At 60.3% G+C, this 54,600-nt stretch carries 61 protein-coding genes, 1 tRNA gene and 1 pseudogene (1 of these 63 only partly in view); 16 read left to right on the top strand and 47 right to left on the bottom strand.

Features of this window, described 5'->3' with window-relative positions; all coding sequences use genetic code 11:
- Nucleotides 1–232: the end of a type III PLP-dependent enzyme gene (locus tag NPS47_RS15615; RefSeq protein WP_036993923.1), read on the top strand. Its footprint begins 932 nt before the window's first position; 232 of the gene's 1,164 nt are visible here — the last part of the coding sequence; the start codon falls outside the window, past its left edge; its stop codon occupies nucleotides 230–232.
- Between the two features lie 43 nt (nucleotides 233–275).
- Here NPS47_RS15615 and NPS47_RS15610 read toward each other — a convergent pair whose 3' ends face one another.
- From NPS47_RS15610 to NPS47_RS15600, 3 genes are all read right to left on the bottom strand, one after another.
- Nucleotides 276–773 (bottom strand): hypothetical protein, encoded by a 498-nt coding sequence (locus NPS47_RS15610; RefSeq protein ID WP_274295757.1) that lies wholly within the window; start codon nucleotides 771–773, stop codon nucleotides 276–278.
- A gap of 99 nt (nucleotides 774–872) precedes the next feature.
- Nucleotides 873–1,625 (bottom strand): tetratricopeptide repeat protein, encoded by a 753-nt coding sequence (locus NPS47_RS15605; protein ID WP_274295756.1) that lies wholly within the window; start codon nucleotides 1,623–1,625, stop codon nucleotides 873–875.
- A 3-nt stretch (nucleotides 1,626–1,628) separates the two neighbouring features.
- Nucleotides 1,629–2,309 carry a Fe2+-dependent dioxygenase gene (locus tag NPS47_RS15600; RefSeq protein WP_274295755.1) on the bottom strand — a complete coding sequence of 227 codons (681 nt, stop codon included), beginning with the start codon at nucleotides 2,307–2,309 and terminating at the stop codon, nucleotides 1,629–1,631.
- 217 nt (nucleotides 2,310–2,526) lie between these two features.
- Here NPS47_RS15600 and NPS47_RS15595 point away from each other — a divergent pair, with 217 nt between their 5' ends.
- Together NPS47_RS15595 and NPS47_RS15590 are read left to right on the top strand one after the other, a co-directional pair.
- Nucleotides 2,527–4,818: a TonB-dependent receptor gene (locus NPS47_RS15595; RefSeq protein WP_274295754.1), complete on the top strand. Its 2,292-nt coding sequence runs from the start codon at nucleotides 2,527–2,529 to the stop codon at nucleotides 4,816–4,818.
- A gap of 104 nt (nucleotides 4,819–4,922) precedes the next feature.
- Nucleotides 4,923–7,475 carry a sulfite reductase flavoprotein subunit alpha gene (locus NPS47_RS15590; RefSeq protein ID WP_274295753.1) on the top strand — a complete coding sequence of 851 codons (2,553 nt, stop codon included), beginning with the start codon at nucleotides 4,923–4,925 and terminating at the stop codon, nucleotides 7,473–7,475.
- Between the two features lie 76 nt (nucleotides 7,476–7,551).
- Here NPS47_RS15590 and NPS47_RS15585 read toward each other — a convergent pair whose 3' ends face one another.
- From NPS47_RS15585 to trmJ, 21 genes are all read right to left on the bottom strand, one after another.
- On the bottom strand, nucleotides 7,552–8,343 hold the full coding sequence (locus tag NPS47_RS15585; RefSeq protein WP_274295752.1) for an amidohydrolase: 792 nt from the start codon (nucleotides 8,341–8,343) through the stop codon (nucleotides 7,552–7,554).
- On the bottom strand, nucleotides 8,331–9,479 hold the full coding sequence (locus tag NPS47_RS15580; RefSeq protein WP_274295751.1) for a pyridoxal phosphate-dependent aminotransferase: 1,149 nt from the start codon (nucleotides 9,477–9,479) through the stop codon (nucleotides 8,331–8,333). The genes NPS47_RS15585 and NPS47_RS15580 overlap by 13 nt, the downstream gene beginning before the upstream one ends.
- A 160-nt stretch (nucleotides 9,480–9,639) precedes the next feature.
- Nucleotides 9,640–11,100: a ribosome biogenesis GTPase Der gene (gene der / locus NPS47_RS15575; RefSeq protein WP_274295750.1), complete on the bottom strand. Its 1,461-nt coding sequence runs from the start codon at nucleotides 11,098–11,100 to the stop codon at nucleotides 9,640–9,642.
- Between the two features lie 116 nt (nucleotides 11,101–11,216).
- The gene (gene bamB, locus NPS47_RS15570; protein WP_274295749.1) at nucleotides 11,217–12,368 is read right to left on the bottom strand and encodes an outer membrane protein assembly factor BamB; all 1,152 of its coding nucleotides are present in this window, start codon (nucleotides 12,366–12,368) and stop codon (nucleotides 11,217–11,219) included.
- Nucleotides 12,361–13,002: a YfgM family protein gene (locus NPS47_RS15565; protein WP_274295748.1), complete on the bottom strand. Its 642-nt coding sequence runs from the start codon at nucleotides 13,000–13,002 to the stop codon at nucleotides 12,361–12,363. The genes bamB and NPS47_RS15565 overlap by 8 nt, the downstream gene beginning before the upstream one ends.
- Before the next feature lie 39 nt (nucleotides 13,003–13,041).
- Nucleotides 13,042–14,331 carry a histidine--tRNA ligase gene (gene hisS / locus NPS47_RS15560; RefSeq protein ID WP_038614504.1) on the bottom strand — a complete coding sequence of 430 codons (1,290 nt, stop codon included), beginning with the start codon at nucleotides 14,329–14,331 and terminating at the stop codon, nucleotides 13,042–13,044.
- Between the two features lie 24 nt (nucleotides 14,332–14,355).
- Nucleotides 14,356–15,465, bottom strand: coding sequence for a flavodoxin-dependent (E)-4-hydroxy-3-methylbut-2-enyl-diphosphate synthase (gene ispG / locus NPS47_RS15555; RefSeq protein ID WP_038614506.1), 1,110 nt, complete (start codon nucleotides 15,463–15,465; stop codon nucleotides 14,356–14,358).
- A gap of 3 nt (nucleotides 15,466–15,468) precedes the next feature.
- The gene (locus NPS47_RS15550) at nucleotides 15,469–16,497 is read right to left on the bottom strand and encodes a RodZ domain-containing protein (RefSeq protein ID WP_274295747.1); all 1,029 of its coding nucleotides are present in this window, start codon (nucleotides 16,495–16,497) and stop codon (nucleotides 15,469–15,471) included.
- Nucleotides 16,497–17,255: a type IV pilus biogenesis/stability protein PilW gene (gene pilW, locus NPS47_RS15545; RefSeq protein ID WP_274295746.1), complete on the bottom strand. Its 759-nt coding sequence runs from the start codon at nucleotides 17,253–17,255 to the stop codon at nucleotides 16,497–16,499. Before pilW ends, NPS47_RS15550 begins: the two co-directional genes overlap by 1 nt.
- Nucleotides 17,256–17,268: 13 nt before the next feature.
- Nucleotides 17,269–18,414 carry a 23S rRNA (adenine(2503)-C(2))-methyltransferase RlmN gene (gene rlmN, locus NPS47_RS15540; protein WP_274295745.1) on the bottom strand — a complete coding sequence of 382 codons (1,146 nt, stop codon included), beginning with the start codon at nucleotides 18,412–18,414 and terminating at the stop codon, nucleotides 17,269–17,271.
- A gap of 28 nt (nucleotides 18,415–18,442) precedes the next feature.
- A complete protein-coding gene (ndk, locus tag NPS47_RS15535; protein WP_128322646.1) occupies nucleotides 18,443–18,868 on the bottom strand; it encodes a nucleoside-diphosphate kinase in 426 nt (141 codons plus the stop codon).
- A 91-nt stretch (nucleotides 18,869–18,959) separates the two neighbouring features.
- Complete coding sequence (iscX, locus tag NPS47_RS15530) at nucleotides 18,960–19,160, bottom strand: Fe-S cluster assembly protein IscX (protein WP_028942766.1); 201 nt, start codon at nucleotides 19,158–19,160, stop codon at nucleotides 18,960–18,962.
- Nucleotides 19,161–19,172: 12 nt separating this feature from the next.
- Nucleotides 19,173–19,514: an ISC system 2Fe-2S type ferredoxin gene (gene fdx, locus NPS47_RS15525; protein ID WP_274295744.1), complete on the bottom strand. Its 342-nt coding sequence runs from the start codon at nucleotides 19,512–19,514 to the stop codon at nucleotides 19,173–19,175.
- Between the two features lie 3 nt (nucleotides 19,515–19,517).
- Complete coding sequence (hscA, locus tag NPS47_RS15520) at nucleotides 19,518–21,380, bottom strand: Fe-S protein assembly chaperone HscA (protein ID WP_274295743.1); 1,863 nt, start codon at nucleotides 21,378–21,380, stop codon at nucleotides 19,518–19,520.
- Between the two features lie 42 nt (nucleotides 21,381–21,422).
- Nucleotides 21,423–21,944 carry a co-chaperone HscB gene (gene hscB, locus NPS47_RS15515; RefSeq protein ID WP_038614515.1) on the bottom strand — a complete coding sequence of 174 codons (522 nt, stop codon included), beginning with the start codon at nucleotides 21,942–21,944 and terminating at the stop codon, nucleotides 21,423–21,425.
- A gap of 8 nt (nucleotides 21,945–21,952) precedes the next feature.
- Nucleotides 21,953–22,276, bottom strand: coding sequence for an iron-sulfur cluster assembly protein IscA (iscA, locus tag NPS47_RS15510; RefSeq protein WP_038614517.1), 324 nt, complete (start codon nucleotides 22,274–22,276; stop codon nucleotides 21,953–21,955).
- A gap of 28 nt (nucleotides 22,277–22,304) precedes the next feature.
- Nucleotides 22,305–22,691 carry a Fe-S cluster assembly scaffold IscU gene (iscU, locus tag NPS47_RS15505; protein WP_002552476.1) on the bottom strand — a complete coding sequence of 129 codons (387 nt, stop codon included), beginning with the start codon at nucleotides 22,689–22,691 and terminating at the stop codon, nucleotides 22,305–22,307.
- Between the two features lie 46 nt (nucleotides 22,692–22,737).
- Complete coding sequence (locus tag NPS47_RS15500; RefSeq protein ID WP_274295742.1) at nucleotides 22,738–23,952, bottom strand: IscS subfamily cysteine desulfurase; 1,215 nt, start codon at nucleotides 23,950–23,952, stop codon at nucleotides 22,738–22,740.
- A gap of 42 nt (nucleotides 23,953–23,994) precedes the next feature.
- A complete protein-coding gene (gene iscR, locus NPS47_RS15495; RefSeq protein ID WP_038614519.1) occupies nucleotides 23,995–24,486 on the bottom strand; it encodes a Fe-S cluster assembly transcriptional regulator IscR in 492 nt (163 codons plus the stop codon).
- A gap of 153 nt (nucleotides 24,487–24,639) precedes the next feature.
- Entirely contained in the window at nucleotides 24,640–25,422 is a 783-nt protein-coding gene (gene cysE / locus NPS47_RS15490) for a serine O-acetyltransferase (protein WP_274295741.1), read from the bottom strand.
- Entirely contained in the window at nucleotides 25,423–26,196 is a 774-nt protein-coding gene (trmJ, locus tag NPS47_RS15485; protein WP_274295740.1) for a tRNA (cytosine(32)/uridine(32)-2'-O)-methyltransferase TrmJ, read from the bottom strand. It lies immediately after the preceding gene.
- A gap of 145 nt (nucleotides 26,197–26,341) precedes the next feature.
- On the opposite strand from trmJ, the gene suhB reads away from it, so the two are divergent.
- The gene (gene suhB, locus NPS47_RS15480; protein WP_274295739.1) at nucleotides 26,342–27,160 is read left to right on the top strand and encodes an inositol-phosphate phosphatase; all 819 of its coding nucleotides are present in this window, start codon (nucleotides 26,342–26,344) and stop codon (nucleotides 27,158–27,160) included.
- A gap of 142 nt (nucleotides 27,161–27,302) precedes the next feature.
- Here suhB and NPS47_RS15475 read toward each other — a convergent pair whose 3' ends face one another.
- From NPS47_RS15475 to queA, 6 genes are all read right to left on the bottom strand, one after another.
- Nucleotides 27,303–27,851, bottom strand: coding sequence for a glycine zipper 2TM domain-containing protein (locus tag NPS47_RS15475; protein WP_157194071.1), 549 nt, complete (start codon nucleotides 27,849–27,851; stop codon nucleotides 27,303–27,305).
- A 121-nt stretch (nucleotides 27,852–27,972) separates the two neighbouring features.
- A complete protein-coding gene (gene secF / locus NPS47_RS15470) occupies nucleotides 27,973–28,884 on the bottom strand; it encodes a protein translocase subunit SecF (protein WP_274295738.1) in 912 nt (303 codons plus the stop codon).
- A gap of 9 nt (nucleotides 28,885–28,893) precedes the next feature.
- Nucleotides 28,894–30,759, bottom strand: a complete 1,866-nt coding sequence (gene secD / locus NPS47_RS15465) for a protein translocase subunit SecD (protein ID WP_274295737.1) — start codon at nucleotides 30,757–30,759, stop codon at nucleotides 28,894–28,896.
- A gap of 63 nt (nucleotides 30,760–30,822) precedes the next feature.
- A complete protein-coding gene (gene yajC / locus NPS47_RS15460) occupies nucleotides 30,823–31,158 on the bottom strand; it encodes a preprotein translocase subunit YajC (RefSeq protein ID WP_010223473.1) in 336 nt (111 codons plus the stop codon).
- 46 nt (nucleotides 31,159–31,204) lie between these two features.
- Entirely contained in the window at nucleotides 31,205–32,320 is a 1,116-nt protein-coding gene (gene tgt, locus NPS47_RS15455; RefSeq protein WP_274295812.1) for a tRNA guanosine(34) transglycosylase Tgt, read from the bottom strand.
- Between the two features lie 14 nt (nucleotides 32,321–32,334).
- Complete coding sequence (gene queA / locus NPS47_RS15450) at nucleotides 32,335–33,384, bottom strand: tRNA preQ1(34) S-adenosylmethionine ribosyltransferase-isomerase QueA (RefSeq protein ID WP_274295736.1); 1,050 nt, start codon at nucleotides 33,382–33,384, stop codon at nucleotides 32,335–32,337.
- 108 nt (nucleotides 33,385–33,492) lie between these two features.
- Here queA and NPS47_RS15445 point away from each other — a divergent pair.
- Nucleotides 33,493–33,577: transfer RNA gene (locus tag NPS47_RS15445), tRNA-Leu, on the top strand.
- A gap of 143 nt (nucleotides 33,578–33,720) precedes the next feature.
- On the opposite strand, the gene NPS47_RS15440 is transcribed toward NPS47_RS15445, so the two are convergent.
- From NPS47_RS15440 to NPS47_RS15420, 5 genes are all read right to left on the bottom strand, one after another.
- Nucleotides 33,721–33,912 carry a YhfL family protein gene (locus tag NPS47_RS15440; protein WP_274295735.1) on the bottom strand — a complete coding sequence of 64 codons (192 nt, stop codon included), beginning with the start codon at nucleotides 33,910–33,912 and terminating at the stop codon, nucleotides 33,721–33,723.
- Between the two features lie 252 nt (nucleotides 33,913–34,164).
- Entirely contained in the window at nucleotides 34,165–35,289 is a 1,125-nt protein-coding gene (locus NPS47_RS15435) for an agmatine deiminase family protein (RefSeq protein ID WP_274295734.1), read from the bottom strand.
- A 41-nt stretch (nucleotides 35,290–35,330) separates the two neighbouring features.
- Complete coding sequence (locus NPS47_RS15430) at nucleotides 35,331–36,434, bottom strand: extracellular solute-binding protein (RefSeq protein ID WP_274295733.1); 1,104 nt, start codon at nucleotides 36,432–36,434, stop codon at nucleotides 35,331–35,333.
- 1 nt (nucleotide 36,435) lies between these two features.
- Nucleotides 36,436–37,344, bottom strand: a complete 909-nt coding sequence (gene aguB / locus NPS47_RS15425; protein WP_274295732.1) for an N-carbamoylputrescine amidase — start codon at nucleotides 37,342–37,344, stop codon at nucleotides 36,436–36,438.
- A gap of 4 nt (nucleotides 37,345–37,348) precedes the next feature.
- Complete coding sequence (locus NPS47_RS15420) at nucleotides 37,349–38,401, bottom strand: agmatine deiminase family protein (protein ID WP_274295731.1); 1,053 nt, start codon at nucleotides 38,399–38,401, stop codon at nucleotides 37,349–37,351.
- Nucleotides 38,402–38,533: 132 nt separating this feature from the next.
- On the opposite strand from NPS47_RS15420, the gene NPS47_RS15415 reads away from it, so the two are divergent.
- From NPS47_RS15415 to NPS47_RS15400, 4 genes are all read left to right on the top strand, one after another.
- Nucleotides 38,534–39,403 carry a LysR substrate-binding domain-containing protein gene (locus NPS47_RS15415; RefSeq protein ID WP_274295730.1) on the top strand — a complete coding sequence of 290 codons (870 nt, stop codon included), beginning with the start codon at nucleotides 38,534–38,536 and terminating at the stop codon, nucleotides 39,401–39,403.
- 162 nt (nucleotides 39,404–39,565) lie between these two features.
- Nucleotides 39,566–40,921 (top strand): hypothetical protein, encoded by a 1,356-nt coding sequence (locus NPS47_RS15410; protein WP_274295729.1) that lies wholly within the window; start codon nucleotides 39,566–39,568, stop codon nucleotides 40,919–40,921.
- Entirely contained in the window at nucleotides 40,918–41,307 is a 390-nt protein-coding gene (locus NPS47_RS15405; protein WP_274295728.1) for a hypothetical protein, read from the top strand. Before NPS47_RS15410 ends, NPS47_RS15405 begins: the two co-directional genes overlap by 4 nt.
- Nucleotides 41,308–41,372: 65 nt before the next feature.
- Entirely contained in the window at nucleotides 41,373–41,759 is a 387-nt protein-coding gene (locus tag NPS47_RS15400) for a hypothetical protein (protein WP_274295727.1), read from the top strand.
- A gap of 74 nt (nucleotides 41,760–41,833) precedes the next feature.
- On the opposite strand, the pseudogene NPS47_RS25760 reads toward NPS47_RS15400, so the two are convergent.
- From NPS47_RS25760 to NPS47_RS15390, 3 genes and pseudogenes are all read right to left on the bottom strand, one after another.
- Nucleotides 41,834–41,963: pseudogene (locus NPS47_RS25760) on the bottom strand (DNA-binding protein); the annotation flags it as partial.
- A gap of 492 nt (nucleotides 41,964–42,455) precedes the next feature.
- Complete coding sequence (locus tag NPS47_RS15395) at nucleotides 42,456–42,755, bottom strand: addiction module antidote protein (protein ID WP_274295726.1); 300 nt, start codon at nucleotides 42,753–42,755, stop codon at nucleotides 42,456–42,458.
- A 2-nt stretch (nucleotides 42,756–42,757) separates the two neighbouring features.
- A complete protein-coding gene (locus NPS47_RS15390; protein WP_425313514.1) occupies nucleotides 42,758–43,051 on the bottom strand; it encodes a type II toxin-antitoxin system RelE/ParE family toxin in 294 nt (97 codons plus the stop codon).
- A gap of 430 nt (nucleotides 43,052–43,481) precedes the next feature.
- Between NPS47_RS15390 and NPS47_RS15385 the strand changes: the two genes are divergently transcribed.
- From NPS47_RS15385 to NPS47_RS15375, 3 genes are all read left to right on the top strand, one after another.
- On the top strand, nucleotides 43,482–43,718 hold the full coding sequence (locus NPS47_RS15385) for a hypothetical protein (RefSeq protein WP_274295724.1): 237 nt from the start codon (nucleotides 43,482–43,484) through the stop codon (nucleotides 43,716–43,718).
- Nucleotides 43,719–43,812: 94 nt separating this feature from the next.
- Complete coding sequence (locus NPS47_RS15380; RefSeq protein WP_274295723.1) at nucleotides 43,813–44,073, top strand: DUF3077 domain-containing protein; 261 nt, start codon at nucleotides 43,813–43,815, stop codon at nucleotides 44,071–44,073.
- 36 nt (nucleotides 44,074–44,109) lie between these two features.
- Nucleotides 44,110–44,586: a GNAT family N-acetyltransferase gene (locus NPS47_RS15375; protein WP_274295722.1), complete on the top strand. Its 477-nt coding sequence runs from the start codon at nucleotides 44,110–44,112 to the stop codon at nucleotides 44,584–44,586.
- 82 nt (nucleotides 44,587–44,668) lie between these two features.
- On the opposite strand, the gene phnE is transcribed toward NPS47_RS15375, so the two are convergent.
- From phnE to NPS47_RS15355, 4 genes are read right to left on the bottom strand one after another with little or no spacing between them, the layout of a single operon-like run.
- On the bottom strand, nucleotides 44,669–45,436 hold the full coding sequence (gene phnE, locus NPS47_RS15370; protein ID WP_274295721.1) for a phosphonate ABC transporter, permease protein PhnE: 768 nt from the start codon (nucleotides 45,434–45,436) through the stop codon (nucleotides 44,669–44,671).
- On the bottom strand, nucleotides 45,433–46,260 hold the full coding sequence (locus tag NPS47_RS15365) for a PhnE/PtxC family ABC transporter permease (protein ID WP_274295720.1): 828 nt from the start codon (nucleotides 46,258–46,260) through the stop codon (nucleotides 45,433–45,435). The genes phnE and NPS47_RS15365 overlap by 4 nt, the downstream gene beginning before the upstream one ends.
- Nucleotides 46,254–47,048 (bottom strand): phosphonate ABC transporter ATP-binding protein, encoded by a 795-nt coding sequence (locus NPS47_RS15360; RefSeq protein ID WP_274295719.1) that lies wholly within the window; start codon nucleotides 47,046–47,048, stop codon nucleotides 46,254–46,256. Before NPS47_RS15360 ends, NPS47_RS15365 begins: the two co-directional genes overlap by 7 nt.
- A complete protein-coding gene (locus tag NPS47_RS15355; RefSeq protein WP_274295718.1) occupies nucleotides 47,045–47,899 on the bottom strand; it encodes a putative selenate ABC transporter substrate-binding protein in 855 nt (284 codons plus the stop codon). The genes NPS47_RS15360 and NPS47_RS15355 overlap by 4 nt, the downstream gene beginning before the upstream one ends.
- Nucleotides 47,900–48,022: 123 nt before the next feature.
- Here NPS47_RS15355 and selD point away from each other — a divergent pair, with 123 nt between their 5' ends.
- Nucleotides 48,023–49,057, top strand: coding sequence for a selenide, water dikinase SelD (gene selD, locus NPS47_RS15350; RefSeq protein WP_274295717.1), 1,035 nt, complete (start codon nucleotides 48,023–48,025; stop codon nucleotides 49,055–49,057).
- Complete coding sequence (mnmH, locus tag NPS47_RS15345) at nucleotides 49,057–50,160, top strand: tRNA 2-selenouridine(34) synthase MnmH (protein ID WP_274295716.1); 1,104 nt, start codon at nucleotides 49,057–49,059, stop codon at nucleotides 50,158–50,160. The genes selD and mnmH overlap by 1 nt, the downstream gene beginning before the upstream one ends.
- A 5-nt stretch (nucleotides 50,161–50,165) precedes the next feature.
- Here the strand turns inward: mnmH and NPS47_RS15340 are convergent, their stop codons facing one another.
- Nucleotides 50,166–50,549, bottom strand: coding sequence for a lysozyme inhibitor LprI family protein (locus NPS47_RS15340; protein ID WP_274295715.1), 384 nt, complete (start codon nucleotides 50,547–50,549; stop codon nucleotides 50,166–50,168).
- A gap of 166 nt (nucleotides 50,550–50,715) precedes the next feature.
- A complete protein-coding gene (locus NPS47_RS15335; RefSeq protein ID WP_274295714.1) occupies nucleotides 50,716–51,663 on the bottom strand; it encodes a LysR family transcriptional regulator in 948 nt (315 codons plus the stop codon).
- A gap of 89 nt (nucleotides 51,664–51,752) precedes the next feature.
- On the opposite strand from NPS47_RS15335, the gene NPS47_RS15330 reads away from it, so the two are divergent.
- On the top strand, nucleotides 51,753–52,232 hold the full coding sequence (locus NPS47_RS15330) for a DMT family transporter (protein ID WP_274295713.1): 480 nt from the start codon (nucleotides 51,753–51,755) through the stop codon (nucleotides 52,230–52,232).
- Here the strand turns inward: NPS47_RS15330 and NPS47_RS15325 are convergent.
- From NPS47_RS15325 to NPS47_RS15315, 3 genes are all read right to left on the bottom strand, one after another.
- Nucleotides 52,229–52,783 (bottom strand): hypothetical protein, encoded by a 555-nt coding sequence (locus NPS47_RS15325; protein WP_274295811.1) that lies wholly within the window; start codon nucleotides 52,781–52,783, stop codon nucleotides 52,229–52,231. The two genes, NPS47_RS15330 and NPS47_RS15325, sit on opposite strands and share 4 nt — an antisense overlap.
- A 2-nt stretch (nucleotides 52,784–52,785) precedes the next feature.
- Nucleotides 52,786–53,346 carry a GNAT family N-acetyltransferase gene (locus NPS47_RS15320; protein ID WP_274295712.1) on the bottom strand — a complete coding sequence of 187 codons (561 nt, stop codon included), beginning with the start codon at nucleotides 53,344–53,346 and terminating at the stop codon, nucleotides 52,786–52,788.
- Between the two features lie 93 nt (nucleotides 53,347–53,439).
- Entirely contained in the window at nucleotides 53,440–53,817 is a 378-nt protein-coding gene (locus tag NPS47_RS15315) for a YkgJ family cysteine cluster protein (protein WP_274295711.1), read from the bottom strand.
- A gap of 315 nt (nucleotides 53,818–54,132) precedes the next feature.
- Between NPS47_RS15315 and NPS47_RS15310 the strand changes: the two genes are divergently transcribed.
- Nucleotides 54,133–54,600: contractile injection system protein, VgrG/Pvc8 family (locus NPS47_RS15310; RefSeq protein WP_274295710.1), on the top strand; the 468-nt coding region annotated here is incomplete at its 3' end.

Raw genomic sequence — 54,600 nt, 5'->3', positions numbered from 1 at the left:
GTCGATCAAGTTCCCGATCTGGACCGAGAAGAAAGGCGAGATGGAAGAAGTGGTGATTGCCGGTCCGACCTGCGACAGCGCCGACATCATGTACGAACACTACAAGTACGGCCTGCCGCTGAACCTGGCCATCGGTGACCGCCTGTACTGGCTGTCGACCGGCGCCTACACCACCAGCTACAGTGCCGTAGAGTTCAATGGCTTCCCGCCGTTGAAAGCTTACTACCTCTGATGTAAAGCCTGGGGGCGCTTGCTGCCCCCAGGCCGCTCTTCACTCAAAGCCATTTGAGCACTTGTGCTTTGAACGTCAGGACTTCCCCGTCATGGGTATTCATCAGCACCTCATTGCCGGTGGCCAGCGAAGAATAGCTGCGAAGCTTCATGCCCTTGTGGTTTCGAACCCCAAACTGCAGATCCTGATCATCTTCCCAGCGATTGAACGGCTCTGCCTTCCAAAAATTTTCCACATTAGCGACCTGGTACAGGCCAGCGTAACCACTGATACTTTCACCCAGCTTCGCGCCTCGATAGCCTGCGGTGGCGCTGGAGCAGGAGATGTTGTAAATCAGGCGTTCGCCAACGCCGGATACCGACCCTTCCAGAAAATCAAAGCGAAAGTTGACGGGTTTGACATGGGTGTCGTTACCCTTCATCGACTTGAGCCATCCGCTATAGGAAGGCGTACTTGAAACCGTGATGCCCACGCGCTCATCGTAGCCGTCCTGTCGAACATACAAGCGGGCGATGAATGAGCGTTCCTTATTATCCGTCATACCGATCTCCTACCGGCCTATTGGCCATTACCTGAACGCGATGTCGGTTCAAGGTAAAGCCGGATCAAGGCGTCAGGACAGGATGAAGCGGTTCCAGCGTCAGGCCTCAAGCCCGATCAGGCGTTCGCGGTAAAGGCTGAGCATCGCCCTGATACGAGGCTCCGCTGCCTGCTCCAGGGTGGCGATGCTGCTGCGCAGGAAGTTGGCATTACCGTGCGTCGCGGCAAGTTCCAGCCATCCCAGCGCCGCATCGATGTCACCGTGTTCGGCAAGCACGGCGGCGTGACTGAACTGGCCACGAAAATCTCCGGCCTCAGCTGAACGTCGGTACCAGATGTGAGCGGTTTGCGGATCAGCCTCACAGGCGAGTCCCATCTCCAGATAGCGCCCCAGCAGGTTCATCGACTTGGCATGCCCACTGTGTGCAGCCTGCCGGTAAGCCTCAAGCGCAGCAGCCTGGTCTGCGGCGATACCCCTACCGGTACCCAGCATGTTGGCGTAGTTGTACAACCCCCAGTCGAGCCCTGCCTGAGCGGCCTGGCGGTAATGCTCGACGGCTTGCTCGAGCGCCTGTGCCCCGCCCCAGCCATGCTCCAGACAGCGCCCGAGCATGTTGTGCGCCATGGCACTGCCACTTTGAGCGGCGATGGCGAACCAGCGCCGGGCCAGCGCCGGGTCCCGTTCGATGCCGCGTCCATCCAGCAGAATCTGCCCAAGCAGCAGCTGCGCTTCAACCAGCCCCTGCCCTGCTGCCGCCAGAACAACCTGTGCGGCTTTGCCCGGGTTGTGCTCAAGCAACTGCTGCACTTGCTCGATATCGATCACTTCTTCACGGCGCAGACTGAATGTCACGGATCAGACCTCGACCCAGCGGCGCAACAGGTTGTGATAGGTACCGGTCAGCTGGATCAGCGCCGGATGGTCAGGCATGTCGGCCGTGAGTTGCTGGATGGCATTGTCCATCTCGAACAGCAACGCGCGCTGGCTGTCTTCACGCACCAGGCTCTGGGTCCAGAAGAATGCGGCATAACGTGCACCACGGGTAACCGGGTTGACCTTGTGCAGGCTGGTCCCCGGATAGAGCACCAGGTCCCCGGCCGCCAGCTTCACCTGCTGCACACCGTAGGTGTCCTGGATCACCAGCTCACCGCCGTCGTAGTCCTCGGGGTTGCTCAGGAACAGGGTTGAGGACAGATCGGTACGCACCCGCTCATGACTGCCACGGGGCTGGCGCAGCGCGTTGTCGATGTGAAAACCGAAATTACCACCTTCACGGTAGCAGTTGATCAACGGCGGGAAGACCTTGTGCGGCAAGGCTGCCGACATGAACTGCGGGTGCTGCCACAACCGCTCGATCAGCGCCGTGCCGATCTCCTTGGCCAGAGGATGGCCTTCAGGCAGCTGCAGGTTGTGCTTGGCCTTGGCCGACTGATAACCCGCGGTGATCTTGCCGTCGGCCCACCCGGTCCGCTCCAGCGCTTCACGGATACGCGTGACTTCCTCGGTGGAGAACAGTCCGGAAATGTGTAGCAGCATGGCGCGGGCACCTGAAAGCGGAAAGATGTCAATGGTATTGATTCCCATTGACTCACCACAACCCCTTTCTGAGGGGTGCGACGTTTCAGCACTGCAAACCCGCAGTTACAAATTGTAAAGAATGTAAATTTCGAACGAATAGCAATCTTTCTCAATTGTTACTCATATTTGTTTACATTATATTTCGCGGCCTTTGAATCCGGGGAAGGGGACCACCATGCCGCGTCACTACGTGCCAACCGCTGTCAGTTCACCACGCTTGCTCGCCTCTGCCATTGGTGTAGCGATTACTGCTACCTCTGCCGGACACCTGGCCTATGCCGCAGAGGCCGAGCCCGCCAAGAACGGCGCGATTGCCCTGGACGCTACCAGCGTCACCGGCCAGGCCGACGCGGCAAGCACTGATTACAAGGTAGAGAGTGCTTCTTCGCCGAAGTACACCGCACCGCTGGTGGACATTCCGCGCAGCGTGACCGTGGTCCCTCAGCAGGTCATCAAGGACACCAACGCCCTGAACCTGCAGGACGCCCTGCGTACTGTGCCAGGCATCACCATGGGTGCCGGCGAAGGTGGCAACCCGTCAGGCGACCGCCCTTTCATTCGCGGCTTCGACTCGCAAAGCTCGATGTACCTGGACGGTGTGCGTGATACCGGATCACAAACCCGCGAAATCTTCGCGATTGAGTCGGTCGAAGTCGCCAAGGGCCCGAACTCGACCATCGGCGGTCGTGGTGCGGCGGGCGGTACCATCAACCTGGTGAGCAAACGCGCACATTTGGGCAACTCCACCGACGCTGGCTTCACCTGGGGATCGGACCAGACCCAACGCTACACCTTCGACGGCAACTATCAGTTCCTCGACACCGCTGCGTTCCGCCTGAACCTGATGAGCCACGAAAGCAACGTCGCCGGCCGCGATGAGGTCAACTATGACCGTTGGGGCGTAGCGCCGTCGCTGGTCTTTGGTCTGGGTACCGAAACCCGCCTGAGCCTGGATTACTACCACATGGAAAGCGATGACCTGCCCGATTCAGGCATCCCTTACAGCCTTAAATCCGGCAGCTCCGCCAATCGTACATCGGCAAATCCCGACAAGCCGACTGATGGCGGCGACAGCGACAACTTCTACGGCCTGGTGGGTCGCGACTTCTTCAAGAGCCGCGCAGATATCGCCACCATCGCGCTGGAACATGACCTGAGCGATTCGCTGACCATCAAGAACACCCTGCGCCACGGCAACACCCTGCAGGACTACATCTACAGTCAGCCTGACGACAGCAAGGGCAACATCCTCAAGGGTGAAGTCTGGCGTCGCCCGAACAACCGCGTCGCCAATACCAGCACCACCACCAACCAGACCGACCTGTTCGGCGAGGTGTACATCGGCGGGTTCAAGAACACCTTCTCTACCGGTATCGAGTTGAGCCGCGAAGCTTCGACCAAGGAAGGCTACGACGTTACCGGCTTCAAGTCGGGCGACTGCTCCAAGGGTGAAGGCCTGATTCCTGGTGTGTGCACCTCGTTCCCCAACCCCGACCCGAATGAAGCCTGGGGTGGTAGCGTCAGCCGCACCAACGCCGGTGCCGACACCACCAGTAACACCCGCGCCATCTACCTGACCGATACCCTGGAACTGGATCCTGCTTGGCTGCTGACCATGGGCTTGCGCTACGACCATTTCGACACCAAGGCCAAGACCAAAGCCGCCACTGGCGCCACCAGCTTCAAGACCGAAGACACCAGCGAATTCATTACCGGGCAATTGGGTCTGACCTGGAAGCCAACCGACAACGGTAGCGTTTACATTTCCTATGCGACGTCGGCAACCCCGGCCGGGGCTGCGCTGGGTGAAGGCAGCGACGGCAACCCATTGCTGACGGCCACCACCACCAGCGAGCTGAAGCCTGAAGAAACCACCAACTATGAAATCGGTACCAAGTGGGACCTGCTGGACCAGCGCCTGAACCTGACCGCGGCGATCTTTCGCACCGAGAAGGAAAACGCCCGGGTTCTGGTCGATGCCAACACCTATCAAAACGCCGGCAAAAGCCGCGTTGACGGCCTGGAGTTGACCGCCACCGGCAAACTGAGCAACGACTGGCAAGTGTTCGCGGGCTACACCTACATGGACGCCAGGCTGATCGACGGCGGCGCTCAGACGGTGAACAAAGTACTGATCGACGGTTATAACGACGGCAATCAGATGCCCAACACGCCGAACAACAGCCTGACCTTGTGGACCACTTACAACGTCACGCCGAAATTCACCGTCGGTGGCGGTGCCTTCTACGTCGACGATGTATTTGGCAACGTGACCAACAGCGTGATGGTCGATTCGTACTGGCGCTATGACGCCATGGCCAGCTACAAGCTGACCAAGAATGTCGACCTGCAGCTGAACGTGCAAAACCTCACCAACGAGGTCTACTACGACAAGGCTTACGCGGCTCACTACGCCAACCAGGCTGCCGGACGCACCGCCCTGCTGAGCACCAACTTCCACTTCTGAGTGCGTTGACCGGCAAGCCCCGTTCATTTCGGTGAACGGGGCTTTTGTGTATCAAGGCATAATGCGCGACGCATTCGTATTTGCGGCAAGACAAGGTGATCGATGTGGTGAAGAAATCGCTGTTTCAGCTGCACTGGTTCTTCGGTATTACGGCCGGCCTGGTGCTGGCCCTGATGGGCATTACCGGGGCAATCTGGTCGTTCCAGGATGAATTGCTGCAGCTGTTCAACCCCGACGTACTTAAAGTCGAAGTACGTCAGGAGGGTGTGTTGCCGATGCCCGAACTGGTCAGAAGGATCGAGGCCGAACAGGGTGACAAGGTCGCCATGCTCTCAGTCCAGCCCCAAAGCGACAAGGCGGCGCGCGTTTTCTTCACCCCGCCACCCGGTGAACGCCGGGGCCTGATGCGCTATGCCGACCCTTATACCGGCAAGTTGCAGGGCGATGTCGCCGGTCAAGGCTTCTTCGACCTGATGCTGCGGTTGCACCGTTTTCTGGCCATGGGCGACACCGGCCGGCAGATCACCGGCGCCTGCACGCTCATGCTGATTTTCTTCTGCCTCTCCGGCCTGTACTTGCGCTGGCCGCGCAAGGCGCTGAACTGGCGGGTGTGGCTGACCCTGGACTGGGCCAAGAAGGGCCGTGCCTTCAACTGGGACCTGCATGCCGTGTTCGGCACCTGGTGCCTGCTGTTCTATCTGCTGTTCGCCATCACAGGTCTGTTCTGGTCGTATGAGTGGTACCGCGAAGGCCTGAACAAGCTGCTGGCCGATGGCCCCGCCGCCGGCCAGCAGCACAAGCGTGGCGAAGGCCGCGGACGTCCAGGTGGCGCGCCGGGCAAAGAGGCCAAGCCGCTGGTGGTCGACTACGACGCCATCTGGAACAACCTGCAAACCGCCGCGGGCCAGACCATGACCAGCTACAACCTGCGCCTGCCGCCTGCCGGTGGGCAACCGGCGACCCTCTTCTACTTGCTCGAAGGCGCCGAACACGAACGTGCGCTCAACACCCTGACCCTCGATCCGGCCAACGGCCAGGTGAAAAAGCACGAGCGCTACGCCGACAAATCGTTCAAGGCGCAACTGCTGGCTAGCGTCTACGCCCTGCATGTGGGCAGCTACTTCGGCCTCACCGGGCGCATCCTGGTGACCATTGCCAGCCTGACCATGCCTTTGTTCTTTGTCACCGGCTGGTTGCTGTACCTCGATCGTCGGCGCAAAAAGCGTCAGGTGCGGGCCGCACGCAGCACCCTGACGCCGTCCGATACGCAGGGCAATGGCTGGATCGTGGGCTTTGCCAGCCAGAGCGGTTTCGCCGAACAGCTGGCCTGGCAGAGTGCCGGACAACTGCAAGCCGCCGGTTTGCCGGTACAGGTGCGGCCACTGGCCGAACTGAGCGAAAACGACCTCAACCAGGCTGAACGCGCGCTGTTCGTGGTCAGTACCTTCGGCGACGGCGAGGCGCCGGACAGTGCCCGCGGCTTCGAACGCAAAGTGCTCGGCCAGCCTTGGGCGCTGGACAACCTGAACTACGCCCTGCTCGCTCTCGGGGACCGGCAATACCCGCAATTTTGTGGCTTTGCCCGACGCCTGCAGGCCTGGCTTGGCGAGCGTGGTGCCACACGCGCATTCGCCACGGTAGAAGTCGACAGTGCAGACCCTGCGGCCCTGCAACACTGGCAGCAGCAACTGGCTCAGTTGACCGGCAGTCAGCCACCGGTTGCCTGGCAGGCGCCTGCATTCGCCAGCTGGACCCTGGTTGAGCGCACATTGATGAACCCTGGCAGCCAAGGTTCAGCGGTGTACCTGCTCGGCCTCAAGCCAGAGCAACCGGCGCAATGGCAGGCGGGTGACCTGGTGGAGATCCTGCCACGCAACAGTCCACATAAACTTGAACAGTTCCTGCGCGGACTGGGGCTTGAGGGTGAATCTGCCGTACAGGTCGACGGCCTGCAGGAAAGCCTGCTTCAGGCCCTGGCCAGCCGCCAGTTGCCCAGCAGCCGCGAGCATCTGGTCGGCCTGCATGCCCAGGCCTTGGTCGATGCGCTGATTCCGCTGGCGGCGCGCGAATACTCGATCGCCTCGATTGCCAGCGAGGGTGTCCTGGAACTGATCGTGCGTCAGGAGCGACATGCCGACGGCAGCCTCGGCCTCGGCTCCGGCTGGCTGACCGAGTACCTCGCTGTGGATAACAGTGTCAGCTTGCGTCTGCGCAGCAACAGCGGTTTCCATTTGCCGGCAACGGCGACACCGATGATCCTGATCGGCAACGGCACCGGAATTGCCGGGCTGCGCAGCCTGCTCAAGGCCCGTATTGCCGCTGGTGAACAACGCAACTGGTTGCTGTTCGGCGAGCGCAAGCAGGCCCACGACTTCCTCTGTGCGCAAGAACTGCAAGGCTGGCTGCACAACGGTGAACTGGCGCGCCTGGACCTGGCGTTCTCCCGCGATCAGGCACACAAGGTCTATGTGCAGGACCGTTTGCGTGAACAGGCGGTTGAGCTGCGTCACTGGCTGGATGAGGGCGCGTCGATCTACATCTGTGGCAGCCTGCAAGGCATGGCCAGCGGAGTGGATGAGGTATTGAACGAAGTGCTTGGCGCTGCCGAGGTTGAGCGCTTGATCGAGCTTGGGCGCTACCGGCGGGACGTGTACTGATGATCGCGGGCCAAGCCCGCTCCCACCGGGAGATCACCTTCAGCCGGGTGGGAGCGGGCTTGCCCCGCGATGAAGATCAATGCAGATCGAAGGTATCGGCATCCAGATTGGCCGGGAAGCGCGTACGGTAGGCCGACAGGTCAGCCGCACTCAACACCACGGTGAAAACACCATCCGCCTCTCCCGCGCTGAGCAGGCTCTCGCCCTGGAAGTCCAGGACCTGGCTGTCGCCAGAGTAGGCAAAGCCCTTGCCATCAGTGCCAACCCGGTTCACCGCCGCCACATAACACAGGTTTTCGATACCCCGCGCTGGCAACAAACGGTTCCAGTGCTGGCGACGCGCTGCAGGCCAGTTGGCGGTATACAGCAACAGGTCGGTGTCCTGGGCATCGCGACTCCACACCGGGAAGCGCAGGTCGTAACAGATCAGCGTGCGCACCCGCCAGCCCTTGACCTCGAACTGCACCTGCCGCTCGCCCGGGGTGTAGTGCTTATGCTCACCGGCCATGCGGAACAGGTGACGCTTGTCATAGAACAGAATCTCGCCATCCGGCCGCGCCCACAGCAGGCGGTTGCGGTGACTGCCATCGGCGGCCTGGATGATCACACTGCCAGTGACCACCGCATCGAGCTTTTTCGCCTGGCTCTTGAGCCACTTGTAGGTCGGGCCGTTCTCCGGTTCGGCCAGGCTCTCCGAATCCATCGAGAAACCGGTGGTGAACATTTCCGGCAGGATGATCAGATCGGCACCACGGGCCTGCTCCAGCAAGTTTTCGAAATGCTCGTAGTTGGCCAGGCGGTCCTGCCAGGCCAGGGTTGTCTGCACCAGGGCGACTTTCAGGTTAGGCAGAGCACTCAGATCGCGCATAGCTTCTCCGCTGCCTGACGCAGCGTCTCCTCGCGTTTGGCAAAACACAGGCGCACCAGGCGCTGTTCGGGAATGGGTTGCTGGTAAAACACCGATACCGGAATGGTCGCCACCCCGTGTTCACGGGTGAGCCACAGCGACATCTCGACATCGTTCAGGTCCGGGCGGATGGCTGAATAGTCCACCAGCTGAAAGTAGGTACCGGCGGTGCGGGTGAACTGGAAGCGCGAGGTGGCCAGCAGATCGCAGAACAGGTCGCGCTTGGCCTGGTAGAAGGCCGGGAGTTCTTCGACATGCTCTGGGTGCTCGGCCATGAAATCGGCCAGTGCCCATTGCAATGGAGTCACACCACAGAAGTTGACGTACTGATGGACCTTGCGCAGTTCGGCGCTCAAGGCCGGCGGCGCGACCACATAACCGGTCTTCCAGCCAGTCACGTGATAGGTCTTGCCGAACGAGCTGACGACAAAGGCCCGCTGGTACAGCGCTTCTATCGCTAGCACGCTGGCGTGCTGCACACCATCGAACACCAGGTGTTCATAGACCTCGTCACTGATCAGGTAGATATCGCGATCGGCGATCAGCAGCGCCAGCTTTTCCAGGTCATCGCGGCTGATCAGCGCGCCGCTGGGGTTATGCGGCGAGTTGAGGATGATCATCCGCGTACGCGGGCTCAGGGCGTCGCTGAGCTTCTGCCAGTCAATGGCAAATTGGCCATCGGTGAGCTGGACATGCACGCAACGTCCGCCAGCCAGTTCGACCGAAGGCTCGTAGCTGTCATAACACGGGTCGAAGACAATCACTTCGTCACCGGCACGGATCACCGCATGGATGGCGCAGAAGATCGCTTCGGTGGCACCCGGGGTAATGGTGATTTGCGTCTCGGCATCGACACTGACGCCATAGCTACGGGCGATCTTGGTCGCTACCTGCTGGCGCAACGCCGGTAAGCCGGTCATCGGGCAATACTGGTTGTGACCGGCAGCGATATGCCGGCCTGCTGCGTCGAGCAGGGCCTGAGGGCCATTGAAATCGGGAAAACCCTGGGACAGGTTCAAGGCGCCGGTTTGCACGGCGAGCTGGGACATAGTGGTAAAGATGGTGGTGCCGACGTTCGGCAACTTGCTACTGATCATGAAGCCCTCTTTCCTGCTGAACAATCCGGCGGTCAGGGACCGAGCATAGCGGATTGAGTGGTCAGGAAAAAGGTTGAAACCGTCGCAGGCCTATCGCGGGGCAAGCCCGCTCCCACAGTGTGTGATATCCCTGTGGGAGCGGGCTTGCCCCGCGATGATCTTAGCGCTTGTCCTTACGCTTCTTCTCGGCTTTCTTGTGGTGCGACATCAAGCGACGCTTCTTGTTGACCTGGCGGTCGGTCAGGGTGTTCTTGTTGCCTTCGTACGGGTTATCGCTGCCCTTGTACTCGATACGGATCGGCGTACCGACCAGCTTGAGCACCCGACGATAGGTGTTTTCCAGGTAGCGCGAGTAAGACTTGGGTACTTTCTCGACCTGGTTGCCGTGGATCACGATGATCGGCGGGTTGGCACCACCGAGGTGGGCATAGCGCAGCTTGATCCGGCGACCGTTGACCATCGGCGGCTGGTGATCGCTGACCGCGTCTTCGAGGATCTGGGTCAGGCGGCTGGTCGGCCAGCGGGTGACCGCCGACTTGAAGGAGTTCTGCACCGACTGGTACAGGTTACCGACGCCAGTACCGTGCAGGGCCGAAATGAAGTGAATGTCGGCGAAGTCAACGAAGAACAGCCGGCGCTCCAGCTCGGTCTTCACGTAGTCGCGTTCGCCCGGCTGCATGCCATCCCACTTGTTCAGGGCGATGACGATGGCGCGACCGGCTTCCAGGGCAAAGCCCAGCAGGTTCAGGTCATGGTCAACCACGCCTTCGCGGGCATCCATGACGAAGATGACCACGTTGGCATCCTTGATCGCCTGCAGGGTTTTGACCACGGAGAATTTTTCGACTTCTTCGTGGATCTTGCCGCGCTTGCGCACCCCGGCGGTGTCGATCAGGGTGTACTTCTCTTCGTTACGCTCGAAGGGAATGTAGATACTGTCGCGGGTGGTGCCGGGCTGGTCGTAAACGATCACCCGGTCTTCACCGAGCATACGGTTGACCAGCGTCGACTTGCCGACGTTCGGACGACCGATGATGGCGATCTTGATGCCATCTTTCTCGCTCGGGCCTGGGATGCGCACCGCTTCCTCGCCTTCGGCGACGTCGGTATCGATCTCTTCGACATTGTCCCGCGGGAAGTCGCTGAGCACGGCTTCCAGCAGGTTGTTGACGCCACGACCCTGGGCGCCGGCAACACCAATGGCGTTACCCATGCCCAACGGCGAGAACTCGGCAATCGCGATCTGCGGATCGATGTTGTCGATCTTGTTCGCCACCAGGAACGAGCGCTTGTTGCGCTTGCGCAGGTGCTCGGAAATCATCTGGTCGGCGGCGGTCAGGCCGGCACGGGCGTCAACCAGGAACAACACCACATCGGCTTCTTCGATGGCCAGCAGTGACTGCTCGGCCATTTTTTCGTCCATGCCGTGCTCGTCACCGGAAATACCACCGGTGTCGACCAGGATGTACGAGCGGCCTTGCCAGCTTGCTTCACCGTATTGACGGTCACGGGTCAGCCCGGACAGGTCGCCGACGATAGCGTCACGGGTCCTGGTCAGGCGGTTGAACATGGTGGATTTACCGACGTTCGGTCGGCCCACCAGGGCGATTACGGGAACCATACGGCTCTCCACTTCATAAATTCGGAAAATACAAAGGCCGCTGCACTGCAGCGGCCGGAGTTCGGGCGGCACCCGAAGTGCCGCAGCCCGAGGCCTGCACGGCCTCAAGCATAGCCTCAGCGGATGGTCAGCGCCTCGAGCTTGCCGCTGTTGCCGTACACATAGATGGTGTCACCCACCACCAGCGGACGGGCGCGCAGGCCATCGCTGTCGATACGCTCACGACCGACGAAGCGACCGTCGACCTGGCTGAGCAGGTGCAGGTAGCCTTCCAGGTCACCTACTGCTACATAGCTGGAGAACACTTCCGGCGCCGACAATTGACGACGTGCCAGCGAATCGTTGCTCCACAGGGCGCTCGAAGAGCGCTCGTCGATGCCTTCCACGGTACCCGAAGCCAGGCTCACGTAGACGTTACCGAAGCCCTGGGCCACACCGGTGTAGCTGGAAGCATCACGCTGCCACAGCACCCGGCCGCTTTCCAGATCCAGACCGGCAACCCGACCCTGATAGCTGGTCACGTACAGCGTACCGCCAGACAGCAGCAGGCCACCGTCGATATCGACCACGCGGTCAAGCTCCGAGCGACCTTGCGGGATCGCCACACGCTGTTCCCAGACCGGCACACCGTTACGGGTATCCAGGGCAATGACCTTACCGGTCGACAGGCCCGCAACCGCCAGGTGATTGGTCACGATCGGCGCACCGGTACCACGCAGGGTCAGTACCGCCGGGGTGCTTTCGTAGATCCAGCGGCGATCACCGGTGCTGGCATCCAGACCGATCACACGGTCATCCTGGGTTTGCACAACCACCACGTCGCCGTTGGTGGCAGGTGGCGCCAGCACTTCACTGGTCACGCGCGAACGCCAGCGTTGCTCACCGGTGCTGGCATCCAGGGCGATCACTTCACCGCGCAGGGTACCGAGCATGACCATGCCGTAGCCGACGCCAACAGCGCCGGAGACAGGCAGTTCAAGGTCCTTTTTCCAGGCCACGTCGCCGGTATTGCGGTCCATGGCCATCACCACGCCGGTTACATCGGCGGCGTAGATACGATCGTTCTCGATCGCCGGGACCAGCATGTTGAAGGATTCGCCCTGACCGTCACCGATCGAACGGCTCCATTGCTTCTTCAGAACCACTTCTTCGGTGAACTTGGTCAGCTCGGCCGGCGGCAATTCCTTTTTGCTGTTGCTGCTGCAACCCGCGGCCAGAATGGCCAGGGTCAGCACTGCTGCATGTTTCCAACCGATCACGTCACGCATCCCCTTTGGCCAGGTCGTCGAGCTTGAGTTGCAAACCACCGATCGCGGCGTCGTCAGACAGCGCGTCCTTGGCCTTTACGTATGCGGCATGGGCATCAGCAGTACGACCCAGCTGTACCAGCAGGTCGCCCTTGAGCTCTTCACGGCTGGCCAGGAACGCTTTGTCGGCGTCGCCTTCCAACAGTTTCAGTGCCTCATCAACCTTGTTCTGGGCAGCCAGGACACGGGCCAGACGCTGACGGGCGATTTCTCCCAGCGTAGCGTCAGCCGGCTTGTCGACGACCGACTTGAGTTCGGCAGCAGCGTCATCGAGCTTGCCAGCCTCGACCGCGACCTTGGCCACGAACAGGCTGCCATACTGGGCATAGGCGCTACCGCCAAACTCGTTCTTGAGCTTGCCGGACAGTTCCGCGACCTTGGCCGCATCCGGCTCGCCGCTTGGCGTCAGGGTAGTTTCCAGCAGGGCCTGATAAAGGTTCGAGGCGCCTTGCGACTGGTTGCCCTGGTACTTCTGGAAGGCTTGCCAGCCAAACACTATTACCAGTGCCAGCAGGCCGCCGGTTACCAGTGGCTTGCCATTACGCTGCCACCAGTCCTTGAATGCCGCCAGCTGTTCATCATCGGTACTCGACACCCCAATACTCCTTTTCACCAAATCGGCTGTTGACCCGCTTCACGCCTGCGCGAGGGAAGCTTCCAGGTGCTCTGCCAGAGCATCCCAGGCAATGTTTTGTTGTTCGCCCTGGCCACGCAGGGGTTTGAAACCTACCACTTGTTGCGCCAGTTCGTCGTCCCCCAGGATCAAGGCGAACAGCGCGTTGCTCTTGTCGGCCTTCTTGAACTGACTCTTGAAGCTGCCGGCACCGGCATTGACCTGCAGGCGCAGATTCGGCAGGCGATCACGCAGGCGCTCGGTCAGGGCCAGGCCCGCCAGCTCGGCCTGCTCACCGAAGGCGCACAGGTAGACATCGACCTGACGGTTGATCGACTCGGGGACCTGCTCCAGGGTTTCCAGCAGCAGGATCAGACGCTCGATACCCATGGCGAAACCAACACCCGGGGTCGGTTTGCCGCCCATCTGCTCGACCAGGCCGTCGTAGCGGCCACCGGCGCAGACAGTGCCCTGGGAGCCGAGCTTGTCGGTGACCCACTCGAACACGGTCTTGCTGTAGTAGTCCAGGCCACGCACCAGCTTGGTGTTGATCACGAACGGGATCCCGGCGGCATCCAGACGCGCTTTGAGGCCGTCGAAATGCACCCGCGACTCTTCGTCCAGGTAGTCTTCGAGCTTCGGCGCGCCGACCAGCACCGCCTGGGTGTTGGCGTCCTTGCTGTCGAGGATACGCAGCGGGTTGGTCTTCAGGCGACGCTGGCTGTCTTCGTCCAGCTGCTCCAGACGCGCCGAGAGGAACTCGACCAGCGCATCACGGTAGCGCGCACGGGCTTCGCTGGTGCCCAGGCTGTTGAGCTCGAGCTTGACCGCGTCACGGATGCCCAGCAGGCCCCACAGGCGCCAGGTGAGCACGATCAGCTCGGCGTCGATGTCCGGACCGTCGAGGTTGAAGACTTCGACGCCGATCTGGTTGAACTGGCGATAGCGACCTTTCTGCGGGCGCTCGTGACGGAACATCTGACCGATGTACCAGAGTTTCTGCACCTGGCCACCGCCGCTGATGCCGTGTTCCAGCACAGCACGTACGCAGGCTGCAGTGCCTTCCGGACGCAGGGTCAGGGAGTCGCCGTTGCGGTCGGCGAAGGTGTACATCTCTTTTTCGACGATGTCGGTGACTTCACCGATCGAGCGCTTGAACAGCTCGGTGAACTCGACGATCGGCGTACGGATCTGACGATAGCCGTAGGTGTCCAGCAGGCCGGCGACGGTGCTTTCAAAATAGCGCCACAGCGGGGTCTGCTCGGGCAGGATGTCGTTCATGCCACGGATGGCTTGCAGCGATTTGCTCACGGAAAATCCTTACGAATCTGGGTATCAGCCACGGGCGATCAACGCCGCGTCGGCCTCGGCCTTTTCGGCCGCTTTCTGACGGATGAGCCGTTCCAGCTCATCGACCAGGTTGTCATTGGTCAGCTTCTGCGCAGGCTTGCCATCGATGTAGATCAGGTTCGGCGTACCGCCGGTCAGCCCCACATGGGCTTCCTTGGCTTCGCCTGGGCCATTGACCACGCAGCCGATCACGGCCACGTCCATCGGTACCAGCAGGTCTTCCAGGCGCCCTTCCAGCTCGTTCATGGTCTTGACCACATCGAAATTCTGCCGCGAGCAGCTCGGGCAGGCGATGAAGTTGATACCACGCGAACGCAGGTGCAGGGACTTGAGGATGTCGTAACCGACTTTTACCTCCTCAACCGGGTCTGCCGCCAGGGAGATGCGAATAGTATCGCCAATCCCTTCGGCAAGCAGCATACCGAGGCCGACTGCGGATTTCACCGTGCCCGAACGCAGGCCACCGGCTTCGGTGATGCCCAGGTGCAGTGGCTGGATGATCTGCTTGGCCAGCAGACGATAGGCTTCAACGGCCATGAACACGTCGGAGGCCTTGACGCTGACCTTGAAGTCCTGGAAATCCAGGCGATCAAGGTGTTCGACGTGACGCATGGCCGACTCGACCAGCGCCGCCGGGGTTGGCTCGCCGTACTTTTTCTGCAGGTCCTTTTCCAGCGATCCGGCGTTGACGCCGATGCGGATCGGGATGCCGCGGTCACGGGCCGCATCTACTACGGCGCGCACGCGGTCTTCACGACCGATGTTGCCCGGGTTGATGCGCAGGCAGTCGACGCCCAGCTCGGCAACGCGCAAGGCAATGCGGTAGTCGAAGTGGATATCGGCGACCAGCGGCACGCTGACCTGCTGCTTGATCCGGCCAAAGGCTTCGGCCGCGTCCATGTCCGGTACCGAGACACGAACGATGTCGACACCGGCATCAACCAGGCGGTTGATCTGTGCCACGGTGGCCGCGACATCGTTGGTGTCGGTGTTGGTCATGCTCTGCACGGCGATGGGTGCATCGCCGCCGACAGGAACATTACCTACCCAGATTTTTCGCGATTCGCGACGTTTGATCGGTGATTCGCCGTGCATGACTTATTGTCCCAACTTCAGGCGAGCAGTCTCGCCACTGGTGAACGGCGCAACGTCAACAGGCTGGCCGTTGTAGCTGACCTGCACGCCCCGGGCAAAGCCCAGGCGTACCGCAAACGGCGGCTTGCCGGTCAGGTCCAGGCTGTCGCCCTTGCGCTTGATGGCGCTGAACAGCACCTTGCCGTTGCCGTCGGTGACCGAAGTCCAGCAATCGGCGGTGTATTGCAGGTGCAGCTTGCCACTGCCGGCAAGCGCCGGGGCCGCTGGTGCCGGTGTAGCGGCAGGTGCGGTCGCAACCACCACCGGGGCTACAGGAGCGACGGGAGCAGGTACCGGCGCTGCAGCTACTGGAGCGGCGGGGGCAACGACGGGGGCAACAGGGGTACTGACAACCGGCGCGACCGGCGTGCTGCCCGGCGTTTGTGGCGCTGGCGCTGTTTCGGTCGGCTCAGTGGCCGCCGGAGCCTGTTCCAGGTTCAGCGGGGTGCTTTCCGGTTGCTGGGCGGCGCTGACCGCCTGGTCTTCAGGTTCGTCCAGCGGGTGGATCTGGGTCGTGCCGTCGGCGCTTTCGACCTCGACATGTTCCAGCGCCATGTTGACCAGGTCCTTGCTGCCCTGGCTGCTCTGGTCCTGCCACCAGAAGAAACCACCACCGATCACCACGACCAACAGCAACAGGCTGACGACCCGCAGAATGTTGTGCGACAGCCGCACCGGCTCTTCGATGCGACCCAGCGCGTGCACGTCGCTGCCCTGGGCGTCGGTACCGGTGCATCGGTCAAACGCTTGCACCAGCGGAGCCTGATCCATGTCCAGCAGCTTGGCATAGGCACGGATGTAGCCACGGGCGAATGTGTGACCAGGCAGCTTGTCGAAGGCGCCGGCTTCAAGGTTGTTCAAGGAACTCACGGTCAGGTTCAGCTTGTGAGCCACTTCGGCTTGCGACCAGCCCCTGTTTTCACGGGCCTGACGCAGAGTCTCACCTGGATTCTCGCGAGTCGCTGCTGCTACTTCGGGATGCGCCGCTTTCATCATTGCTCCGACAGGTATTGCTGATATTCCGGCGTACCGGGATAAAGTCGTTGTAATTGCAGGCCCAGATCGGTGGCCTTGTTCCGCTCTTCGAAGACGTTGGCCAGGCGACTGCCCAGCAGCAAGCTGCGGGCACTGTGGTCGCTCAGCTGGCTGAAACGATCGTAGTAGTCACGGGCCGGCACATAATGCCTGTCTTCGTAAGACAACTCAGCCATTTCCAGCAACGCGCGTGGTTGCTGCTGATTGAGCCGTAAAGCTTTTACCAGGTATTCCTGCGCCTGGTCGCGCTGGCCCAGCCGCAAGGCGGTCAGACCGAGACTCTCGAACACGCGTGAACGCTCAGGATACAGGGTATCGGCCGCAGCTTGGGCAAACATCTGCTGCGCCTGGACGTATTGCCCCTGAGCATAAAGGAAACTGCCGTAATTGTTACGGGTCCGCGTGTCGTCCGGGCGACTGGCCAGGGCTTTGCGATAGTGCTTGTGCGCCAGTTCCGGCTCGTCCTCCGCCTGATACACCAAAGCCAGGGCACCGTTTGCAGCGGCGTCCTGGCTATCGAGATCAAGCGCTTTTTTCAGCGGCCCTTTGGCCTGTTCGGTCAAACCTTGTTGCAAATAACCCAACCCCAACTGCACGTAGGCCTGCCCGGCCTGTGCGCGCCCTTCACGCGTCGCCAGCGTGTCCGAACTCCCGCCGGACACGCAGCCTGCAAGCAGGGCGAGCGACAGAATCGACAGCGCGACGCGCAAGGTCATGGAGTTCCTCTCTTCAGTTGCTAGCGGCGCTGTCTTGCATTTCGCCATCGGCGTTCAACTGACGCACGGCGATATAGCGCTCGCTACGGCGGGTCCGGTCCATCACCTGCCCTACCAGCTGGCCACAGGCGGCATCGATGTCTTCACCACGGGTGGTGCGCACCGTCACGTTGTAGCCGGCGTGATGCAGGTGGTCCTGGAAACGGCGGATGGCGTTGTTGCTCGGCCGCTCGTAACCGGAATGCGGGAACGGGTTGAACGGGATCAGGTTGATCTTGCACGGCACGTCCTTGAGCAGCTCGGCCATTTCCACAGCGTGTTCGAGCTTGTCGTTGACGTCCTTGAGCAGGGTGTACTCAATGGTCAGTACGCGCTTCTCACCGAGTTGCGACATGTAGTTCATGCACGACGCAAGCAGGACCTTGAGCGGGTACTTCTTGTTGATCGGCACCAGTTCGTTGCGCAGCGCATCGTTCGGCGCGTGCAGCGACAGGGCCAGGGAGACGTCGATGTGCTTGGCCAGCTCATCGATCATCGGGACTACGCCGGAGGTGGACAGGGTCACCCGGCGCTTGGAAATGCCATAGCCGAGGTCGTCCATCATCAAATGCATGGCGGCGACCACGTTGTCGAAATTCAGCAGCGGCTCACCCATGCCCATCATCACCACGTTGGTGATGGCACGGTCGATGGTGGCGGGAATGCTGCCGAACGATTTGTTGGCAATCCACACCTGGCCGATGACTTCGGCGGCGGTGAGGTTGCTGTTGAAGCCTTGCTTGCCGGTGGAGCAGAAACTGCAGTCCAGGGCGCAACCGGCCTGGGACGAGACACACAGGGTGCCACGCTTGCCCTGGGGGATGTACACGGTCTCGACGCAGCTGCCGGACGCCACACGCACCACCCATTTACGGGTGCCGTCGCTGGAGATGTCCTCGCTGACCACTTCCGGACCGCGAATCTCGGCAACAGCCTTGAGCTTTTCGCGCAAGGCCTTGCCGACATTCGTCATGGCGTCGAAATCATCGACGCCAAAGTGGTGAATCCATTTCATTACCTGACCGGCACGGAAACGCTTCTCCCCGATAGAGTCGAAGAATTTTTCCATTTCCGGCTGGGTCAGCCCCAACAGGTTAGTTTTGCCAGTCGATGTCGTCATGGATTCACCCTCACCCGTAAGCTTTCGCTTAGCGAGTGGTTACCTCGGTAGCTGCGAAGAAGTAAGCGATTTCGCGAGCAGCAGCGGCTTCGGAGTCCGAACCGTGAACGGCGTTGGCGTCGATGGATTCAGCGAAGTCGGCGCGGATGGTGCCTGGAGCAGCTTCTTTAGGGTTGGTAGCGCCCATCAGCTCACGGTTCAGAGCGATGGCGTTTTCGCCTTCCAGAACCTGAACAACAACTGGACCGGAGGTCATGAAGGCAACCAGGTCGCCGAAGAAGCCACGGGCGCTGTGCTCAGCGTAGAAGCCTTCAGCTTCGGCTTTGGACAGTTGCTTGATTTTCGAAGCAACGATTTTCAGGCCAGCGTCTTCGAAACGGGTGGTGATCTTGCCGATCACGTTTTTAGCAACGGCGTCAGGCTTGATGATCGAGAAAGTACGTTGAACAGCCATGGTGAAACTCCAGAAACGTTGAGTGAAGCGAAAAATTAAACCCGCGAATTATACGCGGGTTCTGGGGGATTGCCTAACCTGCCGAGCGCGCTCAGTCGGCTTCTTCGATCCAGGCCGCCTGAATGGCTTCGAGAACCTTCTCGCCGCCACGCTGCGGATCGTCACTGAACTCCGGCAAAGCCAGCACCCACTGGTGCAGATCGACGAAGTTCACATAACGAGGATCGACTTCCGGCTTGCTTTCGGCAAGCTGGATTGCAATTTCAAGTACATCAACCCATTTCAGGCTCATGTCAGCTCCAGATCAATGCGGCGCTTCGGCGGCGTGGTTGAGGGAGTACTTGGGGATCTCGACCGTCAGGTCTTCGGTGCCGACCTTGGCCTGGCAAGTCAGGCGCGACGTCGGCTCCAGGCCCCAGGCACGGTCAAGATAGTCCTCTTCCAGCTCGTCGGCTTCATTGAGCGAGTTGAAGCCTTCGCGAATCACGCAGTGGCACGTGGTGCAGGCGCAGACGCCGCCGCAGGCGCTTTCGATTTCGATGTGGTTGTCATGCGCCACTTCGAGGATCGACTTACCTGTCTCGGCCTCTACAACCATGCCATCCGGGCAGAACTTCTCGTGGGGCAGAAAAATCACCTGCGGCATCTGTTACTCCTCGATCTCATTCAGGTTGCGCCCGGCCAACGCGGCTTTTACCGTCGAATCAAGGCGACGGGCGGCAAAGGCATCGGTCACCTGCGACAGACGCTTGGTCTGTTGCTCGATGGCGGCGCCATCGGTGCCGTTGATCAAATCACGCAAGTCTTGCATCTGTTGCTCGATGGCCAGACGCTCTTCGGCGTCCAGCAGGCGCTCGCCGTCGGCGTCCAGGGCGCCCTGCACCGCTTCGAGCAGGCGTTCGGCGTCGACCTGGTGCTCACGCAACTGGCGCGCAACCTTGTCGAAGCCGGCGTGTTCGAAGGAGTCCTTGAGCATGCGGGCGATTTCACCGTCGGTCAGCCCGTAGGACGGCTTGACCTGGATGCTTGATTCGACGCCCGAACCCAGCTCGCGCGCCGCAACGCTGAGCAGGCCATCGGCATCGACCTGGAAAGTCACGCGAATCTTCGCCGCACCGGCGACCATCGCCGGAATACCGCGCAGTTCGAAGCGCGCCAGGGAACGGCAGTCGCTGATCAATTCACGCTCGCCTTGCAGCACGTGGATCATCATCGCCGACTGGCCGTCTTTATAGGTGGTGAACTCCTGGGCACGGGCGACCGGGATGGTGGTGTTGCGCGGAATCACCTTTTCCATCAGCCCGCCCATGGTTTCAAGGCCCAGGGACAGCGGAATCACATCAAGCAGCAGCAGTTCGCCACCATCGCGGCGGTTGCCGGCCAGGGTATCGGCCTGAATCGCGGCGCCGATGGCGACCACCTGATCGGGATCGATTTCGGTCAACGGGGTACGCCCAAACAGGCTACCAACCGCCTCACGTACACGCGGCACGCGGGTCGAGCCACCGACCATAACCACTGCACCGACCTCTTCAAGCTCGACACCACTGTCACGCACGGCGCGACGGCAGGCTTTGAGGCTACGGGCAATCATCGGCTCGATCAGCGCGTCGAAGGCGCTACGGGTCAGCTCGGCCTGCCAGTTGCCATAGGCAACCGAAACCGAATCAGCATTGGTCAGGGCTTCCTTGGCCGCGCAGGCGGTTTGCAGCAACTGGCGCTGAGCCCCCGGATCAAGGTCCGAAGACAGGCCGGCCTGCTCGACGATCCAGCTGGCAATCGCGTGATCAAAGTCGTCGCCGCCCAGCGCGCTGTCGCCGCCGGTGGCCAACACTTCGAAGACGCCGCCGGTCAGGCGCAGGATCGAGATATCGAAAGTCCCGCCACCCAGGTCATAGATAGCCACCAGACCTTCGGCGTTCTGGTCCAGACCGTAGGCCACCGCCGCTGCGGTCGGCTCATTGAGCAGGCGCAGCACGTTCAGACCGGCCAGACGCGCTGCATCCTTGGTGGCCTGACGCTGGGCATCGTCGAAATAGGCAGGCACGGTGATCACCGCACCGACCAGCTCGCCACCCAGGGTTTCTTCAGCGCGCTGACGGAGAACCTTGAGGATATCGGCGGAGACTTCCACCGGGCTTTTCGGGCCCTGGATGGTCTCGATGAACGGCATGTGCGATTCACCGCCGACAAAGCGGTAAGGCAGTTGCTCACCCAGCTGTTTGACGTCCGCCAGGCCACGACCCATCAGGCGCTTGACCGACAGCACGGTATTGAGCGGATCGCTGGACGCGGCATCGCGCGCGACCTGACCGACATCGATGTGATCAGCGTGATAACGCACCGCCGAAGGCAGGATGACCCGGCCTTGGGCGTCAGGCAGGGGCTCGCTACGGCCGCTGCGCAGGGCGGCAACCAGGGAGTTGGTGGTACCAAGGTCAATCCCCACCGCCAGGCGGCGCTGGTGCGGTTGAGGACTCTGACCGGGTTCGGCAATCTGCAGTAGGGCCATGCTTATCTGAATACCAGGGGCGCCGCCAGAGGCAGCGCCGGGTTAATCGTCGAGGCGCTCTTCCAGCTGGCGCACTTCATAGGCGAGCTTGTCGAGAAACTGCATGCGGCGCATCAGGCGCTCGGCCTGTTCACGCTGCGCAGCATCATCCCAGCAGGCGGCGAAGTCCTCGTTGAGTGCTTCCTGGGCAGTTTTCAGGCGGCGCTTGAAAACGGCAACGCCATCGAGGTCGGCACTGTCCTGCAGGTCTTCGAGCTCTTCGCGCAATTGCATCTGCTGCAGCAGGAACTCGGGATCATGGACGGTGACTTCCTGCGGCACTTCATGGCCGCCGATCGCCAACAGGTAGCGGGCACGCCGGGGCGCGCTCTTGAGAGTCTGGTAGGCCTCGTTCAGCGCAGCGGAACGCTCCAGCGCAATGCGCTGTTCACGTTCTGAGGCGTCGGCGAAGCGATCCGGATGGACCTCGCGGGCCAGCTCGCGATAGCGAACGGCCAACTTGTCGAGATCCAGACGAAAGCCAGGTTGCAGGTCAAACAGGGCGAAATGACAAGGAGTACCCACGCGCAGCCTCAGACGTTGAAGCTTTCGCCGCAGCCACACTCACCGCGTACGTTGGGGTTGTTGAACTTGAAGCCTTCGTTCAACCCTTCCTTGACGAAATCCAGCTCGGTGCCGTCGAGGTACGTCAGGCTTTTCGGATCGATGATCACTTTCTGGCCATGGCTTTCGAAGACCTGGTCTTCGTCGGCCAGCTCATCGACGAACTCCAGCACATAGGCCAGGCCCGAGCAGCCGGTGGTGCGCACGCCAAGGCGAATTCCAACGCCCTTGCCACGCCCGTCAATGGAGCGCCGCACATGGTTGGCGGCGGCTTCTGTCATGCTGATAGCCATCGAGACTCCTTACCTGCAACAGGCGAACTTAGAGCAAACCTTTCTTCTGCTTGTAATCGCGCACGGCCGCCTTGATGGCGTCCTCGGCGAGTACCGAGCAGTGGATTTTCACTGGCGGCAACGCCAGTTCTTCGGCCAGCTGGGTGTTCTTGATGGTTTCGGCTTCGTCCAGGGTCTTGCCCTTCATCCACTCGGTAGCGAGGGAGCTGGAAGCGATGGCCGAACCACAGCCGTAGGTCTTGAACTTGGCGTCTTCGATGACACCCTGCTCGTTGACCTTGATCTGCAGGCGCATCACGTCGCCGCACGCCGGAGCGCCGACCATGCCGGTGCCGACATCCGGGTCTTCGGCATTCATCTTGCCGACGTTACGCGGGTTTTCGTAGTGGTCGATGACCTTTTCACTGTATGCCATGGTGCAATTCCTTCCTCATCAGAGAGCCGCTCTTGCCGGCGACTACTTAGTGCGCAGCCCACTCAATCTTGGAGATGTCGACGCCGTCTTTGTACATATCCCACAGCGGCGACAATTCGCGCAGCTTGGTCACGGCCTCGCAAACCTTCTGCGCGGCGTAGTCGATTTCTTCTTCGGTGGTGAAGCGACCGAAGGTGAAGCGGATCGAGCTGTGTGCCAGTTCGTCATTGCGGCCCAGGGCGCGCAGCACGTAGGACGGCTCAAGCGAAGCCGATGTACAGGCCGAACCGGACGAAACGGCCAGGTCCTTGAGCGCCATGATCAGCGACTCGCCTTCGACGTAGTTGAAGCTCAGGTTCAGGTTGTGCGGAATGCGCGCGGTCATGCAGCCGTTGATGTACAGCTCTTCCAGACCTTCAACCTGCTTGTAGAAGCGGTCGCTCAGAGCCTTGATGCGCAGGTTCTCGCTGGCCATCAGCTCTTTGGCGATGGCGAACGCTTCGCCCATGCCGACAATCTGGTGGGTCGCCAGGGTGCCCGAACGCATGCCGCGCTCGTGACCGCCGCCGTGCATGGTGGCTTCCAGGCGCACGCGAGGCTTGCGGCTGACGTACAGCGCGCCGATGCCTTTAGGGCCGTAGGTTTTGTGCGCCGAGAACGACATCAGGTCGACTTTCAGCTTTTGCAGATCGATTTCGACCTTGCCGGTCGACTGCGCGGCATCGACGTGGAACATGACGCCGCGGGCGCGGGTCAGTTCGCCGATGGCGGCGATGTCGTTGATGGTGCCGATTTCGTTGTTCACATGCATGATCGACACCAGGATGGTGTCATCACGCAGGGCCGCTTCAACCATGGCCGGAGTGATCAGGCCATCGGCGCCTGGCTCGATGTAGGTGACTTCGAACCCTTCACGCTCCAGCTGACGGGTGCTGTCCAGAACGGCCTTGTGCTCGATCTTGGAGGTGATCAGGTGCTTGCCCTTGGTGCTGTAGAAGTGCGCGACGCCCTTGATTGCCAGGTTGTCGGACTCGGTGGCACCGCTGGTCCAGACAATTTCCCGCGGGTCGGCATTGACCAGGTCAGCGACCTGGCGACGGGCGTTCTCGACCGCTTCTTCGGCTTTCCAGCCAAAGACGTGGGAGCGCGACGCCGGGTTACCGAAGTTTCCGTCGACCAGCAGGCAGTCGCTCATCTTCTGGGCAACGCGTGGGTCGACCGGTGTGGTCGCGGAGTAATCGAGGTAGATCGGCAACTTCATTGAATATCTCCTATCAGGCGGTCGCGCCGCGCGTCGAAACGGTCATTCGACGGCGGACGTCTCAATCTTGTCCAGCTGCGGTGCCCGGCCTGCGATACGACGCAGGTCCTGGCGCTGGGCGACTTCTTGTACCTCACGGCGAGTAACAAGGTCAGCCAGGCTGATGCCGCTGAGAAACTCGTGAATCTGCTGGCTCAGGTCACACCACAAGTGGTGTGTCAGGCAGGTGTCGCCAGCGTGGCAATCACCCAGACCCTGGCAGCGCGTGGCGTCGACCGATTCATTGACCGCGTCGATAACCTGGGCGACCTGAATGCTCTCCATGCTTCGCGACAGCTGATAGCCGCCGCCAGGGCCGCGCACGCTGGAAACCAGACTGCTGCGGCGCAGCTTTGCAAACAGCTGCTCCAGATAAGAGAGGGAGATGCCTTGGCGCTCGGAAATGTCGGCCAGAGACACCGGCCCATGCTGCGCGTGCAACGCCAGGTCGAGCATGGCGGTCACGGCGTATCGGCCTTTTGTAGTCAGTCGCATGGCTAGTAGGTACCACGGGGTTACGGGATGGGAGCGAGTATGCTATTCCCGAGCATTTAAGTCAACTATAAGACCTAGTGCTTTAGTCGGGTTTACCGCAAGACGGCGGCCGAATGATAGCAAACTAAGGGGCGCCTGCGCACGCCCCTTCTGTCAATGCGTCGACGCGTCGCTACGGGCCTCATCCTTGATCTCGGCGAAGTCTTCCTCGCGCAGGACTGGCAGCTCCTTGGCACAGTAGTCACTGCCGAGGTTTTTCAGGGCGCCGCACATATCTTCCAGGCGCCCGTCGACTGCTTGCAGGTGATCGAGCAACTGACCAATGGCACGGGCTACCGGGTCCGGCATGTCCTCACTGACACCATAGGCATCGAAACCGATCTTCTCGGCCATGGCCTTGCGCTTGGCTTCAACCTCGGCGTCGGTCTTGACGATGATGCGCCCCGGGATACCCACGGCAGTAGCGCCCGCCGGTACTGCCTTGGTGACCACGGCGTTGGAGCCGATCTTGGCCCCGGCACCGACGGTGAAAGGTCCCAGCACCTTGGCACCGGCACCGACCACCACGCCATCTTCCAGGGTTGGATGGCGCTTGCCCTTGTTCCAGCTGGTGCCACCCAGGGTCACACCCTGGTACAGGGTGACATCGTCGCCGATCTCGGCCGTTTCACCGATCACGATTCCCATGCCATGGTCGATGAAGAAGCGCCGACCGACTTTGGCCCCCGGATGAATCTCGATACCGGTCATCCAGCGCCCGAAGTTCGATACCAGCCGGGCCAGCCACTTCCAGTCACGCTTCCACAATGCGTGAGCCGCCCGGTGCAACCAGATCGCATGCATGCCCGGATAGCAGGTCAGCACTTCAAAGGCGTTGCGCGCCGCCGGGTCACGATGGAAAACGCTCTGAATATCTTCACGCAGACGCTCGAACATTTACTGATCCTTGCGCTTATGCGGCTCGCCACGGGCTACTTTCTGGGTTTCCGTGAGAATGCCGCGCAAAATACTCATTTCCGAACGATTGACCGAGCTGCGCCCGTACAGCCGACGCAGACGCGGCATCAGGTGCTTGGGCTTTTCCGGGTCGAGGAAGCCAATGTCGACCAGAGTCTTTTCCAGGTGCTCGTAGAACAGTTCCATTTCATCCATGGTCGCCAGTTCGCTGCTGCGCACCGACGTCACTTCGAACTTCTCCACCTTCGAAGGCTGGCCTTCGGCGGCCAGCCAGGCCATGCGCACTTCGTACGCCAGCACCTGCACCGCAGCAGCCAGGTTCAGCGAACTGAAGTCGGGATTGGAAGGAATGTGCACATGAAAATGGCAGCGCTGCAGCTCTTCGTTGGTCAGGCCGGCGTATTCACGACCGAACACCAGGGCAATTTCCTCGCCCTGAAGGGCATGCTCGATGACCTTGCTGCCGCATTCGCGCGGGTCGACCAGCGGCCAGGGGATGCGCCGCTCGCGGGCACTGGTGCCGAACACCAGATTGCAACCGACCAGCGCTTCTTCAAGGGTGGCCACCACTTGCGCGCCGCCGAGCACATCATCGGCACCCGACGCCCGGGCATCGGCTTCATGAGAAGGGAAATCCTGCGGATCAACCAGCACCAGGCGCGACAAGCCCATGTTTTTCATGGCACGCGCAGCGCCGCCGATATTGCCGGGGTGGCTGGTATTGACCAGAACAACACGAATATTTTGCAGCAAGGCGAGCGCTCACAGACACGGGAAAGAAGCCGTAAATCTTACAGAAGGCACTGACTTTACGCTACGAAAGCAAATGCCACCCTTCTACGCAGAAAGTTTTCTGCTAGAATGTTCGGCTTTCTTTAACGACCCAGGTGAAACGTCCATGCAGCCCATGCTGAATATCGCGCTGCGCGCCGCCCGCAGCGCCAGTGAATTGATTTTCCGCTCCATCGAGCGCCTGGATACCATCAAGGTTGATGAAAAAGACGCCAAGGATTACGTCTCGGAAATCGATCGCGCCGCAGAGCAGAAAATCATTGATGCCCTGCGCAAGGCCTACCCGAACCACTCCATCTACGGCGAAGAAACCGGCCTGCACGCCGGCAGCGGCGAAGAAGGCAAGGACTACCTGTGGATCATCGACCCACTGGACGGCACCACCAACTTCCTGCGTGGCATTCCGCACTTTGCTGTCAGCATTGCCTGCAAATACCGTGGCCGCCTTGAGCACGCCGTGGTTCTGGACCCTGTCCGCCAGGAAGAATTCACCGCCAGCCGTGGCCGTGGCGCTCAACTGAACGGTCGTCGCCTGCGCGTCAGCTCCCGCACCAGCCTGGAAGGCGCGCTGCTGGGCACCGGCTTCCCGTTCCGCGACAACCAGATGGCTGACCTGGACAACTACCTGGGCATGTTCCGCGCCCTGGTTGGCCAGACTGCCGGCATCCGCCGCGCTGGCGCCGCCAGCCTGGACCTGGCCTACGTCGCCGCCGGCCGCTTCGATGCCTTCTGGGAATCGGGCCTGTCGGAATACGACATGGCTGCAGGCGCCCTGCTGATCCAGGAAGCTGGCGGCCTGGTGAGTGACTTCACCGGCGGTCACGACTTCCTTGAAAAGGGTCATATCGTTGCCGGTAACATCAAGTGCTTCAAGGCAGTGCTGACCGCTATCCAGCCGCACCTGCCGGCTTCGATCAAACGCTAAGCGTCGGTCGAGCATAAAAAAAGCACCCTTCGGGGTGCTTTTTTTTCGACCGCTTCGCGCTCGATCGCTGGCAAGGCCAGCTCCCACAAGTTCAGCCTGCATTGAACTAATGTGGGAGCCGGCATTGCCGGCGATGAGGCCATCACTGACCCGGCTGGGCCTCACTCAGGATCAGCTTGCCTTCTTTATCCAGCGGAATCTGCGCGCCCGGATCACGGTCCATGCGCACCTGGCCGACCTTTTCGCCAATCGAATACTTCACGTCATAGCCAACCACCTTCTCGCTCAGGTCGTTGACGGTATTGCAACGTGTTTGCGTGGTGGTGTAAGTATCACGCTCCTGCATGCCTTCCTGCACCTTGTTACCGGCATAGCCACCACCGACCGCACCGGCCACCGTGGCGATCTTTTTACCGGTGCCGCCACCAATCTGGTTACCCAGCAGACCACCCGCCAGAGCACCGACCACGGTACCGGCAATCTGATGCTGGTCCTTGACCGGCGCCTGACGCGTAACGGTCACGTCCTTGCACACTTCGCGCGGGGTCTTGACGGTCTGTTTGACCGGCTGCACCGCCAGCACCTCAGCGTATTCCGGTCCACTCTTGACCAGGTTATAGGTGGCTACAGCGCCTCCGGCTGTCACACCGACAGCCCCCAGAACCGCACCCACCAGCATTGACTTGTTCACGTGAACCTCCTGATCGTACCTGCGGGAACTTTGCCCGCCTTCTCCCTGCCTTGGAGCATAAAAAAAGGCGCGAGTTCAATACTCGCGCCTTCTTCTACGACGAACAGTGTGGGAAAAACCCTTATGGACGGTCGTCCACACCTTCGGCTTTAGCCGGAGGAATCAGGTCTTCACTGCTCAGATTCAGCCAGATCAGCACCACGTTGGCGATGTAGATCGACGAGTAGGTACCGGCCATCACACCGATGAACAAGGCCAGCGAGAAGCCCCACAGGTTGTCACCACCGAAGAACAGCAGTGCGGCGATGGCCAACAGGGTCGACACCGAGGTGGCCACAGTACGCAGCAGGGTCTGGGTGGTCGAGATGTTGATGTTCTCGATCAGCGAAGCCTTGCGCAATACGCGGAAGTTCTCACGTACCCGGTCGAATACAACGATGGTGTCGTTGAGCGAGTAACCGATGATCGCCAGTACCGCCGCCAGCACCGTCAGGTCGAAGGTGATCTGGAAGAACGACAGGATACCCATGGTCACGACCACGTCGTGCACCAGCGAAAGGATTGCACCCAGGGCGAACTTCCACTGAAAGCGGAACGCCAGGTAGATCATGATGCCGCCCAAGGCCAGCAACATGCCCAGACCACCCTGGTCGCGCAGCTCTTCACCGACCTGCGGACCGACGAACTCGACACGCTTGACCACCGCCGGGTTGTCGCTGCTGACTTTCTGCAGCGCCTCGGAAACGCGGTTACCCAGCATCGGGTCATCGCCCGGCATACGCACCAGCAAGTCGGTGGTAGCGCCGAAGCTCTGTACAACGGCGTCTTCGAAACCGGCCTTGACCAGTTCCTCGCGCACCTGGCCGAGGTTGGCCGGGCGCTCGTAGGTCAGCTCGATGAGCGTACCGCCGGTGAAGTCCAGGCCGAAGTTGAGGCCTTTATAGAACCAGCTGAACAGCGCCAGTACGGTCAGAAGCAGGGTGATGCCGAACGCAACGTTGCGCACACCCATGAAGTTAATGGTACGTAACATGGCAGCCCCTTAAACCCACAGCTTCTTGAGATCACGCCCGCCGCAGGTCAGGTTGACCATTGCGCGGGTAACCATGACGGCCGTGAACATCGAGGTGAAAATCCCGAGGGACATGGTAACCGCGAAGCCCTTGACCGGACCGGTACCCATGGCGAAAAGGATGCCGCCGACCAGCAAGGTGGTCAGGTTGGCGTCGACAATCGCGGTATAGGCACGGTTGAAGCCTTCGTGGATAGCACGCTGGATCGACATGCCATTGGCCAGCTCTTCGCGAATCCGCGAGAAGATCAGCACGTTGGCGTCAACCGCCATACCCATGGTCAGGACGATACCGGCGATGCCCGGCAAGGTCAGGGTTGCACCCAGCAACGACATCAGCGCCAGCAGCATGACCATGTTACCGGCCAGGGCGACGGTGGCGATCAGACCGAAGAAACGGTAGATGGCCATGATGAACAGCGAGACGAACAGCATGCCCCACAGCGATGCATCGATACCCTTGGTGATGTTGTCGGCACCCAGGCTCGGGCCGATGGTGCGTTCTTCAGCAAAGTACATCGGTGCAGCCAGACCACCGGCACGCAGCAGCAGGGCCAGTTCGGAGGATTCGCCCTGACCGTTCAGGCCAGTGATACGGAACTGGCTGCCCAGCGGCGACTGGATGGTCGCCAGACTGATGATCTTCTTCTCTTCGGTGAAGGTCTGGACGGCGACGTCCTTCTCTACGCCATCAACCACCTGCTTCACATAGCGCGTGGTTGGACGCTGTTCGATGAAGATCACCGCCATGCTACGACCGACGTTGCTACGCGTGGCGCGGCTCATCAGTTCGCCGCCATGACCATCCAGACGGATGTTCACTTGCGGACGGCCCTGCTCGTCGAAGCTGGCCTGGGCGTCGGTCACCTGGTCACCGGTGATGATCAGGCCACGTTCGACAGCGGCCGAACGACCACCTTCACGGAACTCGAAGGTTTCGGTGGTGGCTTTCGAAGCACCCGGCTCGGCGCCCAGACGGAACTCCAGGTTGGCGGTCTTGCCGAGGATACGCTTGGCCTCGGCAGTGTCCTGCACGCCTGGCAGCTCGACCACGATGCGGTTGGCGCCCTGGCGCTGCACCAGCGGCTCGGCTACGCCCAGCTCGTTGACCCGGTTACGCACCGTGGTCAGGTTCTGCTTGATCGAGTACTCACGGATTTCCGCGACCTTGGCCGGGGTAATCGCCAGACGCAGCACCGACAGGCCATTACGCTCGGTGGTGGTCAACTCGAAATCATTGAAATTCTTGCGGATCAGGCTACGGGCCTGTTCGCGGGCGTCATCATCGGAGAAGCCCAGCTGAATGCCGCCATCTTGTTGCGGCAGGCTGCGATAGCGCACGCGCTCTTTGCGCAGCAGGCTTTTGACTTCGCCTTCATAGACTTTAAGACGGGCCGCCATGGCCTTGTCCATGTCTACTTCCAGCAAGAAGTGCACACCACCGGACAGGTCCAGACCCAGCTTCATCGGGCTTGCACCTAGATTGCGCAGCCATTGCGGAGTGGTCGGGGCCAGGTTCAGTGCGACCACGTAGTCGTCGCCCAATGCCTTGCGCACTACATCCTTGGCTGGAAGCTGATCTTCCTGCTTGGTCAGACGCAGCAATGCACCTTTGCCCTTGTCGCCCAGGCTCGCGGCCTTGACCTGGATACCGGCTTCGACGAGCGCTTTGCTCGCGCGATCCAGATCCGCCTGAGTGACCTGCAGCGCCGTGCTGGCACCACTGACCTGGACGGCCGGATCATCAGGGTAGAGGTTGGGAGCGGAATAAATAAAACCGATCGCCAGTACCACCAGGATCAGTACGTATTTCCACAGAGGGTATTTGTTCAGCATCACGCCGCCCGTTCAAGACGCGGGGCGCCTTGCGCGCCCCGTCGATTGGTAAAAAACTGAAACTTAGATCGCTTTGAGCGTACCTTTTGGCAGGGTCGCGGCAACGGCGCCCTTCTGGAACTTCAGTTCAACGTTGTCGGACACTTCCAGTACCACGAAGTCATCGGCAACTTTAACGATCTTGCCAGCGATACCGCCATTGGTGACAACTTCATCACCTTTTTGCAGGTTGCTCAGCAGATTCTTCTGCTCTTTGGCACGTTTGGCCTGTGGACGCCAGATCATCAGGTAGAAGATGACCAGGAAGCCGACCAGGAAAATCCACTCAAAGCCGGTACCGGCTGGGCCGGCGGCAGGGGCAGCGGCGTCCGCGTAAGCGGCGGGGATCAGAAAGCTCATTTAGCACTCCAGTTGCAATCAGTACTTGTTAGGGATCGACAGAACATCAGTCCAAGGGCGGCACAGGCAGCCCGCGCTTGGCGTAAAAGGCATCGACAAAGGCGGCCAATGTACCTTGTTGAATAGCCTCGCGTAAACCAGCCATCAAACGCTGGTAATGGCGCAAGTTATGGATCGTATTCAACATACTGCCCAACATTTCGCCACACTTGTCCAGGTGATGCAGATAAGCACGGGAGAAGTTCTGGCAGGTGTAGCAGTCACAGGTCGGATCCAGTGGCGAATCATCATGGCGATGGAACGCGTTACGGATTTTCAGCACGCCGGTATCGATAAACAGATGGCCGTTGCGCGCGTTGCGCGTGGGCATCACGCAATCGAACATGTCGACGCCGCGGCGCACACCCTCAACGAGATCCTCCGGCTTGCCTACCCCCATAAGGTAACGAGGTTTGTCAGCCGGCATCCGGCCTGGCAGGTAGTCCAGCACCTTGATCATCTCGTGCTTGGGCTCACCCACCGACAGACCGCCAATGGCCAGGCCGTCGAAGCCGATCTTTTCCAGGCCTTCGAGTGAACGCATGCGCAGGTTCTCGTGCATGCCGCCCTGGACAATACCGAACAGCGCCGCGGTGTTGTCACCGTGAGCATTTTTCGAGCGCTGGGCCCAGCGCAGCGACAGCTCCATGGAGACGCGCGCGACGTCTTCATCGGCCGGGTACGGGGTACATTCGTCGAAGATCATCACCACGTCGGAGCCCAGGTCACGCTGCACCTGCATCGACTCTTCGGGGCCCATGAACACCTTGGAGCCATCGACCGGCGAGGCGAAGGTCACGCCTTCTTCCTTGATCTTGCGCATGGCACCCAGGCTGAACACCTGAAAACCACCGGAGTCGGTGAGGATCGGACCCTGCCACTTCATGAAATCGTGCAGGTCGCCGTGAGCCTTGATCACCTCGGTACCCGGGCGCAGCCACAGGTGAAAGGTGTTGCCGAGGATCATGTGCGCGCCGATGGCCTCGATGTCGCGCGGCAACATGCCCTTGACCGTGCCATAGGTGCCCACCGGCATGAACGCCGGGGTTTCGACCACACCACGGGGGAACGTCAGGCGGCCGCGACGGGCTTTGCCGTCGGTGGCCAGCAGTTCGAAGGACATACGACAGGTGCGACTCATGCTTGATCCTCGGGGCCGCGCGGCGCCGGATTGCGGGTGATGAACATGGCATCACCGTAACTGAAGAAGCGGTACCCGTTCTCTACCGCCGCCGCGTAGGCAGCCATGGTTTCGGGGTAACCGGCGAAGGCCGAAACCAGCATCAGCAGCGTGGATTCAGGCAAATGGAAGTTGGTGACCAGGGCATCGACCACATGGAACGGCCGGCCCGGGAAGATAAAGATGTCGGTGTCGCCACTGAACGCCTTGAGCACGCCGTCACGGGCGGCGCTTTCCAGCGAACGCACGCTGGTGGTGCCCACGGCAATCACGCGTCCGCCACGGGCGCGGCAGGCGGCCACGGCGTCGACCACATCCTGGCCGACCTCCAGCCACTCTTTATGCATGTGGTGGTCTTCGATGCGCTCGACCCGCACCGGCTGGAAGGTACCAGCGCCAACGTGCAGGGTAACAAAGGCGGTTTCCACACCCTTGGCGGCGATTTTGGCCATCAGCTCTTCATCGAAATGCAGCCCGGCAGTCGGCGCCGCTACTGCTCCGGCACGCTCGGCATAGACCGTCTGGTAGCGCTCGCGGTCGGCGCCTTCATCTGGGCGATCGATATAAGGCGGCAACGGCATGTGCCCGACGCGGTCGAGCAGCGGCAGCACCTCTTCGGCAAAGCGCAGCTCGAACAGCGTGTCGTGACGGGCAACCATCTCGGCCTCGCCACCACCGTCGATGAGAATCTGCGTGCCCGGCTTGGGTGACTTGCTGGAGCGCACATGGGCCAGGACCCGATGGCTGTCGAGCACCCGCTCAACGAGAATTTCCAGCTTGCCGCCGCTGGCTTTCTGGCCAAACAGACGCGCCGGAATCACCCGGGTATTGTTGAACACCATCAGATCGCCCGGACGCAGATGCTCGAGCAGATCGGTGAACTGGCGATGAGCCAGTGCCCCGCTCGGCCCGTCCAGGGTCAATAGCCGGCTGCTGTGGCGCTGCGCCAGCGGATGGCGAGCGATCAGGGAATCAGGGAGCTCAAAGGAAAAATCAGCGACGCGCATGATGGTGTTCGGTTTGACAGGGCCGCAAAGTTTAGCCGAAAAGACGAAAATTGACCATGAAACCTGATTGACCAACGGTAGGCACCTCTCTATACTTCGCCGCCACAAGCCCTGATGGCGGAATTGGTAGACGCGGCGGATTCAAAATCCGTTTTCGAAAGGAGTGGGAGTTCGAGTCTCCCTCGGGGCACCAAACGCATGAAAAAGCCGACTGAAAAGTCGGCTTTTTTGTGGGCGCTGTTCGGGAAAATGACAGGCAACAAAAACCCCCTGCTACATCCGTAACAGGGGGCTTTGGATTAATCCTGAAGCGGATTAATCAGTGCAGCGCTAAAATTACTGCTGTTGTGGCAGCTTGTCGATCGGACCGCAACCGCCAATAATTTTAGAAACGGAAACCGAAGGGTGGAACAGGTAGTCGTACGAGCAGTTCTTTGGCTGGTTGTAGACTTGACCGGTGCAACCCGAGAGCAGTGCTACGCCCGAAACTACAGCAATAGCAACCGATGCTTTCAACAGCTTTTTCATACTAAGTCCTTTAAATTATGAAGCACCGCCTTAATGGCGGAAGCGCGATTATACGGAAAGCGGGCAAATCTCTCCAGTCTCCTGCGGCGCTCATCTGCAAGCCATCTTAAACACTGAGTTATTGGCGGATGTAGTAATGACTGATCGATCAGAACAACTTACGCGTTTCAGCCCTCCCACCTCCAAGGTGTTTGAAGGGAAAGTAGCGCTGTTCGCCTAACGGTCAGCTCAACAGCGCAGCAGGACCTGAGTTCAGACCAGGGGCAACTGGTGGGTCACGCAGTGAATGCCGCCCCCACCGGCGGCAATGGCATCGATGTTGAGCTGTACCACCTCACGATCCGGGTACAGCTCAGTCAGCAGGTCGAAGGCTTTGGCATCAGCAGCCTTGTCGCCAAACTGCGGGGCAATCACCGCGCCGTTGATAACGAAGTAGTTGATGTAGCCGGCGGCAAAGTCCGGGTTGTTCTTGCTGAACTTGCTGTTGCGCGGATTCAATGGTGGCGACACGGTATGCACTTTGAGCTTGCGGCCATCGGCATCTGTCGCATTCTTGAGTATCTCCAGGTGCGCCTTGGTTACCTTGTGATCATAAGAGTCGGGATCGGTGTCGAGGTTAGCGATAATCACGCCAGGTTCAACAAAGCGCGCATAGAAATCGACATGCGCATCGGTGATGTCCTTGCCCTTGATACCCGGCAGCCAGATGATCTTGCTCAGCCCCAGGCGCGCCTTCAGTTCCTCTTCAACTTCAGCCTTGCTCCAGCCGGGGTTGCGGTTGGCATTGATCCAGCAACTTTCGGTCATGATCGCAGTGCCGTGACCATCCACTTCAATGCCACCGCCCTCGCCTACCAGTTCACTGCGCAGGTAGGTCGCTTCGGCGTTGTCAGCTAACAGCCGCGCCACACGGGCATCATAAGTGTGCTGTTGCTTGTTGCCCCAACCGTTGAAGTTGAAATCGACCGCGCCGAGATCGCCCTGCTCGGTGATAACGATGTTGGCACCGATGTCACGCATCCAGATGTCATCCAGTTCGGTGGTGACAAAGGTGGTGTTTTTACTACCGCACAGTTCTTCCGCCAGATCTCGCTCACTGGCACGGCACAGCACAGTAACCGGCTGATAACGGGCGATGGTGCTGGTGATCAGGCCGATGGCCTCCTGCACGTCGGCGGTGAAGTCTTCCCAGATGGCCTCCTGTGCGCCAAACGAGACGAAGGCGCACTGCTGCTTGTCGCCCTCGTCAGGCATGAACCATTGTTTGCCGCCAGCCGCCAGCGAGCGGGGCACGCCCAGACCAAACCCCATGGAGGCGACCAGACCCAAGCCTGCGGTCGCTGAAACCTGTTTTATGAACTCACGACGCGTTGGCATCTGGTTGTCTCTCTATCAATTCGTTTACGGGCGCCGGGCAATCAACTGCCCGGTGCGGTCTTGAACTTGGTCCACACGCGCATCCGCGCACGCATGTCGGACTGCGGAATATCCTTGCCGGTAACCAGGCGCTCGAAAGCCTCTTCAGGCGGATAAATGTCCGGGTTGTTGCGCATCTGCGGATCGACATCCGCGCGCGCCTTGGCGTTCGAGGTCGGGTAACCGGTGAAGTTGCTGATCGCCGCCATGTTCTCCGGGCGCATGACGAAGTTGATGAAGGTATAGGCGTACTCCGGGTGTTTGGCATCGACCGGAATGGCCATGTTGTCCATCCACACCGTGGTGCCCTCTTTGGGAATACGGTACTGGAAGCTGACTTTCTTGCTGGCCGAGTCCGCCGTGCGCTGGGCCTGGGTCATGTCGCCGCTGTAACCGAGCGACAGGCACAGGTTGCCATTGACCAGATCGGTCACCGGTTGCGACTGGAACTTGCGGATGTACGGCCGAATCTTCAGCAGCAGTTCGCTGGCGGCGGCCAGATCTTCGCGCTTGGCGCTGCGCGGGTCGCGGCCCAGGTAGTTGAGGACCACCGCCAACACTTCATCCGGCGAATCGATCATCGAGATTCCGCAGTCAGCGAACCGGGCGGCCAGCTCTGGCTTGAACAGCAGGTCGAGGCTGTCCACCGGTGCATCCGCCATGCGCTGGCGGATCTGTTCGTCGTTGTAGGTCAGGCCGATGGTGCCCCAGGTGTAGGGCACCGTGGCTTTGCTGGCGTGCGGGTAATGGCTGCGCAGTTTCTGCAAGCCCGGTTCGACATCCGCCAGTGCCTCAAGCTTCGAAGGGTCGAGCGCCTGCAGGCTGCCGGCCCGCATCAGGCGCTCGGCCACGGTGTCGCCTGGGAAGATCAGGTCGTAACCGCTGCCGCCGGTCATCAGCTTGGCTTCCAGCACTTCACTGCCATCCATGACGTCGTAGATCACCTTGATCCCGGTTTCGGCGGTGAACCGGGACAGGGTGTCCTCGGCAAAGTAATCCGCCCAGTTGTACAGACGCAGGGTCTTTTCCTCGGCCTGTGCTGTGGTCAAGGTAACCCCCAGCGCCAGGCCGAGGGTGAGCAGCAAATGCTTGTGGCTGATGTTCATGTCACACCCCTTGAGTCTTCCAGCATGCATTGACTTGACGACCATCGAGACCCAACAGCGCGGCGTACATTTCCGGGCGACGATCGCGGTAGATGCCCCAGGTCAGACGCTCCTCGCGCATCGCCGCCAGGTCCAGCTCCTGCACCAGAACGCCGGGCGTGCTGCGGTCGGCTTCGACCAGCAATTTGCCTTTGTGGTTGCTGATGAACGACGAGCCGTAGAAGGTCATCTGCAATTCGGGGTCTGTGGTTGCTGCCTCAAGTCCCACGCGGTTGGCGGCCACGACTGGCAGAATGTTTGCTGCGGCGTGACCGCGCATCGCCATCTGCCAGTGATCACGCGAATCGAGTTCGCTGGCGCCCGGCTCGGAGCCGATAGCGGTCGGGAACAGCAGCACCTCGGCGCCCATCAGCGCCAGGCAGCGTGCGGTCTCGGGGAACCACTGGTCCCAGCAGATGCCCACACCGAGGCGTCCGAAAGCCGTGTCCCAAACGCGAAAGCCGGTATCGCCAGGGCTGAAGTACTCCTTTTCCTGATAACCGATTGCGTTGGGGATATGGGTCTTGCGGTACACCCCCAGCAAGCGGCCATCGGCATCGGCGACACTCAGCGAGTTGAAGAAGGCGTTGCCGGCCTTTTCGAACCAGCTCAACGGCAATACCACACCCAGTTCCCGCGCCAGCGCGGCGAAGTGCTTGAGCACCTGGCTGTGCTGATACTCCTCGGCCAGTGCCAGGTGCTTGTGATGCTGCTCGATGCAGAAGTACGGCGTGGCAAACAACTCCTGCAGCAGAATCACCTGAGCCCCTTGAGCGGCTGCTTCGCGTACCAGTTGCTCGGCCCGATCAAGGTTGTCCTGCAAGTTCCAGCTGCACGGCATCTGCGTGGTGGCGACGGTCAACAGTCTCATGGCATCACCCCTTCACTGGCCAGGCGGGCTGCTGCTGAGTGATGCAATGCACGCCACCGCCGCCATGGGCCAGGTTGTTGATCTGCACTGGCACCACTTCGCGGCCCGGGAAGGCCTTGGCCAATACGTCTGCAGCAACCTGGTCGGCCTCAATGCCATAGGCCGGCATGATGATCGCGCCGTTGGCGATGTAGAAGTTGGTGTAGGAGGCGCAGAACACCTCGGCATCGACATCCACCGCTTCGCTGGCTTCATACAGTTCGAGCATTTCAAAGCGCCGGCCTTGAGCATCGGTGGCCAGCTCCAGCGCCCGCCGGTTCTCCCGTGCGACCTGGGCATACACCGAGTGCTGGTCATGGGTGGCATCGACCAGCAACACGCCGGGACGGGCAAAGGCACAGACGCCGTCAACGTGGCCGTCGGTCATGTCGCCGGTGACGTAGTCCGGATCGCCTGGCAGCCAGATGGTTTTCTTCACCCCGAGAAAACGGGTGAAGATCTCCTCGATCTCGGCCTTGGTCATCCCCGGGTTGCGGTTGGGGTTGAGCAGCACCGACTCGGTGGTGATCAGCGTGCCCTCGCCGTCGACATGGATGGCGCCGCCTTCGTTGCTCAGGGCCGTGCCGAAGCAATCGAGGCCGAGTTGGTTGAGCACGCGCCGCGCCAGGCTTTCGTCCAGCTCATGCGCCGACTTGCCGCCCCAGGCGTTGAAGCGCCAGCTGACCCCGGCCAGGCCTTGTTGCGGGTGGCAGATAAAGCTTGGGCCGGAGTCGCGGCACCAGCTGTCGTTGACCGCCAGCTCGATCAGCTCGATGTTCGCCCCGCACAAGGCACTGGCTTGAGCGCGAGCAGAAGGATCGACGACCATCTTGACCGGTTCGAAGCGGGCAATGGCATTGGCGACACGGGCAAAATCCACCTGAACCTGCGCCAGGGTCACGCCCCAGCCGGACTCCCACAACGCCTGGTTGTGCGGCCAGACCATCCAGGTCGCTGCATGGTTCACCCACTCTGCGGGCATGAACCAACCACTGCTCAGATCGCCATTGCGCTGCATGCTTCTCACCTTTCAGTTAAGGGATATTTATTACTGAAAACCGCTGCTGCGGTGATGAACACAATGCTATGGCTTCATAATTGCGCGAACAAACGATAGATTTAGCCGACAACTGATCAGTAGAGCTTATCAATGCTGAAGCACTGGCCTCCCCTGAATGCCCTGCGTGGCTTTGAAGCTGCCGCGCGCCTGGGCAGCTTTCACAAAGCCGCCGAAGAACTGCACCTGACCCAATCGGCGATCAGCCAGCAGATCCGCAGCCTGGAAACCTTCCTCGAGCAGCCGTTGTTCTTCCGTAACGGCCGCAGCGTCAGCCTGACCGACGCCGGTTACGACCTGCAAAGCACCACCCAGGCGATGCTGCAGCAGTTGTCGGTCGGCATCCGGCGCCTGGAGCAGTACCGCAAACCCAATCAGCTGGTGGTCAACACCACCCCGGCGTTTGCCCGGCACTGGCTGTTGCCACGTCTTGGGGACTTCCATCGCCAGCACCCGGAGGTCGATCTGTGGTTGTTCACCAGTTTCGATCCGCCGGACATGGCCACGCAAACCATCGACCTGAGCCTGCGCGATGACCTCAGCGCCCAGGCCGAGTGCAGCCACCAGACCCTGTTTCGCGACCGTCTGTATCCGGCCTGCCACCCTGACCTGCTCAAGGTGCCCGCCACGCAGCGCACCACCTTGCATGGCGAACGGGAAATGGACTGGAGTCACTGGGTGGTTGAGGGCGGTGAGGATGTAGGCCAGCGCAGTAACGGTTTGAACTTCTCCGATCCTGGGTTACTGCTTGATGCGGCGTGTGCCGGCCATGGCATTGCCCTGGTCAGCGAGCTGCTTGCAACCCAGGCGCGTACGCAGGGGCTATTGCAGCCGCTGTGTGGGCAAACGGTGCGTGGGCCTGATTGGAGTTGCCTGATTCATCGGGACAGTGAGAAGAGCCCGTTGACGCGGAGTTTCAGCACTTGGTTGCAGGCCTGTCTGGCGGTTGATAGCGTTGATTGATTACCTCGCGGTCACCAAATAAGCGAAAAGTCCTACAGCCTGCGTAGCATTTGCCCGCCATATACCCATACAAAAATGATGGATGATTTTCGTTCTTCACCTATGGATTGACCGATTCGGCCAATAGCCAGGTCGGTTTTCTTACGTTAAGGACTATAAATCATGCGTCTGATTCGCCGGCAAGACCGTGAGTATCACGGCATCAGCTTCAGCAAAATTGAATCACCTTTTTTTGCGAAATCTGAAGTTCAACAAGCTCTCATTGGACGTTCATTTACGCGGATCGAAGGGCTCGATGTCCGTTCGTATGGCATAGCTTGGAGCCAGGCAGAAATACTCGATGCCGTTGAAAAGGGTGATTTGTTGTTGGTGAAAGACGACCCTTTTAGCCCATTAAGCGATGATACTTTAGGCAACTATTCGCAGATCACCGGCAAGGGCTGGCCCGGACGCTTTCACAACAGCCCGTCGGTTCAAGAGCAACCGACGCAGCCCTCTTCTGAACCAATAGTGACACCTCCGCCGCAAGAGCCCGGCTTTTACGTTGTACCCAAAAGCACGACTCGCGAGCAGTTGGAAGCCACCTTGTTCATTGAGCGCAACCCAGACGTGCTCCGTAAATTTCAGGCATTGAACCCTAACCTTAGCGCTATCAAGGCTGGCACGATGATCGTGCTCAGCGATCCAGACAACCTGCAATGCACCCGTGAAGAAGCATTGCTGATGGAAGCGGCGGCCAAGACCAATGAGGCGCTCCAACCGCTCAGCACGGATGAGGCTGACTTTATGGCCCGGCACCTTAACGAAATCGAAACCTTTCTAGCCCAGGGATCGACCGCTATCGGTATTGGCGAAGCCATGTTCGCCAAGAATCTGGAAGATGTTAAGACCGTTTTCCGTGATATCGAAGCGTTACACCAGCGCACATTCCAGGCCGATGGGCATTTGCGCTCGCCTGAGTTTTTTGCCGAACGAAAGCGGCTGTTGGCGCAGCTCAACAGCAACCTGACTACCCTGACTCGAAAGGGCATTGGTTTTCCGGATCACCCGAACTTGAAAAGCGCTTTGGGCATCTCTAGTCGCAGCCTGGTTCATCGCTGGACAAAGGCTGGTGCAGTTGACCAGATCCCCGGTTATGCCACACACATCGAAGGCGTTTCCAAAGCGGCGAAAGTTCTCAAGTATGGTGGCTGGGTCGGTACGGCCATTGGTGGTGGAGCTTCGTATCTGAAGGTTCAGGATGTGTGTGCAGCAGGTAGTTTCGAAGCTTGCGAGCGGGTCAGATTTACCGAAACGGGTAGCTTTGTAGGTGGTGTTGCAGGTGGTGCAGCCGTCGGTTATGCATTAACAGGCCCCACGGCCGCAGGTATATGTATAGCGATTGGTGTTCCGACTGGCGGTTTAGCTGGTTTAGCATGCGGCGTTTTGGTGGTCGGGGCCAGTTCTTTTGCTGCCGGTGCCATTGGTGGGAAATTTGGTGAAGATATGGGAGAAGTAATTTATGAGGCTGTTAAATGACGATAAGTATCGCTGACAGCATATTTCTTGCTGCCGGATTATTAAACATTAGCGGGATAGTTGTTTTGGTCGGTGTAGCGCTCCACTTGGGCCATACCAAAATGGATGTGATGTTGGAGCATCTAAAAAACTGCCCTGCCGTCAAGGTTCATATTCCTCTCAAGAACGGGGGGCCTTGGGGAAAGCTTCTGCTCGTCGGGTGGATCGCAGGGGTTATTACATTTCCCGGCTTTTATCTTAAACATGGCGGCGTCAGCATAAATGACCTGAACAATTTCCCAGGACCTCTGAAGCGAAAACTGGTGCTGACAAAATGGGCTGCGATAATTCTTTCAGGCACCCTAATCTTGCTTTTTCTACTCAGAGAAACGGGCACACTAAAATAGTCTTGACGCCCATCGACCGAATAAATTATGCGGAAACACCACGGCAAAATCAAACAGGTAATTCAATGAGCCTGAATACTGCGGATAAAATATTTCTTGCTGTCGGAATAATAGATTTTGGCGGAATATTTGTTTGGATCGGCGTCTGTTTGCACATTGCATACACCAAGATGAACCTGATATTGGACCATCTAAAATATAGCTCCGTGTTTCGAACGCTGACCTCACTCACACACGGTGGCCCATGGGGAAAACTTTTTTTAGTGGGTGGGGTTTCAAATATTCTAACGTTCCCTCGCTTTTATCTTAACCGCAGAAGTGTTAGCGCTGAGGATCTCCGAAGCTTTCCTGCATCGCTTAAACGCAAGCTAGTAGTATTGCAGTGGTTCGGGATAGGTCTGCTGCTAACAATGATTTCTCTTGCAGTAGCGGTGAAGCTCGGCTTTGTTTAGTTTGACCGGGCACTTAAACCTTCACCTCTAGAAAACCCAGTTTACTCAAGTAGTCTTGAGCTAAGCCTATTTGCAACATATCCAATTGCTCTTATGAGCTCCTGATGATCGCCATCGACCAACACTTGAGAAAGTGTACTCCCTAATCGCCTCATCGCTATCCAGCAGTGCTGCCATATCGAATGTACTGAGTGTCAGGTTCATGATCAATTGTCCTTGAGCAGCATTCTGGCCAGTTGAATATCGTCAGGTGCGAAGATTTTTCTGACAATGCCATTGCCGAATAGGGTGGTGCGCGCATCCGTTTCGCTATTTCGTGTAGTCCATTTCCCAAGCATAATCCCCAGGCACTTCAGCTGTTGCGTCTGCCTCGGTAGCTGCCTAGTCTTGGCCGGTCGTTGCTAATTCAACGACCGGTTTTGACTGACCGTCCCGATGATAGATCGCATGTGCACGCCGTTGTGGCAGCTGTACGTGGGGCACACTCGTGTGCGCCGGGTTCTATCGTCTCCGGTCTGTCAACCCGCGTACAAGCTGCCACCCTTTTGTTTGACAGCAGATTCGTGGCGGCCCCACTGACGATAGAGGCTTACCATGCTGAAGATAGTCCCCGATCCCCCGCTTCTTCCCACCGAATCCTCGTATTGCCTTGAAGACGCTTTGGTCTATGCCTCCGAGTCTGGCGGTTGAGGTGTTTTAATGATTCGAAGACGCATGTGGCAGCGCTAAAAGATCGATCCCTAAGGCACGGATAACTTTGAGCACAGTATCGAAGCGAGGTTTTGCCCCCGGAGACAATGCCTTGTATAGGCTTTCACGACCTAGCCCGCTGGCAGTTGCTACCTGCGCCATACCACGGGCCTTGGCAACATAGCCAAGCGCCCTGATCAGTTCTTCGTGGTCGCCATCAGCCAGCACCTGGGACAAGTACTCACTGATTGCCTCATCGCTATCGAGCAGTGTTGCCATATCAAATGTGCTGAGTGTGAGGCTCATGATCAAACGTCCTTGACCAGCTTCCTGGCCAGTTGAATATCTTGGGATTGCGACGACTTGTCTCCACCCGCCAGCAAAACGATTACAACGCCGTCGCGAACGGTGAAATACACCCGGTAACCACCGCCAACATCAATGCGCATTTCAGAAACCTGCCCGCCAACAGACTTTACGTCCCCCAGATTTCCTGCGGCTGCACGCTCAATTCTTCTTGCAACCGCCACTTTTGCACGTAGGTCGCGAACGGATGCCAACCAACAGGCAAATCCAGGTGTCTGTAGCAAACGATAGGGCACGTTATGATCCAATGTATCCTTTTGGATACAAGCTGACAAGCTGAAGTCCATACCTTCCGTCAGTGGGCAAATCTCTAGCCAAACGACTCAGGCGCTTATAGCTGCCCACAATGACATTACGGAAAAGGTTGAAGGACACAGAAGCTTCGCTATTTCGTGTAGTCCATTTCCCAAGCATAATCCCCGGGCACTTCAGCTGTTGCGCCTGCCTCGGTAGCTGCCTAGTCTTGGCCGGTCGTTGCTAATTCAACGACCGGTTTTGACAGACCGTCCTTACTTAGGCGCGACAACTGCCGTTATGGCAGCTGTACGTGGGGCACACTCGTGTGCGCCGGGTTCCTAAGTCCCTGGTCTGTCAACCCGCGTACAGCTGCCACCCATTCGTTTGACAGCGGCAGGTGGTAGCTCCACAGAGACTTAGGAGTTGACCATGCTTAAAATCGTCCCCGATCCCCCGTTTCTTCCCACCGAATCCCCATATTGCCTTGAAGACGCCTTGGTCTATGCCTCCGAGCATCTGACCTGTGCCCTGGCCGTAACCCAGCAGGCGGTGCTGCTGCACCCTGACCTGCACGGGAAAGCGCTGGTGCGCGCGGCAGTGCATGAAATGGAGACGGCCCGCAGCCGTGTTGAGCAGGCGCTGGCCTGCGTTCAGATGCAAAACTGACCAGTGGGAGCGGGCTTGCCCCGCGATGCGATGCAACTGGCACCAAGCAATCGCGGGGCAAGCCCGCTCCTACCCCAGTTTGTAAGGATCAGTCATGAACAATGCAACGACCGGCGCGGTAACCTTCGCCAATCACCAGCTGTTTCGCGTCAACCCGGGAATTTCCTCCGAGCACGCACTTAACCAAGCCTCCATGCTCATGGCCTGCGTCAACAAGCTGACCCTAATGGGGGAAACAGAGGAAGACGCGACCCTAGTGTGGGCCGCGCACTTTCTGGGCGAGATGGCCAAAGCGATTATCGATGATGTGAACCTGGGTGGTGATTGTGCCTACGCAGGCCACCAGGCAGTGTAGGATTCCTGTCACCCTTCTGCTTGAGCGAGTCACTTTATGCAGTTGACCCATCGCCCCGTCCGGGCCACGGACATCGCCACTATCTGCTGCTTTCCCCAAGGCCCGGACGAACTGTTCTACATGTTCCCCAAGGCCCAGTATCCGCTGACACCAGCACAACTGAGCGACACCATCGCTCAGCGTGAAGGCTCGACAGTGGTCGAGGGCGACGGCACGCTGCTGGCGTTTGCCAACTTCTACAAGGCCGAGCACGGCGGTGTCTGCGCCCTCGGCAATGTGGTCGTGGCTCCCGCGGCACGCGGCCATGGAGTGGCGAGGTATCTGGTACAGAGCATGATTGAGCTGGCCCGCAGCCGGTTCGAGGCCCGCGAAGTCTGGGTGTCTTGCTTCAACAGCAACACCGCCGGGCTGCTGCTTTATCCACAGCTGGGTTTTGTGCCCTTCGCCATCGAGGAGCGCCAGGGCCCGAACAACACGCGCGTAGCCCTGGTGCAGATGAAGCAGACACTCTGAGCTGTGGGAGCGGGCTTGCCCCGCGATTGCGTTCAGCCTGTCACATCGCATCGCGGGGCAAGCCCGCTCCCACTGGATAGGTTCACACCCTAACAAAACGCTGCCTGAGCAGGTCGCTCAAGGCATCCACCAGCAACACCAGCACCAGCATGGCGATGATCACCGTGCTGGCCTGGGCTTCCTGGAACAGGCTCAAGGTGGTGTAGAGCATCTGCCCCAGACCACCAGCGCCGACGAAGCCGAGCACGCTGGCCATGCGGATGTTGTTTTCCCAGCGGTACAGGCTGTACGCCAGCAACTGCGGCCAGAGGTTGGGCAAAGTGCCGAAGCAGAACGCCGCCACCTGGCTGCCGCCCTGCAGGCGGATCGCCGCGGCCGGCTCTGGCGGGGTGTTTTCCAGTGCTTCGGCAAACAGCCGGCCAAGCACGCCAGTGGTGTGCAAGGCCAACGCCAGGGTTCCGGCATTCGGCCCCAGGCCCGCCGCCAGCACGGTCAGCGCCGCCCAGACCAACTCCGGTATCGCCCGCAGGGCATTGAGCAGTAACCGCGCAGCGCCTTGCAGCGGCCAACCGAAACGCCCGGCCGCCGGCAAGGCGATCAACAGGCCAAGCACCACCGCGAGCAAAGTGCCCAAGCCGGACATGGCCAGGGTCTCCAGGGCGCCCCTGCCCACTGCACGTAAGTGTTCCGGGCTCAGGTCAGGGCTGAGAAAACGCGCTGCATAAGCGCCCATCTGCCCTAGCCCGCCGTTACCGAACAGCGCCTGCAAGTCGAGGCTCAGGTAGGCAAACGACCCTGCCACCGCCGCCAGCAAGGCGAATATCAGCGCGGCATTGATCAGCCGTCTCATGCCAGCCTCCAACGCAACAAGCGGCTCAGCTGATCGGCCAGCCACACCAACGTCAGGAAGGCCAGCAGCATGCTCGCCACCTCGGCCCCGGCGAACATGCGCAGCGACAGATCAATCTGCTGCCCCAGCCCGCCCGCACCGACAAAGCCCATCACCACCGACGCACGGATCGCACACTCCCAGCGATAGACCGTATAGGACACCAGCTCCGCCGCCGCATCCGGCAGGATGCCGTAGAAGAACGCGCTCAGCCGACTGCTGCCAGCCTGCAACAACGCGTGCGCGGGACGCTGGTCGATCGACTCGAAGATCTCGGCGTAAACCTTGCCGAGCATGCCGCTGTAGGTGATGGCGATGGCCAGCACCCCGGCGGTCGGGCCCAGGCCTACGGCACGAACGAACAGCAATGCCCAGACGATTTCCGGCACGCTGCGCAGAAAGATCAGCAACCCGCGAACCGGTAGCCGTACAGTGCGCGACCAGAACCCCAGACGACCGCCACGCGAAGCGGCGCCCAGGGACAACGCCCGGCTGGCGAGCAGGCTGGCCGGTATCGCCAGCAACAAGGCCAGGGTCATGCCGGCCGTGGCCATCGCCAGGGTTTGCAGAATCGCTTGCCATAACAGGGCAAGAAACTCGCGATCATGCGCAGGCGGCCAGAAGCCGCTGACGAAATTGCCCATCTGACGACGGTTCTCAGCCTCCAGCAGTACACCGGGATTGAGCTCGCTGACGTGGATGCCGGGCCACAGCAAGGCGATTGCCAGCAGGGTCAGCAGCAGCCTCGGCAGGGCTGCAGGATCGCGCTTGTCAGCCGTCAGCATCGTGGAATCTGCAGGTTCAGCGTCGGCAACGGCAATTGTGGCGAGCCCAGGTGCTCGTTGGCATAGAGCGCATCGAGCATGTCGCTGGACACCTCAGTAGCCGGGCGATCGAACGCCACCTGCCCTTCACGGATACCGATCACCCGCGGGAAATGCGCCAGCGCCAGGTCCACCGCATGCAGGCTGGCGACCAGGGTAACGCCGCGTTCGCTGGCATGCTGGTTGAGGGTTTTCAGGCTGTGCTCGGCCAACACCGGATCCATGGCCGAGACCGGTTCGTCGGCGAGCAGAATTTCCGGCTGCTGGTACAGGGCCCGGGCGATGCCGACCCGCTGCAATTGTCCGCCAGACAGCTGCCCGCACTGGGCGAAGAGCTTGTCGGCCATACCCAGCCCGGACAGCACCGCACGTACGCCCGGTATATCCGAGGGGTGCAACAGGTTGAGCAACCCGCGCAAGGTGCTCCACTGTCCGAGGCGCCCGGCCAGTACCGCAGTCACCACCCGTTGCCGCGGTGGCAGCGGCGGTGCCTGATGGATCAGGCCGATCCGCGCCCGCAGACGCTGGCGCGCTCGCGCCGACAGCCGCCACGGCGCCTCACCGAGCAGTTCGACACTGCCGCTGGTGGGGGCCATGGCGCTGGCGATCAGTTGCAGCAAGCTGGACTTGCCGGCGCCCGACGGGCCGATGATCGCCACCCGTTCGCCCACCTCTACGCGCAGGTCGATCGCCTGCAATGCCTGAACCTGACCATGACGCAGACTCGTGCCGTTGAGCTGGATCGTCACTTGAGCAACTCAGCAGCGCGCGCAGCCTCCTCGATGCCCTTGTAGTTGTCCGGGCTGGTTTCGATGAAGCGGCTGGCGGCTTGCAGGTCGAGGATCGCCTTGTCGGCTGGCTTGGCCGGATCGAGCGCGAGGAAGGCCTGCTTGATCTTCTCTTTCAACGCCGGGTCGAGACTGCCGCGCACAGTCCAGTTGTAGTCGTAGTAGCTCGGGGTGGTGGCAAACACCTTGACCTTGTTGGTGTCGACCTTGCCCGAGGCCACCAGTTTTTCCCAGACGCTGGCGTTGAGCACACCGGCATCGACCTTGCCGGCCTGGACCCAGGCGGCGGTGGCGTCGTGGGCGCCGGAATAGGCGACCCGGCTGAAGTAGGCTTCAGGCTTGATGTTGTTGTCCTTGAGCATGAAGTAGCGTGGCATCAGGCTACCGGAAGTGGACGAAATCGAACCGAAGGCAAAGGTCTTGCCCTTGAGGTCGGCCAGGCTCTCGATCTCGGGGTTGGCGGTGATGAACTTGCTGGTGAACTTGGCATCCTGCTCACGCTGCACCAATGGCGTTGCGGTCGGGCTCTTCAGGTGCACTTGAACAAAGGTGAAACCGCCCAGCCAGGCCATATCCAGACGGTCGGTGGCCAGCGCCTCGACCACGGCCGGGTAATCCGCGACCGGCACGAACTCGACCTTCATGCCCAGCTGCTGCTCCAGGTACTCGCCCAGTGGCTTGAACTTGCGCAGCAGTTCGGTCGGTGCCTCGTCAGGGATGGCGCTGACCTTCAGGGTATCGGCCGCCTGGGCCAGGAGCGATGAGCAGGACAGCACGAGGCCGGCGAACAGCGCCAGGGGACGTTTGAGCATGAGGGATTCTCCGGTTCAATAGCGGGGAAAGAGCCAGCATCAGGCTGGCTCCGGAATTATAAGAGGCATCAGCGTAAAGACCAGCTTTGCTACAATCGGGCCTCACGATTTTTCGAGGTGCGTATGAGCGAACCGATTCGTCTGACCCAGTACAGCCATGGCGCCGGTTGCGGCTGCAAGATCTCCCCGAAGATGCTCGAGGTGATTCTCGCCGAAAGCGGCACCCAGGCCCTGGACCCGAAGCTCTGGGTCGGCAATGCCTCGCGCGATGACGCGGCAGTTTACGCCCTTGATGACGAGCGCGGCGTGGTCTCGACCACCGACTTCTTCATGCCGATTGTCGATGACCCGTACGACTTCGGCCGCATCGCCGCCACCAACGCCATCAGCGATATCTACGCCATGGGCGGCGACCCGCTGATGGCCATCGCCATTCTCGGCTGGCCGATCAATGTCCTGGCCCCGGAAGTGGCCCGCGAAGTGATCCGCGGCGGTCGCGCGGTGTGCGCCGAGGCTGGCATTCCGCTGGCCGGCGGTCACTCCATCGATGCCCCCGAGCCAATCTTCGGCCTGGCGGTAACCGGCGTAGTGCAAAAGCGCCATATGAAGCGCAACGATACGGCGACTCAAGGTTGCCGCCTGTACCTGACCAAGCCGCTGGGCATCGGCATTCTCACCACCGCCGAGAAAAAATCCAAGCTGCGTGAACAGGACAAGGGCCTGGCCCGCGACTGGATGTGCACCCTCAACACCCCCGGTAGCCGTTTCGGCAAGCTGGCCGGCGTCAAGGCGATGACCGACGTTACCGGGTTCGGCCTGCTCGGCCACCTGGTGGAACTGGCTGACGGCAGCGGCTTGAGTGCGCGCCTGAACTACAACGCCGTACCACGCCTGCCGAGCGTCGAACACTACCTGGCCGAAGGCTGCGTTCCGGGCGGTACCCTGCGCAACTTCGACAGCTATGGCGAGAAAATCGCCCCGCTGAGCGATGAACAGAAGCACCTGTTGTGCGACCCGCAAACCAGTGGCGGCCTGCTGGTAGCAGTAGCGCCTGAGGGTGAAACGGAGTTTCTCGCCGTCGCCGCCGAGCTGGGCCTGAACCTGGCGCCGATCGGCGAGCTGGTTGAGCGACAGAGCCATGCGGTTGAGGTGCTGTAATGCGTGACAACACCACCGACTACCGCCAACTTTTCCTCAACGATGTCGCGATGATGGACATGCGCGCCCCGGTTGAATTTGCCAAGGGTGCCTTTCCCAACGTCATCAACCTGCCGCTGATGACCGACCTTGAGCGGCAGAAGGTGGGTACCTGCTACAAGCAGCAGGGCCAGCAGGCCGCCATTGCCCTCGGCCATCAACTGGTCAGCGGCCAGAGCAAAGATCAGCGTGTTGCTGCCTGGGCCGCCTTCGCCCGGGCCAACCCGGAGGGTTATCTCTACTGTTTTCGTGGCGGCCTGCGCTCGCAGATCGTCCAGCAGTGGCTCAAGGATGAAGCCGGCATTCACTACCCCAAGGTAATCGGTGGCTACAAAGCCATGCGTAATTTCTTGCTTGAAACCACCCAGCAGGCAGTTGACGAATGCGACTTCGTACTGATCGGCGGCCTGACCGGCACCGGTAAAACCGAAGTGCTGCAGGAGCTGGAAAACGCGGTCGACCTGGAAGGCCACGCCAACCACCGTGGCTCCAGTTTCGGCAAACGTGCCACGGGGCAGCCTGGACAAATCGACTTCGAAAACCGCTTGGCCATTGATGTGCTGAAAAAGCGCGCTCGGGGTATCGAGCAGTTCGTGCTGGAAGACGAAGGCCGTATCGTCGGCAGTTGCTCGCTGCCGCTGGAGCTGTATCAGGGCATGCAGCAGTACCCGCTGGTGTGGCTGGAAGACAGTTTCGACAATCGTGTCGAGCGCATCCTCGGCGACTATGTGATCAATCTGTGCGCCGAATTCGTTGCCCTGCACGGCGGCGAACAAGGCTTCAAACTGTTCGCCGAGCGTCTGCAGCAGAGCATGGGCAACATCCTCAAGCGCCTGGGTGGCGAGCGTTATCAGCGTCTGTCAGCGCTGCTGCAACAGGCGCTGGAAGAGCAGCAGCGCAGTGCTGCGGTCGACCTGCACCGCGCCTGGATCAGTGGCCTGCTCAGCGAATATTATGACCCGATGTACGCCTACCACCGCGACAGCAAGGCAGGGCGCATCGAGTTTTCCGGCAACCACGTCGAAGTGCGCGAATACCTGCGAGCTCGTGCTGCCCGGCACTGATCACTTCATCGAGACTCGCTCAGCGAAGACAGTTCATTCGCGCGCGCCTTGGTCATGTCCAGCACACAGCCTGCACCATTGAGCTGATCGATGGTGCCGCCGGTGAGGCTGTAATACAGCTTGCAATTGGTGTCGCGGTATTTGATCCATAGACGCTGGGCATCGCGCAGTTGAGCTTGCTGGGCCGGCTCCAGTGCGGTCATGGCCTTCTTGTAGGCGCCGTTGAGGCGAGCGTCCTGGTGCTTGATCTCGGCGCCGTTGCAGTTGTTCATGTCCAGGGTGGACTGGGCGGTTTGCATACATTGGCTGTAGGCGGGCGAGTCGCCTTGGGCGACGGCGAAGGGGCTAATGGCGGTCAGCAGTGCGATGGTTAGCAGACGATGCTTCATTCGGCGAACTCCTTGTAAGGGGCGCTCAGAATGCAGGCCGCAAACAGCTTCCACAATAGGACGGCATAGGTAGAACCTGTAGGAGCGGGCCTTGTCCCGCGATCTGCCGCAAAGCGGCAGCAAACCCTGCCGACGCGGTGTGACAGATAGACCGCAAGTACAGGTTTTACGGCTGCTTCGCTGCCGATCGCGGGACAAGGCCCGCTCCCACAGTCTCGCCACACACCTGCGCCACCCGCTCGCGCAGCCAACGATGCCCTGCTTCACCCTCCCGGCGCTGATGCCATGCCTGCTGAAAGCCGAATGCCTTGATCGCCAGCGGTGGCTCAAAACGGCGCAAACGCGGATCCAGCTTGCCGTTGTCGAGGCTGCGCCGGGCAACCGTGAGGATCAGGTCGGTACCGGCAATCACCTCCTGCGCCGCTGCCCAGTGCGGCAATGTCAGGGCGACGCGGCGACGGGCGCCGATGGCGCTGAGGGCCAGGTCGATTTCGTTGTCGATGCCGGGTCGCACCGCCACCAGTACATGCGGGCGCGCCAGCCAATCAGCCAGACCGAGCCCACCACGAGGCGGCAATCCGCTGCGGTCGGCAATGCAGGTAAAACGCTCTTCAAACAGGGTTTCAACCCGCAATTCGGCGGCCAGTTCCGGAAACACCCCAAGCGCCAGGTCGGCCTCGCCATCGAACAAATGCCCGAGCATCGCCTCGCGGCTGCCCTGGATGACAACCAGATCAATCTCCGGCGCTTCCTCACGTAGCACCCGCATCAGCCCCGGCAACACAACTCGCGCACCATAATCCGACATGGCCAGGCGAAAACTGCGGCGCGCCTTGCGTGGATCGAAGCCAGGGTGGGCCAGCAAGCCATCGAGCTGCTCCAGGGCCTGCTGCAGCGGCTCGATCAAGGCCTGGGCTCGGTCAGTGGCCTGCAAGCGACCACCCCGGCGCACCAGCAACGGATCGGCAAACAGTTCACGCAATTGCGCCAGGGCATGACTGACCGCCGGCTGGCTACGATGCAGGCGAATGGCAGCGCGGGAGACATGCTGTTCGACCAGCAAGGCATGCAAAGTCAGCAACAGGTTCAGATCAATACGGCGCAAATCATCCATCTGGCGAATAACTCCCGTGCAGCATTCGAATTTCCATTAACAACATGGATAGCCAAGACTTTACCAAGCCATTTTCAAGGAGTCTTGCCATGAGTCTGTCTTTCGCCCCCGCCGCCCTGCTGCCACTGATCATCGCCCTGCTGGCCGGTGCAGCGGTGCCCTTTCAGGCCGGCAGCAATGCTGCCCTGGGGCGCTTGCTCGGGCATCCATTGTGGGCAACGCTGGTGTCGTTGGCGGTCAGTGTGCTGATGGTGATTCCGGCACTGTTGGTGTTGCGCGCGCCGCTGCCGCAGATCGGCGCCCTCGCCCAGGCGCCCTGGTGGGCCTGGCTAGGCGGCGTGGCCGGCGTCGCCTACATCACCGCGGCGCTGATGCTCACCCCGCGCCTGGGCGCTGCCGGCTTCATCGTCTGCGTGATTGCCGGTCAGGTGCTGTCATCCCTGCTGATCGATCAGTGGGGGTTGATGGGGCTGGCGCAGCGGCCGGTGAACGGGCTGCGCCTGGCGGGGGTTGGCCTGATTGTGCTCGGCATGTTTGTGGTGCAATGGGGTACTTCGACGACCCGCTAGATAGTGTCAGGAGCAATCGGCTGGATAGTCGGCTGTGGCTCCAGGGCGCGATTCATTTCAAACCTGAGGCTGGGCGCTTCAAGGGCAAAATGAATCACCACACCCAGTACCACAATGAGGGCGCCGTCCAGCCAGTGCCAACCGGGTATCGGCACGCCCTGACGCGCCCGGCGACACCACCAGGCTTGCCCCAGGCAAAAGCCGAAGATCGCCAGCAACCAGAGGTAGAACCCTGGTGCAAAGTGGGTAAGGTTGACGAAGTTGTAGCTGCGATTGTCGGGCATGCGGTCGATCCCGAAACTGCTCAATGCCAGTCCCAGGGCGCCCAGTCCCAGCACCAGCGATACCCAGCGCCAGCGACGGTGCAAAACAATCGCCAACCCCAGCAAAGGATTGGCGAACCAGCCATACATGCCGAACACCAGGCCCCAAGGGCCATACAACAACGCCTGCAACGCGTGCAGGCGCCCGTCCCCGGTCATGTACATGGCGTTGAAACCCAGACTTGCCAGAAACAGCAGCAGGGTCAGCGAAACATAGCGCTTGAGCACGATCACGCAGCACGCTCGCACAGCAGACCGTAGAGACCCGAATCAGAAAGCTCCCCGGCCACGCACCAGCGTTCGCGCAGCACCCCTTCAAGAACGAACCCCAAGCGCTCGAGGGTACGTGCCGAAGCGCTGTTACGCGGATCGATTTCCGCCTCAAGGCGGCGCATGTTCAGGTCCCGGGACAGATAGTCAACGAAGTGCTCCAACGCCTCGCCCATGAACCCCTGCCCCTGGGCAGCCGTGGCCAGGCAGTAGCCGATTTCGCCCCGGCGCGAGTCGCTGTCGAAGCTGGAACACTGGCACATGCCGATCAGCTCGCCGCTGTCCTGCCGATAGATACCGAGCTTGAGCAACTGCCCCCGCGCATAGGCCTGGCGATCAGCCGCAAGCGCTGCCTGCGCTTGCTCGATATCACGCCAGGGCGCGTGATTCCAGAAACGCATGACCTGCGGGTCGGCCATGATCGCCAGCCATGCAGCGGCATCCCCGGCGCACATGGGCCGTAGCTGCAGACGGGGGCTTTGCAGGCAAAGGTCCTGGGGAAATGCGTAAAGGTGCGACACGGGGCGAACTCCTGTCCTGTCCGAAGAGCCGCACAGTCTACCTCAAGGTTGCCAGGCGCTGGGCGTGGGTACCGGCGACTGGCGTCACCGTCATCAGGCGACTTCAGCCCCCTCGTCATCTGGCCAGATCGGCTCGTTGGCTTCCAGCGGTGGCAAGCCATAGGCCGCACGAGCGGCATCGCAACTCGGGTTGGGTTGACCATCGACCCAGGCCGCCTCAAATTCGCGGCAAGGGGTGGAACGCTGCTCGTAGATACCGCAGCTGACGCCTTTGCCAATCTCGCCCTCAAGGCTGATACAGCGGCAAGGTTTGCTATCGGTGCCGATCATCGCTACCCGGGTAGGGTTGATCTGTACCACCAGATCGTCGGGCACCAAACCTCCAGACGATTGACACTCACCCCAGAAAAAAGACACACGGAAAAACCCGCAGCAGGCGCCGCAGTTCAAACAAGGATTATGTTCGGACATGATGAGAAGACGGGGGGGTAAGTTTATCGTTATTGGGAGAAAACCCGCCGCCATTCTATGCTTCGCCAAGGCTTTGGGAAGGGGGGAGCTGTAGAAATAGTTTGCGTCTGACGGGCGGTTGGATGAGCTGTGGCAGACGCGGGATGAGCGGTGGTCGCTCGGAATCTGAAATAACGAAAATTCCCACGATTGCTTAGGATGCTTTCCTGCATCAATTCCTTAGCTGCCTTGGTAGCGTGCGCTGAAATTTGAGCGTGCCGGGCGTTCGCCTGGACATCGCGTTGTGCTTTCACTTTTCAGCTTAAGGATAAGCCTATGTTCGCGTCGGCCCATGCTGCGCACTTCGCGTTTTTGCTCCCTTCTGTGCGCAACGATTTCAAGGTACTGGCGTTTGACGGCACGGAAGCCATCAGCACCTTGTATGCGATCCAGGTCGAACTGGTCAGCGAGTACCCCGACTTCGATCTGGAAAGCCTGCTCAGTCAGCCGGCGTTCCTTCAGTTCGGCCTTAATGGCGAAGGTATCCACGGGCGGATCGAAAATGTCTGGGACGGCGAACCCGGCACACGCCTGACCCGTTATCACCTGACTTTGGTGCCTGCGCTGCATTATTTGCAGTTCAGCCACAACCAGCGAATATTCCAGCAGCTGACGGTGCCGCAGATTATCGCCCAGGTGCTCCAGGGTCATGGCATCCAGGCCGATGCCTTCAGCTTCCATGTTCGCAACAGCCCCGTGCGCGAATACTGCACTCAGTATGGGGAATCAGATCTCGACCTGATT

The sequence above is a fragment of the Pseudomonas putida genome (assembly GCF_028682475.1).
GTDB classification, from domain to species: Bacteria; Pseudomonadota; Gammaproteobacteria; order Pseudomonadales; family Pseudomonadaceae; genus Aquipseudomonas; species Aquipseudomonas putida_AG.
The sequence above is the reverse complement of the archived record's forward strand: the minus strand, read 5'-3'. Positions and strand labels throughout refer to the sequence as shown.

What these genes read in the sequence shown, in the direction of transcription:
- NPS47_RS15355 (WP_274295718.1), bottom strand. Translation starts at nt 47,899, where the DNA reads ATGCTCAAACGTCCCCTGGCGCTGTTCGCCGGCCTCGTGCTGTCCTGC.
- iscX (WP_028942766.1), bottom strand. Translation starts at nt 19,160, where the DNA reads ATGAGCCTGAAATGGGTTGATGTACTTGAAATTGCAATCCAGCTTGCC.
- NPS47_RS15335 (WP_274295714.1), bottom strand. Translation starts at nt 51,663, where the DNA reads ATGGATGATTTGCGCCGTATTGATCTGAACCTGTTGCTGACTTTGCAT.
- NPS47_RS15585 (WP_274295752.1), bottom strand. Translation starts at nt 8,343, where the DNA reads ATGCGCGATCTGAGTGCTCTGCCTAACCTGAAAGTCGCCCTGGTGCAG.
- NPS47_RS15435 (WP_274295734.1), bottom strand. Translation starts at nt 35,289, where the DNA reads ATGCCAACGCGTCGTGAGTTCATAAAACAGGTTTCAGCGACCGCAGGC.
- NPS47_RS15385 (WP_274295724.1), top strand. Translation starts at nt 43,482, where the DNA reads ATGCTTAAAATCGTCCCCGATCCCCCGTTTCTTCCCACCGAATCCCCA.
- NPS47_RS15395 (WP_274295726.1), bottom strand. Translation starts at nt 42,755, where the DNA reads ATGAGCCTCACACTCAGCACATTTGATATGGCAACACTGCTCGATAGC.
- NPS47_RS15375 (WP_274295722.1), top strand. Translation starts at nt 44,110, where the DNA reads ATGCAGTTGACCCATCGCCCCGTCCGGGCCACGGACATCGCCACTATC.
- NPS47_RS15410 (WP_274295729.1), top strand. Translation starts at nt 39,566, where the DNA reads ATGCGTCTGATTCGCCGGCAAGACCGTGAGTATCACGGCATCAGCTTC.
- secF (WP_274295738.1), bottom strand. Translation starts at nt 28,884, where the DNA reads ATGTTACGTACCATTAACTTCATGGGTGTGCGCAACGTTGCGTTCGGC.
- rlmN (WP_274295745.1), bottom strand. Translation starts at nt 18,414, where the DNA reads ATGACGACATCGACTGGCAAAACTAACCTGTTGGGGCTGACCCAGCCG.
- NPS47_RS15550 (WP_274295747.1), bottom strand. Translation starts at nt 16,497, where the DNA reads ATGAAAGCGGCGCATCCCGAAGTAGCAGCAGCGACTCGCGAGAATCCA.
- queA (WP_274295736.1), bottom strand. Translation starts at nt 33,384, where the DNA reads ATGCGCGTCGCTGATTTTTCCTTTGAGCTCCCTGATTCCCTGATCGCT.
- bamB (WP_274295749.1), bottom strand. Translation starts at nt 12,368, where the DNA reads ATGCGTGACGTGATCGGTTGGAAACATGCAGCAGTGCTGACCCTGGCC.
- NPS47_RS15340 (WP_274295715.1), bottom strand. Translation starts at nt 50,549, where the DNA reads ATGAAGCATCGTCTGCTAACCATCGCACTGCTGACCGCCATTAGCCCC.
- NPS47_RS15405 (WP_274295728.1), top strand. Translation starts at nt 40,918, where the DNA reads ATGACGATAAGTATCGCTGACAGCATATTTCTTGCTGCCGGATTATTA.
- NPS47_RS15330 (WP_274295713.1), top strand. Translation starts at nt 51,753, where the DNA reads ATGAGTCTGTCTTTCGCCCCCGCCGCCCTGCTGCCACTGATCATCGCC.
- NPS47_RS15400 (WP_274295727.1), top strand. Translation starts at nt 41,373, where the DNA reads ATGAGCCTGAATACTGCGGATAAAATATTTCTTGCTGTCGGAATAATA.
- phnE (WP_274295721.1), bottom strand. Translation starts at nt 45,436, where the DNA reads ATGAGACGGCTGATCAATGCCGCGCTGATATTCGCCTTGCTGGCGGCG.
- iscU (WP_002552476.1), bottom strand. Translation starts at nt 22,691, where the DNA reads ATGGCATACAGTGAAAAGGTCATCGACCACTACGAAAACCCGCGTAAC.
- der (WP_274295750.1), bottom strand. Translation starts at nt 11,100, where the DNA reads ATGGTTCCCGTAATCGCCCTGGTGGGCCGACCGAACGTCGGTAAATCC.
- pilW (WP_274295746.1), bottom strand. Translation starts at nt 17,255, where the DNA reads ATGACCTTGCGCGTCGCGCTGTCGATTCTGTCGCTCGCCCTGCTTGCA.
- NPS47_RS15315 (WP_274295711.1), bottom strand. Translation starts at nt 53,817, where the DNA reads ATGTCCGAACATAATCCTTGTTTGAACTGCGGCGCCTGCTGCGGGTTT.
- iscR (WP_038614519.1), bottom strand. Translation starts at nt 24,486, where the DNA reads ATGCGACTGACTACAAAAGGCCGATACGCCGTGACCGCCATGCTCGAC.
- suhB (WP_274295739.1), top strand. Translation starts at nt 26,342, where the DNA reads ATGCAGCCCATGCTGAATATCGCGCTGCGCGCCGCCCGCAGCGCCAGT.
- mnmH (WP_274295716.1), top strand. Translation starts at nt 49,057, where the DNA reads ATGCGTGACAACACCACCGACTACCGCCAACTTTTCCTCAACGATGTC.
- iscA (WP_038614517.1), bottom strand. Translation starts at nt 22,276, where the DNA reads ATGGCTATCAGCATGACAGAAGCCGCCGCCAACCATGTGCGGCGCTCC.
- NPS47_RS15365 (WP_274295720.1), bottom strand. Translation starts at nt 46,260, where the DNA reads ATGCTGACGGCTGACAAGCGCGATCCTGCAGCCCTGCCGAGGCTGCTG.
- ispG (WP_038614506.1), bottom strand. Translation starts at nt 15,465, where the DNA reads ATGCACGGCGAATCACCGATCAAACGTCGCGAATCGCGAAAAATCTGG.
- fdx (WP_274295744.1), bottom strand. Translation starts at nt 19,514, where the DNA reads ATGCCGCAGGTGATTTTTCTGCCCCACGAGAAGTTCTGCCCGGATGGC.
- NPS47_RS15420 (WP_274295731.1), bottom strand. Translation starts at nt 38,401, where the DNA reads ATGCAGCGCAATGGCGATCTGAGCAGTGGTTGGTTCATGCCCGCAGAG.
- selD (WP_274295717.1), top strand. Translation starts at nt 48,023, where the DNA reads ATGAGCGAACCGATTCGTCTGACCCAGTACAGCCATGGCGCCGGTTGC.
- ndk (WP_128322646.1), bottom strand. Translation starts at nt 18,868, where the DNA reads ATGGCTGTTCAACGTACTTTCTCGATCATCAAGCCTGACGCCGTTGCT.
- NPS47_RS15380 (WP_274295723.1), top strand. Translation starts at nt 43,813, where the DNA reads ATGAACAATGCAACGACCGGCGCGGTAACCTTCGCCAATCACCAGCTG.
- NPS47_RS15600 (WP_274295755.1), bottom strand. Translation starts at nt 2,309, where the DNA reads ATGCTGCTACACATTTCCGGACTGTTCTCCACCGAGGAAGTCACGCGT.
- hscA (WP_274295743.1), bottom strand. Translation starts at nt 21,380, where the DNA reads ATGGCCCTACTGCAGATTGCCGAACCCGGTCAGAGTCCTCAACCGCAC.
- cysE (WP_274295741.1), bottom strand. Translation starts at nt 25,422, where the DNA reads ATGTTCGAGCGTCTGCGTGAAGATATTCAGAGCGTTTTCCATCGTGAC.
- yajC (WP_010223473.1), bottom strand. Translation starts at nt 31,158, where the DNA reads ATGAGCTTTCTGATCCCCGCCGCTTACGCGGACGCCGCTGCCCCTGCC.
- NPS47_RS15580 (WP_274295751.1), bottom strand. Translation starts at nt 9,479, where the DNA reads ATGATCAGTAGCAAGTTGCCGAACGTCGGCACCACCATCTTTACCACT.
- NPS47_RS15415 (WP_274295730.1), top strand. Translation starts at nt 38,534, where the DNA reads ATGCTGAAGCACTGGCCTCCCCTGAATGCCCTGCGTGGCTTTGAAGCT.
- NPS47_RS15430 (WP_274295733.1), bottom strand. Translation starts at nt 36,434, where the DNA reads ATGAACATCAGCCACAAGCATTTGCTGCTCACCCTCGGCCTGGCGCTG.
- tgt (WP_274295812.1), bottom strand. Translation starts at nt 32,320, where the DNA reads ATGTCCTTCGAACTGCTGGCCACCGACGGCAAAGCCCGTCGCGGCCGC.
- NPS47_RS15610 (WP_274295757.1), bottom strand. Translation starts at nt 773, where the DNA reads ATGACGGATAATAAGGAACGCTCATTCATCGCCCGCTTGTATGTTCGA.
- NPS47_RS15595 (WP_274295754.1), top strand. Translation starts at nt 2,527, where the DNA reads ATGCCGCGTCACTACGTGCCAACCGCTGTCAGTTCACCACGCTTGCTC.
- NPS47_RS15440 (WP_274295735.1), bottom strand. Translation starts at nt 33,912, where the DNA reads ATGAAAAAGCTGTTGAAAGCATCGGTTGCTATTGCTGTAGTTTCGGGC.
- secD (WP_274295737.1), bottom strand. Translation starts at nt 30,759, where the DNA reads ATGCTGAACAAATACCCTCTGTGGAAATACGTACTGATCCTGGTGGTA.
- NPS47_RS15500 (WP_274295742.1), bottom strand. Translation starts at nt 23,952, where the DNA reads ATGAAGTTGCCGATCTACCTCGATTACTCCGCGACCACACCGGTCGAC.
- aguB (WP_274295732.1), bottom strand. Translation starts at nt 37,344, where the DNA reads ATGAGACTGTTGACCGTCGCCACCACGCAGATGCCGTGCAGCTGGAAC.